Genomic DNA, 57,671 nt, shown 5'->3' on the forward strand with positions numbered 1-57,671 from the left:
CCACCGAAGATCGACTGGTCGGCCACGAAGCCCTCGCGCAGGCCGACGGCGTCGGTGATGACACCGGAGTCGGTCTTGACCGCGAGACGGCCGGCGACCTCCTTGCCCTCGGCCGTGGCGGCCACGAGCACCGCGGCCGGCGCCTTGTCGGCGACGAGCTGGGCCAGCAGCTCCGCCTTGGGCGCGACCACGTGGTCGACCACGTCATCGGAGCCGGCGACGTAGATCTTGTCGGCGCCGTACGCGGCCAGCTTGGCCTTGGCGTCGGCGGTGATGCCCGGGCCGGCCCAGACGGCGGCGGGCGTGCCGAGCGAGCGGGCCAGGGTCAGCAGCTCCAGCGTGACCTTCTTGACCTCGCCGTCGACGTGCTCGACGAGAACGAGAATCTCCGACATATCAGTAAAACCCCCGTTCTCAGATGAACTTCTTGGAGGCGAGGAACTCGGCGACCTTCGCGCCGCCGTCGCCCTCGTCCTTGACGATGGTGCCGGCCGCCCGCGGCGGGGCCGGGGCGAACTCGACGACCTCGGACCAGGCCGCGTCGAGGCCCACCTGGTCGGCCGCGATCTCGGCGTCGGCGATGCCCAGCGTCTCGACCGGCTTCTTCTTGGCCGCCATGATGCCCTTGAAGGACGGGTAGCGCGGCTCGTTGATCTTCTCGACCACGGAGACGACGGCCGGCAGCGTGGCCTCGACCCGGTCGAAGCCGTAGTCGGTGAGCCGCTCGATGGTGATCGAGGAGCCGTTGACGTCGACCTTGCGGGCGAGCGTGAGCTGCGGGGTGCCGAGCCGCTCGGCCAGCATCGCGGGCAGCACGCCGGTGCGCGCGTCGGTGGACTCAGAGCCGAGGATGACCAGGTCGAACCCGATCTTCTTCAGCGCCTGGGCCATCGCGTAGGAGGTGGACAGCGCGTCGGAGCCGTGCAGCGCGGCGTCGCTGAGGTGGACCGCCTTGTCGGCGCCCATGGCCAGCGCCTTGCGGATGGTCTCGGTGGCCTTGCCCGGGCCCATGGTGAGGACGGTCACCTCACCGCCGTGGGCCTCCTTGAGCTTCAGGGCCTCCTCGACCGCGTACTCGTCCAGCTCGTTGACCACGCCGTCCACGGCGTCGCGGTCGAGCGTCTTGTCATCGGACCGCAGCTTGCGCTCGGTCGCCGTGTCAGGGACCTGCTTCACGCAGACGACGATGTTCATGGCCGGTGGCCGACCTCCCGTGTTCGCGTGCGCCGCCGCGACGGTGCGGCGGGCGCTGGTTGCATGCTGTCCAGAGTGCCAGGTGGCCCGTGGGCCTCCGACAGCGGGTGCTCGGGGTTGGCCCCGGCCTCCGCGGCCATGTTACCCACGGGTAGCTTTACCGCAAATCGTATCCCATCCCACCTTACCGAACTTTGTTCCGGTCCCTCGTTCGCGACAGGCTCTCACGCCGAGAGCAGAAAGGCGATGCCCGCCACCAGCGCGGTCCCCGCGAACAACGCGAGCGTGAACGTGCTGAACGCCGCGTTGAGCCCCAGGCACAGCCCGGCTGTCCCGGCGATGCCCGCGAGGTCCACCACGATCCGGCTCCGGAGGTACGGGGCGCGCGCGAACAGCGCCACACCCGCGTCGGCCACGACCGCCAGCGCGTACCCCGCCAGCAGGAACAGCGCCACCTCGGGCAGCGGCTCCCAGGCCGCCGCCGACAGCAACGAGACGAACAGTCCCGAGCCGATCACCCAGCGCCTGCGCACCTTCTCCCGGTGCCGCGCCCGGCTCTCCTCGGGCGAGCCCGGCCGAGGCCGGTCGCCGGGCCGCCACTGCCGCGTGTCGAGCTCGTGCACGTCGCCGCCGCGCGAGCGCACGACACGCGCGGGCGGCGGCGGGACCGGCGTGGCCGGGTCGACGCCCAGCCGGTCACAGATCCGCTCGGCCGTGGGCCGCGCGGCCGGGTCGGTGGCCAGGCAGTCGCGCAGCAGCGGCTCCAACCACCCGGGAACGCCGTCGAGGTCGGGCTCGTGGTGCACCACCCGGTAGGCGACCGCCGAGGCCGGCCCCTGCCCGTACGGCTGGCGGCCCGTCGCCGCGTAGGCGAGCGTGGCGCCGAACGAGAACACGTCGGCCTCCATGCCGGCCTCGCGCCCTTCGAGCACCTCGGGCGCCAGGTAGCCGGGCGTGCCCACCACCGCGCCCGAGGCCGTCACGGACAGCGAGTCGAGCGCGCTGGCGATGCCGAAGTCGATGACGACCGGTAACCCGTCGGCCATCATCACGTTGGCCGGCTTGAGGTCGCGGTGCACCACCCCGGCCCGGTGGATGGCGAGCAGCGCGCCGGCCAGCCCCTCGGCCAGCTCACGCAGGGCCGCCACGGGCACCGGGACGGCGCTGAGCGGCCTGCCCTGGACGTAGCGGGTCACCAGGTAGGGCCGGGTGACGTCGAGCGAGGCGTCGAGCACCTCGGCCACGTGCGGCCCGCCGACCCGGCGCATCGTCTGGACTTCGCGCGCCAGCCGGGCCAGCGCCCCGGCGTCGGCCGCGACGTGCGGGTGCAGCACCTTGACCGCGACCGTGCGGCCATCGGGGTCGAGCGCCAGATGCACCTCGCCGAACCCACCGGATCCGAGCCGTGACAGGAGCTGGTACGGGCCGAGGTGATCGCTCATACCCCATCCTTCCCCTCGAAGGCGCTCCGGGACTCCCCTCCGCTCGGCGCCAGGGCACCGCGCAGGGCGAGCCGTTCAGGACCAGCCGGTCAGGACCGGCCGTTCAGCACGAGGCGTTCGGGACCGACCGGTCAGGGCCAGCCGTTCAGGACCAGGGTGCGAGGAAGCCCAGCCCCAGGGAGTCGAGCAGGGAACCGACCAGCCCGGTGATCAGCCCGACCACGCTGTCCTGGGCGCTCTTCGTCAGGTCCTTGATCGCGTCGTCGGGCGGCTGCCACGGCTCCCACACCGTGTTCTGCCCCATCGCGAACATCACCGCCAGCAACGCGGCCGTGCCGACGACGAGCAGCGCCACCGTGGCGGCGCCGGGGCTGCGCAGCACGCCGGTCAGCGTGCGGGTGACGGCCTGGCGCGGCGCGCCGCCGCCCGGCAGCACGAACAGGCCCGCCGAGAACGCGCCCGCCGCCCAGGCGGCGGCCTCGTTGACGCCCATGCCGCCGCCCCAGCGCAGCACGCCCCAGACGCACACGCCGAACAGCGCCGCCAGCGGCACATGCACCAGCGTCACCAGCGACGCCTTCACCAGCGCCCATGGGGTGCCGACCAGCACGAGCAGCGGATCGGCCGCGCTGGAGCCGCGCACCTGGCGGCGCTTGAGCAGGTCGCCGAAGAGATATTCGCCCACCCGCAGCACCAGCGCGATCGCCACGGCCACCGCGCCGACCGTGACCGGCATCATGACCGTCAGCGCGGCCAGCGTGACCAGCAGCAGCACCCCGGTGAGCTGGCTGCCGACCAGGTAGCGCCTGCGTTCGCCGGGCGGCGTGTAGGGGCGCGGCTGGGTGGCCGGCCGCTGTGAGCCCCGCGTCGCCTGCTGCACGGGCGCGGGGGGCGGGGCCGGCCGGTGGTTCTGCGGGGCGGGGTAGCCCGCGACCCGCTGGTCGGGACGCGGCGCCGGCCTGGCCGGCATCGGCGCGGGCACGTAGGGGGGCGGCCGCTCCTCCTCGCGCCTCTCCTCCCTGCGCGGCCTGGGCGGGTCGTACTCGACCGGCGGCAGCAGGTCGGAGAAGGTGTCCATCATCCGCGTGCGGGTGGACAGCTTCTTCGTCGTGTTCCTGGCGGGCGGGGCCTGCGGCGGCGACTCGTGGAACGTCGTCACCGACGGGTCGAGCGCCCGCGCCATCCGCAGCAGCTCCTGGGCGCTCGGCCGGCCCGACGCCTCGACGTCCAGCGCCCGGGCGAGCCAGCCGCGCAGCCAGGCCGGCGCCTTGTCGAGCTGGGCGCGGCCTTCCATGATGTTGAAGCAGACCGCCTCGAACGTGCCCGTGCCGAACGGCGGCGTGCCCGCCGCCGCGAAGAACACCGTCGAGGCCAGCGCGTGCACGTCGGCCGCCTGGGTGATCTCCGAGTCGCGGATGATCTCGGGCGCGAGGTAGCCCGGCGTGCCGACGAACATCCCCGTCTGGGTCAGCCGGGTGGCGTTGACCAGGTGGGCGATGCCGAAGTCGATGACCAGCGGCTCGCCGTCGACCAGCATGACGTTGGACGGCTTGAAGTCGCGGTGGATCACGTCGGCGGCGTGGATGGCCACCAGCGCCTGGCACAGCCCCTGGGCGAGCTTGATGACCTCGCGGGCCGCGAGCGTGCCGTCGGCCAGCACGGTGTCCTCGAGCGTGCGGCCCGGCGCGAACCGGGTCACCACGTACGGCTGGCCCCCGACCAGCTCGGCGTCGAGCACCTCGGCCACGTGCGGGCTGCGTACCCGGCGCATGGTCTCGACCTCACGGGTCAGCCGGTCGCGCGCCTTGAGGTCGGCGGCCACGTGCGGGTGCAGCACCTTGATGGCGACCTCCCGCCCCTCGGTGTCGACGCCGAGGTGGACGACGCCCATGCCGCCCTCACCGATCTTCCGCACCACCCGGTAGGGGCCGATCCGCTCCGGTGCCTTGGTGTCGCCCGCGCTCATCGCCACCGTCCCCGCGTCATCCCCCCGAGTCCCCCTTCAGTCCGTTGAGCTGCTCCACCACAGGTCCGACGTCCAGCGGAGCCCATACGGCCCTCCTCGCGTTGTCCCCGATCGTGTAGGAGGCGAGGAGCACCGAGAGCGCGGCACTCACCGCGAGGACTCCCGCCAGCACCATCGCCGCTGTCCTCGAGGGTACGAGGGATGAGAGGGTTCTGCGCATCTGGCGGCCAGGTCCCTCCACTCCGGGGCCCGCGCAGACGGTCCACAGGGCCACCGCCGCGCCGCAGGCCAGCGCGTTGTGCGCGTCGATGCCGAGCACCACGGTGAGCAGCAGCGTCACCGGCAGGCCGAGGATGAGCGCGTAGAGGGTCAGCGCGAGCGTGATGCCCGCCGACTTGGCCAGCGCCTGCGGATGGGCGAACACCCTGACCACGTCGAGCGCCGCCGCCCCCGTCGAGCGGCGGGCGGTGAGGTCGCGCTGGGCCAGGTCGGCCGCGCGCAGCAGCACCGCGGCGGGGACCGCGACCACGGCCACCAGGATCGGGGCCACGACCGCCGCGGCGACCATGACGACGAGCAGCATCGCGCCGGCCACACCGTAGGCCCTGGACCGCTGCAGCGCCTGGCCGGGCCGGGCGCCGGGGATGAACGGCTCGCGCTTGGTCTGGGGGTCGGGGGGGTACTGGGGCTGGGCGGGGATGTAGGGGGGTGGCGGCTGCTGGAGGGGGCGCTGCTGCTGCCCGGGACCCTGGTGGACGCCCTGACCCTGGTGGGGGCCGTGCTGGGGGCCGGCGGGGCCCGGCGGGTAGCCGGAGGCGTTCGGTCCCGAGGGGAAGCCGGACCCGCTCGGCCGCCCGTAGTCGGGCGTGTCGGGGCGTACGCGCCGGGTGGGCACGTCACCCTCGTACGACGGCGCCAGGCGGGCCGGGTCGCCGGAGTGGGGCGGCGGCTGCCACGACTGCTGGGACGCGCCCTCCTCCTGGATGCGGCGCAGTTCCTCGGGCGTGACCCGGCGGGTCGGCCAGGGGTCGCCCTGGTCGGGGAGCAGCGAGACGTACGGCTGCTCCGGCGACGGCCCGCCCTGCGGCCCGGAACCGTACGGCGGCACGCCGGGACCGGCCGCGGGCCGGCCGGGCGGCTCACCCTGGCCGGGGTACGGCTGGTGCGGAAGGCTCTGGTGCGGGCCGCCCTGATGCGGACCGCTCTGGTGCGGACCGCCCTGATGCGGGCCGCCCTGATGCGGATGGCTCTGGTGCGGACCGCTCTGGTGCGGACCGCTCTGGGGCGGCGTGAAGGGCGCCCGCCCGCCGTCGAGCAGCCGCCGCGGCGTGACGGGCGGCGTCGAGATCTCGTACGCGGGCCGGTTGTCGATCGGCGTGGGCGGCGGCAGGTCGGGGCGCGGCAGGGTGGAGATCTCGTCGGGCACGCCGCTGAACGACTTGGGCAGCATCCGGGCGGTCTGCTCGGCCAGCTCGGCGGCCTTGGGACGCTTGGCCGGGTTGCGCTGGAAGGCGGCCTTGAGCAGCGGCTGCAGGGGCGCCGGCGCCGCGCCGATCTCGGCCTTGCCCGCGGTGATGTTGTAGAAGATCATCTCCAGCGTGCCCTTGCCGAACGGCGGCTGGCCGGTGGCGGCGTAGAGCAGGGTGCCGGCCCAGGCGTGGACGTCGACCTCCGGCCCCGCCTCCTGCCCCTCGATGATCTCGGGGGCGAGGAAGCCGGGCGTGCCGATGAACATGCCCGTCTGGGTCAGCCGCGTGGCGTCCACCGCCTGCGCGATGCCGAAGTCGATGAGCACCGGGTCGCCGTCGATGACCAGCACGTTGCCGGGCTTGAGGTCGCGGTGGATCACGCCGCCCGCGTGGACGGCCGCCAGCGCGGAGGCCACACCGTGCGCGATCCGGACCAGCGCGGGCAGCTCCAGCGGACCCTCGTCCTTGACGATCTCGTCGAGCGCGCGCCCGGGGACGTAGCGGGTCACGATGTACGGGCGATGACCGGTGACGTCGGCGTCGACCACTTCCGCGATGTACTTGCCACGGACCCGGCGCATGGTCTCGACCTCGCGCGACAGCCGCCGCCTGGCGACCTCGTCACCGGCGACCTCCGAGCGCAGGACCTTGACGGCCACCTGCCGGCCCTGCGGGTCGACGGCGAGGTGGACCACGCCCATTCCGCCTTCACCTAGCCGCCTGAGCAGCCGGTAAGGGCCAAGTCGGTCATCGTTCATGGCATGAAGCACCATACCGGCTTAATCCCCGCCCACGAGATGAACCATGAGGCCACATTCCCACTCGTACAACGTCCGGCACGACCCCATCGGTTTCCCATCTGACGGTCTCGAATTGGCTACGTTCACGGTTCGGGCCGGTGCGGACGTCGGTGGCGCGGGGCCGGCGGCTCAGGTCGCCAGCGCGAGCACCTCGGCACCCTTCAGCCCGGCGAGCGTGGCTCCGGACACGGCGAGTTTGGACCGCCGCACGCCGCTGCCGATCACCACTCTGGAGTGGCCGGCGACGTGCGTGTCCACCAGGACCGGCCAGTCGGCGGGCAGGCCGATTGGGGTGATGCCGCCGTACTCCATGCCGGTGAGCTCGACCGCCTGCGCCATCGGCGCGAAGCTCGCCTTGCGCGCGTCGAGGTGGCTGCGCACCACCCCGTTGACGTCGACGCGCATCGTCGCGAGGACCATGCACGCGGCGTAGCGGGTCTCGCCGCCCCGCTTGGCGGCGACGACCACGCAGTTGGCCGACTCGTCGAGGGCGACGCCGTAGCGCTCGCAGAACGCCGCCGTGTCGGCCAGCTCGGGGTCGATCCCGGCCACCTCGACGCCGGTGTCCAGCGCCGTCACCGCCCGCGCCACCGGCTCGGCCAGCAGGTCGGTCCGCTCGGTCGCGGGCGTCCAGTGCAAGGTCATCCCATCTCCTCGATCGCTCCTGACGGACCCTACGCCGAGCCGGCAGGCAGCGCGCGTGGTCACGACGACTGGAGCACCCGTTGGTGCAGCCGCGTGACGACGTCGCGGGCGGACTCCATCGCCCCCGCCTGCCAGGCGATGAGACGAGTGAGCCAGTCGCCCGCGAAGTAGACCCTTCCGGCGGGACGTTGCAGAAGAGTGAACGACGAATCAAAGGAAGGCCAGCGCACCCAGCCGCCCTGGATGTGCTCCTGGCGTTCCCAGGCGATCGAGACGGCCGACAGCAGGCCCTTGCCGTACGTGTCGCCGTGGATCTTGCGACCCTGGGTGATGGCGCGGCGCCTGCGGTCCTCGGGGGTGAGCGCGCCGTACAGCTCGGCGTGCTCGTCGGTGTTGTAGTAGCCGACGAGGACGCCGCGTTCGGCGTGGTAGTCGTGGGAGGGGTACCAGATGTGGGTGATGTCGAGGTCGGTCTCGGTGACGCCGCCGTAGATCCGGTCGTCGAGCTCCCACCAGCGCCTGCCGTACTCCAAACCGATCTTGCCGGTGGAGACGGGCACGGGAGTCCGCAGCGCCGTGGTCACCTGGGGGCCCAGGTTGTGCGGGATCTTGGCGAGGAGGTGGGGCGGGAGGGTGGCGATGCAGTAGTCGGCCCTGAGCGAGCCGCCGTTCCAGGTGACCTCGACGCCGTCGGCCCGGTCGGTGATGCCGGTGACGCGGACGCCCGTCCTGATCCGGTCGGCGCCGACCGCCGCGGCGAGCCGCGTCACGATCGCGTCCATGCCGCCGACCGGCTGGAACATCGGGGTGGCCTGCTCGTGGCCGAAGTCGCTGGTGATCGCCCGGCCGGTGGCGGCGGCGAGGACCTCGTGCAGCGAGCCGGGCCCCTCGGTGGGGACGCCGCCGTCCAGCGCCGGGTATCTCGCGAAGCCGCGCCGCGGTGAGCCCTCGTAGGCGTACCGGGGTCCGAGGTCGCCGAACCGGCGCAGGAACTCCAGCAGCCGCTCGCGGTCGTCCTTGGTCAACGTACGGTTGAGCGCGCCGATGTTCGTCGCTTTGGCGAGTAATTCCGCGACATATCCGTACATGTCGGCTCGGGCGGTGCGGGCCCGGACGGTCGTGCCGTTCGTGTGGACGTACGCGCCCGCGTTGTTGTTCACGAACGTCTCGATGGGGACGCCCAGCTCGCGGCAGTAGTCGAGCGTGACCATCCAGGGGGCGATGCGGCCGGGGCCGGCGTTGAAGTAGACCCCCTCGCCGAACCGCACGTCCTGCGCCGGGCCGTTCAGCTCGGTCAGCCGGTCACCGCGGCGCAGCGTGAGGTTGCGGCCGCCGGCCCTGGACCTGGCCTCCAGGACCGTGCAGTCGTAGCCGGCCTTGCCCAGCTCGTACGCGGCGGTCAGGCCGGCCACCCCGCCGCCCAGGATGACCACCTTCGCGGAGGCCCGGCCGCGCAGCGAGAAGTCGCCGGGCCGGGGTGGCGTGAAGCTCTTGTCCTGCTCGTCGGGGGCCAGACCGAGCGCGCCCATGGCGGCGTACATGGCCCCCGCGCCACCGGCCGCCCCGATCCCGACGAGCAGCCCCCGCCGCGTCAGCGCCGCCCCGTCCCGCACACCTCCCATGCCACCTCCCACGAGCACACCGGAGCCCGGCCGGCGCTTCCCACCCGCACTCCTCGGCCACGACGACCAGAGGGCACCGTATACCCGCGCCCCGTCGCCCCCCTACCGGGCGTCCGGCGCCGGGGACGACGTACGATCGGACATCGCAGCCCCGCGCCCAACGATCATGAACAAATCCTCGCTCTGTCACGTCCCGTTCGCCCAGATCCGCATCGGAATCGTTGTAGGAACCCTCCATGCTTGGATCAGGGCGTCCTGGTGTGGGATCGGACGCATGATGCAGAAATGGCCCCACCCCCGTGGGTTCCGCACAGCGGATCTCGCCAGGATCAGCGTGTTCGCCGCGCTGATCGCCGTCCTCGGCCTGCCCGGGGCGCTCAACGTCTTCGGCAACGCCGTCCCCATCACGCTGCAGACGTTCGGCGTGATGCTGGCCGGTGCGATCCTCGGCTCCTGGCGTGGCGCGCTCGCCGTCGCCGTCCTGATCCTGCTGGTGGCCGCGGGCCTGCCGCTGCTCGCCGGCGGGCGCGGCGGCCTCGGGGTGTTCACCGGGCCCTCGGTGGGCTTCCTCCTCGGGTGGATCCCCGGAGCGGCCCTGACCGGGTGGATCGTCGAGCGCGGCGGCACATCCCCTGGCAGCGTCCGCCTGCTCGTGGCGTGCCTCGCGGGCGGCGTCGGCGTGATCTACCTGATCGGCATCCCCGTCCAGGCCGCCGTCACCGGGCTGCCGCTCGCTCAGGCAGCGCTCCTCAGCATGGTGTTCGTGCCCGGCGACGTCGCCAAGGCGGTGATCGCGTCGATCGTGGCACGCGGCACGCAGCGGGCCTACCCCGCCGCCGTCCCCGCCGTCCATCGCGAGCGGGTCAAGGCGGGCTGAGCCAGCGCATGCCCGTCGCCCTCGTCATCCGGCGCCATGCCGCCGAACGCCCCCATCACCCGGCCCTGTGCGGTCCCGGCGGCTCCCTCACCTACGCCGAGCTGTGGCACGAGGTGAGCAGCAGGCCCCTCGACGGCAGGGGGCTGGTGGCGATCACCCTGTCCGACCCGGTCGACCAGCTCGTCGCCGTGCTCGCCGCCGACCTGGCCGGCGCCACGCCGCTGCTGTGCGACGAGGACCAGCGCGCGCGGGTGATCGCCGCGATCCCCGTCGACCGGCACATCGACGCGCCCCTCCCGGCCGCCGGGAGCCTGCGGATGACGGGCGAGCCCGCCGACGACGACCCGGCGTGGGCGTGCCTCACCTCGGGCAGCACCGGACGGCCGCGTGCAGTGGTGCGCACCCGCGCGTCGTGGACGGGCTCCTTCCCGCACCTCAGCGCGCTGGCCGGCATCGGTCCCGACGACGTCGTGCTGGTGCCGGGCCCGCTGGTCTCCTCCCTGTACGCCTTCGCGGCCGTCCACGCGCTCGCCACCGGCGCGACGCTCGTCCTCCCGGGACGCCGGGCGGCAGGCGTGCCGGCCGGTCAGCTCCGCCGGGCGACGGTCGTCCACGTGGTGCCGCACCTGCTGCCCGCCGTCCTCGACGCCCTGGCGGACGGCGGCGGTCGGCTGCGCACCGCCGTCGTCGGCGGTGCCGCGCTGCCCCCTCAGGCACGGGACGCCGCCGCGCGGGCCGGCGTCAGGGTCGTGTCGTACTACGGCGCGACCGAGATGTCGTTCGTCGCCGTCGACGCCGACGGCACGGGCCTGCGCCCCTTTCCCGAGGTCGAGTTCCAGGTCCGCGACGGCGAGGTGTGGGCCCGGTCGCCGTGGCTGGCCCAGGGCTACCTGGCGGGGGCCGCCGGCCCGCTGAAGACCGACGGGGCCGGCTGGATGAGCGTCGGCGACCTCGCCGAGCCGTACCTGCCGGGAGAGCCGTTGCGGCTGCGCGGGCGCGGTGACGGCGCCATCCAGACCGGGGGCGCGACCGTGGTGCCCGAGGACGTCGAGGCCGTGCTGCGCCGCGTGCCCGGCGTCACCGACGTCGTCGTCGTCGGCTCGCCGCACCCCCTGCTCGGCTCGGTCGTGACCGCCGTGCTGGAGGGTTCGCCGCCCGCGCGGGCGGCGCTCGACGCGGTGGCCCGCGAGGGACTCGACCCGGCGCAGCGGCCGAGACGCTGGTACGCCATGGGCGACCTGCCGCGCACCCCCACGGGCAAGCCCGCCCGAGGAGTGGTGACCGCCCGGCTCGCCGGCGACGGCCCCGGACTGAGGCGGCTGGTCTGACATGAGCCGACAGCCTGTCGTCGTGGCGGCGCTCCGCACCCCCATCGGCACCGCCGGCCATGCGTACAAGTCGCTGACGGCGGACCGGCTCGCCGCGCCGGTGATCGCGGCGGTCGCGCGGGAGGTGCCGCACCTCGCGGTCGACGACGTCGTGCTCGGCAACTGCATGGGCCCCGGGGGCAACCTCGCCCGCGTCTCGGCGCTCGCGGCCGGCCTCGGGCACGAGGTGCCCGGCGTCACCGTGGACCGCCAGTGCGGCAGCGGCCTGGCCGCGATCCTGCTGGCCGGGCAGGCCGTCCGCGCGGGAGACGCCGACCTCGTCCTGGCAGGCGGTGTGGAGAGCGCGTCCACCGCGCCGCTGCGGACCATGCGCGGCGCCGCCGAGCCGTACCAGAGGGCGCCCTTCGCGCCCGCGGGCCACGCCGACCCCGACATGGGTCCCGCCGCGGAGGCCCTCGCGGCCGCGTGCGGCGTGTCGAGGGAGCGCCAGGACGACTACGCCCTGCGCAGCCACGCCAGAGCGCTCGCCGCCGGCTTCGACCCGGAACTGGTCGAGATCGACGGCAGGCGCGCCGATCAGCGGCCCCGCGTCCTGCGCGGGGAGACGCTCGCGCGCCTGCCCGCCGCCTTCGTGCCCGGCGGCACGGTCACCGCGGGCAACTCCTCGCCCATCAGCGACGGCGCGGCGGCCGTCGCCGTCGTGCCCGAGCGGCTGCGCGCGGGGATGCCGGGGCTCCGGCTGCTGGCGGGCGCCGTCGCCGGCTGCGACCCGGCGCTGCCCGGCTGGGGCCCCGTGCCCGCCGTACGGCGGGTGCTGGCCCGTACGGGGACGACCATGGCGGACCTCGCCGCGGTGGAGATCGTGGAGGCGTTCGCCGCGCAGGTCCTCGCGGTGACGGACGCGCTGGAGGCCGACCTCGACCGCGTCTGCGCCGACGGCGGCGCGATCGCCCTCGGCCATCCGTGGGGCGCGACCGGCGCGGTGGTGGTGACCAGGCTGTTCAGCAGGCTCGTGCGTTCCGGCGCTCCCCCGGGAACCCTCGGGCTGGCGACCGCGGCGGTCGGCGGCGGCATGGGCGTCGCGGCCCTGTTCGAGGTGGTGTGAATGATCCGGTTCAACGGCGTCAGCGTCCGGCTCGCCGGGCGCGACGTGCTGTCCGACGTGACGCTGTCCCTGTCGGAACGAAGGATCGGCGTCGTCGGCGCGAACGGCTCCGGCAAGAGCACGCTCGCCCGACTCGTCAACGGGCTGGCCCTGCCCACCTCGGGCGACGTCACCGTCCTCGGCCGGGACACCCGCCGCCACGCGGCCCGCATCCGGCGGGACGTGGGGTTCCTGTTCACCGACCCGGACGCGCAGATCGTCATGCCGACCGTCGCGGAGGACGTCGCGCTCTCCCTGCGGCGCAAGGGGCTGTCCCCGGCCGAGGTGGACGAGCGGGTGCGCGGGGTGCTGGCGCGGTACGGCCTCGACCGGCACGCCGACCACCCCGCCCACCTGCTGTCGGGCGGGCAGAAGCAACTGCTGGCCCTGTGCGCCGTGCTGGTGCTCGAACCACGCCTTCTGGTCATGGACGAGCCGACGACGCTGCTCGATCTGCGCCATTCCCGCCTCGTGGCCGATCTGCTGCGCGAGCTGCCGCAGCCGGTCCTCGTGGTCACCCACGATCTCGGCCTGCTCGACTCCTTCGACCGCGTCATCGTGCTCGACCAGGGGCGCGTCGTCGCCGACGCCACTCCCGGGCAGGCGATCGGCCACTACCGAAGGCTCATGTCGTGACCGGCGTCTACGTGCCGGGCGACTCGCTCCTGCACCGGCTTCCCGCGGGCGCGAAGCTGTTCGGCCTCGCCCTGCTGTGCACGACGCTGCTCCTGCTCGGCTCGCCCGGGTGGCTCGGTGGTTTCACCGTGCTGGTGGTGCTGCTGTACGCGGTGTCGGGGGTGGGGCCGGCCGCCGCGTGGGCGCAGGTCAAGCCGCTGCGCTGGTTCGCCGCCGCGCTCTTCGCGATGCAGTTCGTGCTGGTGGACCTGCACGGGGCGGTCTCCTCCACGCTCCGCCTCGTGCTGGCGGTCGCCCTGGCCGGGCTGGTGACGCTGACCACCCGGTTCGCCGACATGATGGCCTGCTTCGAGCGCCGCCTCGCCCCGCTGCGTCTGCTCGGCGTCGACCCGTTCCGGGTCTCCCTGGTGCTGTCCCTGGCCGTCCGCAGCGTGCCCGTCATCTCGGCGCTCGCCACCAGGGTGCGCGAGGCCCAGCAGGCGCGCGGAGTCTCCTGGAGCGTACGGGCGTTCGCGGTGCCCCTGGTGGTCGGCGTCCTCCGCCACGCGGACGCGATGGGCGAGGCCATGAGCGCCCGCGGCCTGGACGACCACTAGCCACCGGCGGGCCGGGTCAGCCGTAGGGGCCGCTGCCGCAGGCGATCTGGCCGCCGATCGTGGCGAAGATCCCGAACAGCGCCATGATCTGCGTGAAGTCGTCCGTCGTGAACTCGGTGTGACGCGGCCCGACCGACTTCACGCCGGGAACCAGGGCCACGGCGGCGGCGATGGCGGTCGAGTTCCACTCCACACCGAGCGTGTACGGGGGAGCCAGCCGGTACGGTGTGAAGTCGGTCAACCTGTGGAGTGCTCTGGCCATCGCCTCACGAATGCGTTCCTGGGCGACGCTCGGTGGCAGCAGTTCGGCCGCGAACTTGTCGATCCCCTTCTTGACCGCCACGGTCTCGACGTCGCCGAGCAGTTCGCGCGCCTCCTCGCCGACAGCCTCGTCGCCGGTCACCAGCACCACCGGGACGCCGTGGAAACCGGCGCACGCCGCCACCAGCCGGGTCTCGCCGCACACCTCGCCGTTGAGGTAGACGTTCTGGATCTCCTTGCCCATCCACGTGTGGTTGAGCACGCCGTCCGGGACGCCCGCGCGGGCGTGGTAGCCCACGAACCCCGCCGCCTGGAACGACCCGTCCAGCCCCTGCGCCATCCGCTGGGCCTTGCCGGGGCCGCGGACGAGGGTGGCGCGCGGGTCGAGCAGGTCGATCCGGAGGTTCTTGGTGGACCCGTGGGCGTCGTTGACCAGCACCGTGCCGGCGCCCGCCTCGTAGGCGCCCCGGACGGCGGCGTTGGCGTCGGCGGTCATCAGCTCGCACCCGCGCTCGTAGCCGCGCTTGCCGGCATGCATCTCCTCGGGGTCCGTGAGCCCCGTCACGCCCTCCATGTCGACCGACAGGTACACCTTCACGCGTCCACTCCTCTCCTCGCGACCCCGCCTCGCGGGTCCGCCGTCAACGGGTCAGGCGCCCCACGTCTCGACCCGGCGCCTGTCGTCCTCGTTCATGAAGCCCACGTGTTCGGCCATGAACGTCGCCGCCTGGTCCCGCCACGGTTCGGGGATCTCGTCGATCGCCGGCGGGTAGCAGCGGTCGAGCCAGCTCGTGGACTCCTCGGTGGGCCGCAGGTGAGACAGGGCCGTGGCGAAGAGCGTGTTCTCGATGCCGGGCACGCGGGCGAGGCCGTACTCGATCATCTCCTGCCCGCCGTAGGGCGGAGGTTTGAGCCACTTGCGGGCGACGGGCCGGTCGGCGGTGATGGGCGTGTCCAGGGGGCGCCGCTCGACGGCGGCCATGATGAGCTCCTTGTACAGGCACTTGCCGCAGGTGCGGCACGGCCCGTCCGTCCCGCGCAGGCACCAGCGGACCTGATCCTTGAGATCCGAGTTCACAGCCAGCCGCATGGTGACCGCCTCGCTCACCCCGCCGACCGGCAGAACGATGTGCACGCCCACGGCCGCGAACAACCGGCCCCACGCGCCGTGCGGCGCCCACAGGAAGTTGTCGGGCGTGTACCTCAGCAGGTAGCGGCCACCACCGAGCCACCGTGAGCCCATCTCGTAGCCGAATCCCAGGCCGCCGAGGCCCAGCCGGTCGGCCATCAGCAGCGCCCCGGCCGCGACGGCCTGGTGCTCCGGGTAGCCGGGCCGGGGCTCGGCCAGCGTGTACTCGAGGTCGGACTCGACGATGGTGATGTCGCGGCCGGTCTGCCGGGCGAGCCTGGCGAGGACGTCCGAGCGGTAGTGCGGCCACCTGTTGGGGATGCGGGGGTGCTCCACCCGCCGGAAGTGCACGAACGGCGCCTCCGGATAGACGGTCGCCGCCGCCACGGAGTCCGCGCCGCCGCTGTAGGAGATCGCCAGGACGCTCCCCGCCCGGCGCGGCTCGGCGCTCACGGGGCCGGCCTCGATGCCCCACCCGTCGTGCAGCGCCGCCGCCACCTCGGCCGAGACGGCCCGGTCGAAGGTGATCCGCCTGCGCGTCCAGGGCGCCACGACGGTCCACGCGGCCACGGCGAACAGGTCGGGGTGGGCGTCGCCGGGCACGCCGGACAGGTGACAGGAGTTGGTCGCCAGCTTGACCGGGTAGCCGTCGGACGCCTTGCCGGTGATCTCGTCCTCGGGGTCGAGCCGGAACAGCAGCTCGCCCCCGTTCCAGATCACGCGCACGGACGTTCCCCGGCGGCGGAGGAGGGGCCCTGCGGGGAGCCGGCGGACTCGCGCGGCGTGGGAGCGAGCCGGGAGCGCAGGTCGTCGATGGCCTGCCAGACGAGGACCTCGTTCTGCAGCACGCCGTCGAGCGCCTTGGCGGTCTCCTGGGCCAGGCGGTGGGCGTCGTCCAGTCTGGTGGTGTCGATCTTCGGCGCTGCGGGCTGCCGGACGGGGGCCTTCCTGAGGCGTTCGACCTCTGCCTGCAGGGTCGCCATCTCCCGGCGCAGGGTCTGGACCTCCCAGAGCGCGTCCCTGATGTCTTGGCGGTGGTCGGCGATGGAGATGTAGCGGGCATCGAACCACGTGCGCACGGCTTGACGCAGCCGCGCGGGAACCAGGACGCGCATCATGAAACGCCACGATAGTGCCAAATCCCTGGCTATCAGGCGGTGGTTCCGCGAACCACGACAAGATCCCTGACCCCAGTCATCGCGCCCAGTCGGCACGGCGCCCTGACTCCGGGTGTTGACGAACCGTCCGGCGCGTGCGTACGTTTCCGGCGATCAGTGAAACATATCGCCCGTGTTCCGAAACTTTCGGAGGCACCATGTTCCGAGGCGCCCTCGCGCTGACCCTGCTCGGCACCCCCGCACCGGCCCCCGTCCAGGATCCGCCCTCTCCGGTCATCACCGTGCACGACCGCGTCCGGCACCAGGAGATCGACGGCTTCGGCATCTCCCAGGCGTTCCGGCGCAACGAACTGGTCCGCGCGCTCGCGCCGGAACGGCAGCGCGAGATCCTCGACCTGTGGTTCGACCGCGAGTCCGGCGCCGGGCTCAGCATCCTGCGCCTCGGCATCGGCTCCTCCCCCGCGGGCAGCCCGTACGACCACATGGTGTCGATCCAGCCGGAGGATCCCGGCGGGCCGGACGCGCCGCCGAGGTACGTCTGGGACGGCGACGACAACAGCCAGGTCTGGGTGGCGAAGGAGGCCAGGGCGTACGGCGTGGAACGCTTCTACGCCGACGCCTGGAGCGCGCCCGGCTACATGAAGGACAACGGCGACGACAAGAACGGCGGCACGCTCAAGCCCGAGTGGTACCAGGCCTACGCCCGCTACCTGGTGCAGTACACGAGGTTCTACGCCCGGGAAGGCATCCGGATCACCGACCTCGGTTTCACCAACGAGCCCGACTACACCGCCACGTACGCGTCCATGCGGTTCACCCCGCGGCAGGCCGCCGACTTCGCCAAGGTGCTCGGGCCGATCGCCAGGGGCGTGCGGGTCGCCTGCTGCGACTCGTTCGGCTGGCGGGAGGCCAGGGCGTACACGGCGGCGATCGAGGCTGACCCGCAGGCGCGCCGCTGGGTGAAGACCCACACCGGCCACACGTACGCCAGCCCGGTGGACGGCCCGCTGCCGACCGGCCGCAAGACGTGGATGTCGGAGTGGAACCCCGACGGCGCCACCTGGAACGAGAGCTGGGACGACGGCAGCGGCCAGGACGGCCTGACGGTGGCCTCGGCCGTCCACGACGCGCTCACCCTGGGCGACGCCAGCGCGTACGTCTTCTGGCTGGGCGCCTCGCGCGGCGCCACCCGGGCGCTGCTCCAGATCGACGAGACGGCCAGGACCTACCGCGTGTCGAAACGGCTGTGGGCGCTGGCCGCGTACAGCAGGTTCGTCCGGCCGGGAGCGGTCCGCGTGGAGGCCACGGCGGCCGACCCGGCGCTGAAGGTGTCGGCGTTCCGCAACCCCGACGGGACCAGGGTCGTCGAGGCGCTCAACACCGCAACCGCCCCGGTGACCTGGAACGGCGTGCGCGGGCGCGCGACGGCGTACCTCACGGACGAGGCCAACTCCCTCACCCCCTCCCCGGTCACCGGCGGCACCGTCACCCTCCGCCCCCGCGCCCTGACCACCATCGTCATCGACCGCTAGCGACGGGTCCCGCCGCCGCGCCCGCGCATGACACCCCGAGGAGCGCGCCCCCGAAAGGACGCGTGCCCTTGAGGGGTCAGCGGCCCGTGAAGGTGGGTTTGGTCTTCTCGGCGAAGGCGGTCATGCCGGCCCGGGCGTCCTCCGTGGCGAACATGCCGGCGAACTGCAGCCGCTCGATCTCCAGCCCCCTGTCGAGGTCGGTCTCCAGGCCGTGGTCCACCGCCTGCTTGGCGGCGCGGAGGGCGAGGGCGGGGCCGCCGGTGAAGGTGGCGGCCCATTCCAGGGCGGCGGTGTAGACGTCGGTGTCGGGCACGACCCGGTCCACCAGGCCGATGGCGAGCGCCTCGTCGGCCGCGACGTGGCGGCCGCTGAAGATGAGGTCCTTGGCGCGGGACGGGCCGATCAGGCGGGGCAGGCGCTGGGTGCCGCCGGCGCCCGGGATGAGGCCGAGCTGGATCTCGGGCTGGCCGAGCTTGGCGGACGCGCCCGCGACGCGGAAATCGGCGCACAGGGCGAGCTCGCACCCGCCGCCCAGCGCGTAGCCGGTGACGGCGGCGATCACGGGCTTGCCGATGCGGGCCACGGCGGTGAAGCAGTCCTGGAGCGGGCCGGAGTGGCGGGACATCTCGGCGTAGGACATGGCGACCATCTCCTTGATGTCCACGCCCGCCGCGAAGACGCGCTCACCGCCGTAGACGACGACGGCGTGCACGCCGGGGTCGGCGTCGACCGTGCGGGCCGCCTCGCCGATCTCCTGTTGCATCCGGCCGTTGAGGGCGTTCATCTTCGGACGATCAAGCCTGATCGTGGCGATCTGGTCAGCCACCTCTACGCGTACGAACTCACCCATGCCCGGAACCCTACAAGAGCCTCCCGATCATGCTCCGGGCCCACGGGTGAAAAAATCCTTCTCAAGACTCTCGCCCGAGAAAGAAAATATTGAGACGCTGTGGACTGCCCCACGCCCCCAGCCCAACAGGAGCGTCCAGATGCGCAGAGCGTTGGCGATCACCGCGGTCGCCCTCCTTCCGTTAGCGAACGTCACAGCGGCGCGGGCCGCACAGGAACCGGCCGACCGGCAGCAGGCGTTCGCCGCCGCGGCCGCGGAGTTCGACGTCCCCGAGAGCGTGCTGCTCGGCGTCTCCTACCTGGAGTCACGCTGGGACGCGCACGCCGGCCAGCCCAGCAACGACGCCGGGTTCGGCCCCATGCACCTGACCGACGCCGCCGCCTTCACCGGGTCCAACCACCACGGCGAGGGCGAGGAGGACCCCCGGGGCGACGAGACCCGGCCGCTGAACCCACACGTCGACCCGCCCGCCCCCACCGAGATCCCCGCCTCGCTGCGGACCATGGAGGCGGCGGCCCGGCTCACCGGCGAGACGCACGAGAAGCTGCGCACCGACCCGGCCGCCAACATCAGGGGCGGCGCCGCGCTGCTCGCCGACCACCAGAAGGCGCTCGGCGCGCCGCTGAGCGACGACCCCGGCGAGTGGTACGGCGCGGTCGCCAAGTACTCCGGCGCCGAGGAGGCCGGGGCGGCCAAGGTGTTCGCCGACGAGGTGTTCGCCACGATCGAGGACGGCGCCGACCGGGTCACCGACGACGGCCACCGGGTCAGCCTGCGGCCGGTGGCCGGCCTGAAGCGGATCGAGAAGTGGCTGGACAAGCTCGGCCTGCGCCCGGCGCGCCGCGACGGCGTGGAGTGCCCGCCGACCATCTCCTGCGAGTGGATCCCGGCCGCCTACCAGGAGCTCCCGCCGGACGACTACGGCCACTACGACCTGGCCGACCGCCCGGCGAGCCAGAAGGTCGACTACATCGTCATCCACGACATGGAGGGTTACTGGGCCCCGTCGGTCAAGCTGAACCAGGACCCGAAGTGGCCCGGTAGCTGGCACTACTCGGTACGCTCCGGCGACGGCCACATCGCCCAGCAGATCAAGACCAAGGACGTCGGCTGGCACGCCGGCAACTGGTACGTCAACGCCAAGTCCATCGGCATCGAGCACGAGGGCTTCCTGGCCGAGGGCGGCACCTGGTACACCGAGGCGATGTACCGCACGTCGGCCCGGCTGGTGCGCTACCTGGCGATCCGGCACGGCGTGCCGCTGGACCGGGCGCACATCATCGGCCACGACAACGTGCCCGGCACGCTGCCGACCACGGTCAGGGGCATGCACGAGGACCCGGGCCCGTTCTGGGACTGGGCCCGCTACTTCGAGCTGATGGGCGCCCCGCTGCACCGGCTCGGCGGCCCGCGGTCCGGCTCGGTCATGATCAAGCCGGACTTCGCCACCAACAAGCCGTACTTCTACGGCTGCGACCGCAAGAACCCCGCGAACGCCTGCCCCCCGCTGCCCGCCTCCACGGTGTGGCTGCGCACCGAGCCGCGCGCCGACGCGCCGCTGGTCAAGGACATCGGCAAGCACCCCACGGGCGAGTCGCTGTACAGCGTGTACGACCACAGCGCCCGCGCCACCACCGGCCAGCGCTTCGCCGTGGCCGGGCGCCAGGGCGACTGGACGGCCATCTGGTACCTCGGCCAGAAGGCGTGGTTCCACAACCCGGCCGCCGCGCCGACCGCGGTGCCGTCCATGGGCCTGGTGGTGACGCCCAAGCCGGGCCTCGCGACGGTCCCCGTGTACGGCAGGGCGTACCCGGAGCAGGAGGCCTACCCGGCCGGCATCCCGTACCAGGCGGTCACCCCGCTGCAGTACACGTTCTCGGCCGGCGAGACGTACACCCTGTCCGGGCCCGCCGCCACGGAGTACTACCGCGCCGTCACCTTCGACCCGGCCGGACACCGGGTGGTCAGGGGCAAGACGAAGTACCTGCAGATCCAGTTCGGCCACCGGGTGATGTTCGTCAAGGCCGACGACGTGCGGATCAGCTTCTCCGGCTAGCGGGCGGCGTCCGCCGGGTGAAGTCCTCGACGGCGCGCCTGGTGCTCTGCAGCGCCTCCTGGGAGGTGTCGAACGTGCGCTGGGCGACGCCGACGAACACGCAGTCGACCACCAGGAGCTGGCTGATGCGGCTGGCCAGGGCGCCGGGGCGGAACTCCGTCTCGCGCCCGGCCGAGATCAGCACGTGCTCGGCCAGCCCCGCGATGGTGGAGCGCGGGTTGTTGGTGATCGCGACGGTCGTCGCGCCCGCCTCCTTGGCCCGGGCCAGCGGCTCCAGCACGTCGGGCGTCTCGCCCGACGTGCTGATGCCGACCGCGACGTCGCCGGGCCTGAGCAGCACGGCGCTGGTCAGGGCCAGGTGGGCGTCCTGGAAGGCGTGGCTGGACAGCCCGATGCGCAGCAGCTTCTGGGCGAGGTCCTCGGCGACGAGGCCGGAGGCCCCCACCCCGTAGGCGTCGACCCGCCGGGCCGCGGTGATGGCCGTGACGACCAGGCCGAGCCGATCGGAGGTGAGCTGGGCGACCGTGTCGTTGATCGCCTCGGACTCGGCCCGTGCCACCTTGAGTATCACCTCCGACAGCGGGTCGTCGGGGGCGAGGTCGCCGGGCACCAGGCGGTCGGGCTGCGCCGCGGCGGCGGCCAGGGCCAGCCGAAGCTGGGGGTAGCCGGCGAAGCCGAGCAGCCTGGCCGTGCGCACGATCGTGGCCTCGCTGGTGCCGGAGGCGGCCGACAGCTCGGTGATGGTGCTGCGCGCCACCGTCGCCGGGTCCTCCAGGATGAGGCGGGCGACGGTCTGGGCGGCCGGCGTCAGTGACGGCAGCACACCCCGGACCGTGGCCACCAGAGTGTCGGCTCTCAGGCCGTTCCCGCTGTCGTCCACAGTCCCGATTATGCAGCCCCTCGACGTCCTCCCGAATCCCGACGCGGCCCGGTACCGCCCCGGAAAGGGGGATACCGGGCCTCTTGCCCGGATGTGGTCAGGCGGGCGACCGGCCGGGTGGCCGGGTACGGGCCGTCACCTGAGGGTGCCGTTGGTCATCCCGACCGGCTCCTCGGGGACGGTGATCAGCCCCAGCTCGGCCGGTGAGGCGGCGAGCGGGTGGTGGGGCACCACGCGCACGGTGTAGCCGAACGGGCCGGTGCGGTCGAGCGGCACCACGCCGGTGTGGTGGGCGCGCCCGTCGTCGTCCACGTCGGTGGGCGTCAGCGACAGGTAGGCCGGGTGCTCCAGCTCGTCGTGCGGGCCGACCCGGCCGTAGGCGGCCTGGACCAGCACGTCGTCGGGCTTGAGGTCGCCGAGCGCGATGGTGGCGCGCAGCTCCAGCGCGGCGCCGACCTCGGGGGTGTCACCGACGCCGGAGCCCTCGACGTGCTCCACCCGCACGCCGGGCCACGCCTTGGCCACCCGCAGCCGCCAGGCGGCGAACGCCTTGGCCCCGGCGTAGGAGTCGGCGGACAGGGCGCGGGCGGCCTGCGCGGCCGGCGTGTAGAGCTCGACCACGTAGTCGCGCAACATCCGGCCGGCCAGCACCTTGGGGCCGAGCGAGGCCAGCGTGTGCTTGACCATCTCCAGCCAGCGGCGCGGCAGCCCGTCGCCGGCCCGGTCGTAGAAACGGTCGGAAACCTCGTGCTCGATCAGGTCGTACAGGGCGCCGGCCTCCAGCTCGTCGCGCTTGTCGGTGTCGAGCACGCCGTCGGCGGTGGGGATGGCCCAGCCGTTGGTGCCGTCGTACCACTCGTCCCACCAGCCGTCGCGGATCGACAGGTTGAGCCCGCCGTTCAGCGCCGACTTCATGCCCGAGGTGCCGGACGCCTCCAGTGGCCGCAGCGGGTTGTTCAGCCAGACGTCGCAGCCCTGCGTCATGAGCTGGCCGAGCGCCATGTCGTAGTCGGGCAGGAACACGATGCGGTGCCGCACGTCGGCCTCGTCGGCGAACTTCACGATCTGCTGGATCAGCTTCTTGCCGCCCTCGTCGGCGGGGTGCGCCTTGCCCGCGATGACGATCTGGACCGGCTTGACGGGGTCGAGCAGCAGGCTCCGGAGCCGCTCGGGGTCGCGCAGCATGAGCGTGAGCCGCTTGTAGGACGGCACGCGCCGGGCGAAACCGATGGTCAGCACCTCGGGGTCGAGCGCGTCGTCGATCCAGCCCAGCTCGGCGTCGGAGGCGCCGCGATCGCGCCACGACTGGCGCAGCCTGACCCGGGCGCCTTCGACCAGGCGGCGCCGCAGCACGCCCCTGATCTCCCAGATGTCGTCGTCGGAGATCTTCTGCACGCCGTCCCAGCCGCGTCCGCGCTCGACCACGGACGGCAGCTCGCGCCCGGCCAGCTCCATCAGCTCGCGGCCGACCCAGGTGGGGGCGTGCACGCCGTTGGTGATGGAGCCGATCGGCACCTCGTCGAGGTCGAAGCCGGGCCACAGGCTCTTGAACATCTCCCGGCTGACCTGGCCGTGCAGCTTCGACACGCCGTTGACGCGCTGGGCGAGCCGCATCCCCATGATCGCCATGTTGAAGCGGCCCGGATCGTCCTCGGCGCCGAGGGCCAGGATGCGCTCGACCTCGACGGTCGGCCAGGCGTTGTCGCCGCCGAAGTGGCGCTCGATCATGTCCCGGGGGAACCTGTCGATGCCGGCGGGCACGGGCGTGTGGGTGGTGAAGACGGTGCCGGCGCGGACGGCTTCGAGCGCCTCGTCGAACGACAGGCGGGCCTCGGTAAGCTCGCGGATGCGTTCGAGGCCGAGGAAGCCGGCGTGGCCCTCGTTGGTGTGGAACACCTCCGGCTCGGGGTGGCCGGTGATGCGGCAGTAGGCGCGGATGGCCCGCACGCCGCCGACGCCCAGCAGCAGCTCCTGCATGAGGCGGTGGTCGGTGCCGCCGCCGTAGAGGCGGTCGGTGACGTCGCGGGCGGCGGTGTCGTTGTCGGCCACGTCGGAGTCGAGCAGTAGCAGCGGCACCCGGCCGACCTGCGCCACCCAGAGCTGCGCGTGCAGCGTGCGGCCCTCGGGCAGGCCGACCCGGATCTTGACCGGGGTGCCGTCCTCCTCCTTGAGCAGGGCCAGCGGCAGCCCGCCCGCGTCGAGCGACGGGTAGTGCTCCAGTTGCCAGCCCTCCGGGGAGAGCGACTGGGTGAAGTAGCCGTGGCGGTAGAGCAGGCCGACCGCGAGGATCGGCACGCCGAGGTCGCTGGCGGCCTTGAGGTGGTCACCGGCCAGGATGCCGAGGCCGCCGGAGTACTGCGGCAGGGGGGCGGCGATCCCGTACTCGGGGGAGAAGTAGGCGATGGCCCGGGCGGCGTCCGGCAGGGTCTGGTACCAGCGCGGCGCGGTCATGTACTCGCGCAGGTCGTCGGCCGCGTCGGCGAGCCGGCGCAGGAAGCGCCGGTCGGCGGCCAACTCGGTCAGCCGGGCCGGGTCGACGGCGCCGAGCAGCGCCACCGGGTCGTGCCCCACCTGTTCCCACAGGCGGGGGTCGACCTCGGCGAAGAGGTCGGTGGTCTCGGGATGCCAAGACCAGCGCAGGTTGTGAACCAGCTCGCCGAGTGCGCTCAGCTCCTGGGGCAAGACGGTGCGTACGGTAAACCGGCGGATAGCTCTCACGTTCGTGCACCCTACGGGCTAGGAGGGACCTGTCAGACCCTCACCCTCAACAACGGCTTTCAAACCCCTTCCGGGAAGAAGCATGAAGAGAGACTATTGGGGCAACTTCCACCATTGTCAGTTCTCCCGGGGACACGGGAGGTCTATCCACTGCTGCCCACAATTTACATGCAAGGATCGTTCTTGCCACGGAAGCCTCCGGCGGCACCGAGCGTGCCGTCGCAACCTTGAGATGCGATGATCGGAAGAATTCCCATCACGGACATCCGCCCTGTCGTCGACTGCGGGCAGTGGCCCGCCAAGGCCGTCGCCGGCGAGACCTTCGAGGTCTCGGCGACGGTGTTCAGAGAAGGTCACGATGCCGTGGCCGCGGGCGTGGTGCTCACCGCGCCCGACGGGCAGCGTGGCCGCCTGAGACCGATGCGCGAGATGGCGCCCGGCACCGACCGCTGGGCCGTCGACGTCTGCCTGCCCGCCGAGGGCGACTGGCTGTTCCGCGTGGAGGCGTGGAGCGACCCGATCGCGACGTGGCTGCACGACGCCGAGATCAAGATCCCCCGCGGCATGGACGTCGACCTGATGTGCGAGGAGGGCGCGCGGCTGTTCGAGCGGGCCGCCCGCGCCGTCCGGCAGGCCGACTGCCCGGCGCCGAACGGCCGCACGACGCCGCAGGCCAGGAACGGGCACGTCCCGGCGCAGCCCCGGTCCGCCAGGCAGGCCGCCAAGCAGGCGAACGGCTCGGCCGAGAGCGCGTGCGGGCACCGGGCCGCGCTGCTGACGGTCGCCGCGACCCTGCGCGACGGCGACCGCGACCCGCGCGCCAGGCTCTCCGTGGCGCAGATGCCCGAGACCGCGGCCCTGCTGGCGGCGCATCCGCTGCGCGACATGGTGACCAGGTCGCGGCCGCGGAAGGTCCGGGTCAGCCGGCGCCGCGCCCTGTACGGCTCGTGGTACGAGTTCTTCCCCCGATCGGAGGGGGCGATCGTCGACGGGGCCGGCGTGTCGAAGTCGGGCACCTTCCAGACCGCGGCCAAGCGGCTGCCGGCCGTGGCCAAGATGGGCTTCGACGTCATCTACCTGCCGCCGATCCACCCGATCGGCCACACCTTCCGCAAGGGACGCAACAACACGCTGAGCCCCGAGCCCGACGATCCCGGCTCGCCGTGGGCGATCGGGTCGGAGGACGGCGGGCACGACGCGATCCATCCCGACCTGGGCACGATCGACGACTTCGACGAGTTCGTCGTCCGCACCCGCGAGCTGGGCATGGAGGTCGCGCTCGACCTGGCCCTGCAGTGCTCCCCCGACCATCCGTGGGTCAGGGAGCACCCGGAGTGGTTCACGATCCGGGCCGACGGCACGATCGCGTACGCCGAGAACCCGCCGAAGAAGTACCAGGACATCTACCCGCTCAACTTCGACCGCGACCCGGAGGGCATCTACGCCGAGGTCAAGCGGGTCGTGCGGCACTGGATGGACCACGGGGTGCGGATCTTCCGGGTGGACAACCCGCACACCAAGCCCGTGGCCTTCTGGGAGCGGCTGCTGGCCGACATCCACGCCACCGACCCGGACGTGATCTTCCTGGCGGAGGCGTTCACCCGGCCGGCGATGCTCCAGACGCTGGCCAAGGTCGGCTATCACCAGTCCTACACGTACTTCACGTGGAAGAACTCCAAGGCCGACGTGGAGTCCTACCTGTCGGAGCTGGCCCAGGAGACGTCGCACATCCTGCGGCCCAACCTGTTCGTCAACACGCCCGACATCCTGCACGAGTACCTGCAGCACGGCGGGATACCCGCGTTCAAGATCCGGGCCGTGCTCGCCGCCGTCGCCTCGCCGACGTGGGGCGTGTATTCCGGATACGAGCTCGGGGAGAATATCCCAGTTCGCCCGGGAAGCGAGGAATATCTCGATAGCGAGAAATACCAGTACAGACCTCGCGATTGGGAATCCGCGGAGCGAGAAGGGCGCAGTCTGGCGCCGTTCATCACCAGTCTGAATTTGTTCCGAAGAGCCCATCCGGCTCTGCAGGAATTGCGTAACCTACGGTTCCACCGGGTGGACCAACCGGACATGGTCTGCGTCTCCAAGCGGCTCCCGGGCGCCTATGATCCGGCCACACGACGGCACGGCATGGGCGACGTGGTCATGGCGGTCATCAACCTCGACCCGCACCACACCCATGAGGGCATGGTCGATCTCGATCTGCCCGCCCTGGGACTCGACTGGAACGCGGAGTTCGTGGTGGACGACGAGTTGTCCGGAGAGTCGTATCGTTGGCGGCAGCGGAATTATGTACGACTCGATCCCCATATCCAGCCTGCCCACATCTTCACCGTCCGAGCCGCGCCACGGTAGAACTGAATTCAGCGGGGAGTCTTCGACGTGTGTGTTAGCGCCTCCCTCATGAGCCACGCCAAGGAGGGCTCATGAGCTCCACACCCATACCCAACTCCTTCGACGAGGAAAAGCCTCGCGACCCCTACTGGTACAAGCGTGCCGTCTTCTACGAGGTCCTGATCAGGGGCTTCGCCGACTCCAACGGCGACGGGACCGGCGACATCAAGGGCCTGATCGACAAGCTCGACTACCTGCAGTGGCTCGGCGTCGACTGCCTGTGGCTGCTGCCGCTGTACGAGTCTCCGCTGCGTGACGGCGGGTACGACATCGCCGACTTCATGAAGATCCTGCCCGAGTTCGGCGACCTGGGCGACTTCGTGAAGCTCGTCGACGAGGCGCACAAGCGCGGCATGCGCGTCATCGCCGACCTGGTGATGAACCACACCAGCGACGCCCATCCCTGGTTCCAGGCCTCGCGCCACGACCCGGAGGGTCCGTTCGGCGACTTCTACGTCTGGGCCGACGACGACTCCGGCTACTCCGACGCGCGGATCATCTTCATCGACACCGAGACGTCCAACTGGACCTACGACCCGGTGCGCGGCCAGTACTACTGGCACCGGTTCTTCCACCACCAGCCCGACCTCAACTACGAGAACCCCGACGTCCAGGACGCCATGCTGGAGGTCCTGCGGTTCTGGCTCGACCTCGGCATCGACGGCTTCCGGCTGGACGCCGTGCCCTACCTGTTCGAGGAGGAGGGCACCAACTGCGAGAACCTGTCCAGGACGCACGCGTACCTCAAGCGCGTCCGGACCGAGGTGGACCGGCTCTACCCCGACCGCGTGCTGCTGGCCGAGGCCAACCAGTGGCCCTCGGACGTGGTGGAGTACTTCGGCGACCCGGTCGGCGGCGGCGACGAGTGCCACATGGCCTTCCACTTCCCGCTGATGCCGCGCATCTTCATGGCGGTGCGCCGCGAGTCGCGCTACCCCATCTCCGAGATCCTGGCCCAGACGCCGAAGATCCCGGAGAACTGCCAGTGGGGCATCTTCCTCCGCAACCACGACGAGCTGACGCTCGAGATGGTGACGGACGAGGAACGCGACTACATGTACGCCGAGTACGCCAAGGACCCGCGGATGCGGGCCAACGTCGGCATCCGCCGGCGCCTGGCCCCCCTGCTGGAGAACGACCGCAACCAGATCGAGCTGTTCACCGCGCTGCTGCTGTCGCTGCCCGGCTCGCCGGTGCTCTACTACGGCGACGAGATCGGCATGGGCGACAACATCTGGCTCGGCGACCGCGACGGGGTGCGCACCCCGATGCAGTGGGACCCCGACCGCAACGCCGGCTTCTCCCACTGCGACCCCGGCCGGCTCTACCTGCCGGTGATCATGGATCCGATCTACGGCTACCAGGGCCTCAACGTCGAGGCGCAGCAGAAGAACGCCGGTTCGCTGCTCCACTGGACCCGCCGCATGATCGAGATCCGCAAGCGGCACCCGGTGTTCGGGCTGGGCGGGTTCGCCGAGCTCAACTCCTCCAACCCGAGCGTGCTGGCGTTCGTCCGCGAGCTGGGCGACGACCGGATGCTGTGCGTGAACAACCTGTCGCGCTTCCCCCAGCCGGTCGAGCTGGACCTGCGGAGATTCGTCGGCGTCTCCCCCGTTGAGACGATGGGTGGGGTCCCATTCCCGCCAATTGGCGAACTTCCGTATCTTTTGACGCTTCCTGGGCATGGTTTCTACTGGTTCACCCTGCCGCCGCCGCGCACCCAGGAGGAGTAGGACGTGCTCGACGAGCTCCTTGCCGCATGGATCGCCCGCCAACGCTGGTTCGGCGGCAAGGGGCGCCCGATCGACGCGCTGTCGATCGAGTCGGACGTCACGATCAACTCCGGCGACCCCGGCCTGCGCCATCTCGTCGTGTCGGTCCGGCAGGGCGGCTCCGGCGACCGCTACCAGATCCTGCTGGGGATGCGCGGCGAGCTGCCCGACGGGCTCAAGCACGCCCTGATCGGCCCGCACGGCCCGTACGCCTTCGACGGCGGCCCGTCACGCGAGGAGTGGTACGTCTACGACGCCGTCCACGACACGGAGCTGACGGGCCGGCTGCTCGACTGCATGGCCGAGGACTGCGGCTGGGGCGAGGTGCGCTTCCGGCACCTGCCCGGCGTGTCCATCGACACCTCCCTGCGCAGCCTGGTGCTCGGCGCCGAGCAGTCCAACACCTCGCTCGTGTTCGGCGAGGCCTACATCTGCAAGCTGTTCCGCCGCCTCATCCCCGGGGTGAACCCCGAGCTGGAGATCGTCACCGCACTGGCCGAGCGGGGCGCACCGCACATCGCCCAGCCGTACGGCTGGATGGAGACCGACCTCGACGGCATCCCCACCACGCTGGCGATCATGCAGGAGTTCCTGGCCAACTCCACCGACGGCTGGGACCTCGCGCTGACCAGCGTCCGCGACTTCTACAACCAGATGCCCGGCATCGCGGCGGCCGACGCGGGCGGCGACTTCGCCGCCGAGTCGCACCGGCTGGGCGCCGCCACCGCCCGCGTGCACCAGGAACTGGCCGCCGCCTTCCCCACCGGCGTCGTCGAGCTGCACGAGGTCAAGCGGATGGCGGAGGGGTTCCGCCGCAAGCTGGACGGCGCCGTGGCCGAGGTGCCCGAGCTGCGCGAGCACGTCGGCGCGCTGGAGGCCGCCTACCACCGGGTGGAGGAACTGGCCGGCGAGGTGCCCGTGCAGCGGGTCCACGGCGACTACCACCTCGGCCAGGTGATGCGCACGACCAACGACTGGGTGGTTCTCGACTTCGAAGGCGAGCCGGGCCAGCCGCTGGCCGAGCGCCGCGCCCTGTCCTCGCCGCTGCGCGACGTGGCGGGGATGCTGCGCTCGTTCGACTACGCGGCCCGCCACCTGCTGGCCGACCATCCGGACGCGGCCACGCTGGAGGGCCGCGCCGAGGAGTGGTCGGCGCGCAACCGCGCCGCATTCCTCGACGGGTACGTGGACGGCGGCGGCACCATCACGGCGGGCGACGCGGCCCTGCTGCGCGCGTTCGAGCTGTCCAAGGCGGTGTACGAGGTCGTCTACGAGGCCCGCAACCGGCCGACGTGGATCGGCATCCCCCTGGCCGCCTTCCGCCGCGACGACCTCTGACGGGTCAGCCGCCCGTCAGCCGAACGGCTCAGCGCAGCTCCTCGACCAGGGCGGACAGGTCCTCGGCACCGTGCCCGCCGGCGACCCGCCGGTCGACGATGGCCTTCAACGGCAGCAGCAGGTCCGGCCTGACGCCCTGCTCCCGGAAGGTGGTCTCCAGGTTGGCCAGGGCCACCCGGTTCACCTCCAGGTTGGCGACGTCGGTGGCGTGGTCCGCCGCGTCGATCTGCGTGCCCATGGGCGGCGTGATGGCGGCCATCGCGTGCAGCCACGGCACCAGCAGCGACTCGGTGAACTCGGCCACGGACCGTCGCTCCGAGGCGATCAGGGCCGCCGCGCTGAGGAAGCCGGCGAACTGGCCGTACATGCCGGTGAGCATGGCCAGGTCGTACAGCGGGGCCAGACCGGGGTCCTCACCCAGGTAACGGGGCTCGGCCAGGGCGGTCAGGGCGGGCTCGTGCCGGTCGAAGGCCGCCGGCGAGCCGCTGTAGAGGATGAGCGCGCCCGGCGCGCCGATCATCTGCGGCACGGCCATGATGCCGCCGTCCAGGTAGTCGCCGCCCAGCCCGGTCACCCACGCGGCCGTCTCGCGCGCCTCGGCGGGTCGGCCGTTGGTGAGGTTCAGCACGGTGCGGCCCGCGAGGTCGGCGCCGTCGAGGAGCTGCCGGGTGGCGGCGTAGTCGAGCACGCAGACGATCACCAGCGGGCTCGCCAGCACGGCCTCGGCCGCCGTGGCGGCGACGGCGGCGCCCTGGGCGGCCAGCGGCTCGGCCTTCGCGGCCGAACGGTTCCATACGGTGACCCGGTGACCCGCCTTGAGCAGGGTGCCGGCCAGCGCGCTGCCCATCAGGCCCAGTCCGAGGATCGAGATATCTGTCGCCACTGCGGTGTTCCTTACGTGTTCGGGATTGCCAGGAGCTGTTCCGGGTCGCCGGACGGCGTTCCGGGTCGCCGGAGTCCACTGTCGGAGGCGCCGGTTATGGTTCCGTTCGGAGAGGGTTATGGGGGGGCTGATGCGATTCGGGGTGCTGGGCCCGTTGACGGTGTGGGGCCAGGGGGGCGAGCCGGTCCAGGTGCCCGAGGCGAAGGTCCGCGCGCTGCTGGCCGACCTGCTCGTCCACGTGCTCGTCCACCGGGGCGCGCCCGTATCCGCCGACCGGCTGATCGCCGATCTGTGGGGCGGGCGTCCGCCGGGTGACGCGCCCGCCGCGCTTCGGGTGAAGGTGTCGCAGCTGCGCAGGGCGCTCGGCGACCGCGAGCTGGTCGCCTTCCGCGCGCCCGGCTACCTGCTGCGCGCCGCGGCCGAGGACGTCGACGCGGGCCGGTTCCGCGCCCTGCTCGACCGGGCCCGGCGCGACGCCGACCTCCACGCCCGGCGCGCGCTGCTCACCGAGGCGCTGGAGCTGTGGCGCGGACCGGCGTACGCCGACTTCGCCGACGAGGAGTTCGCCCGCACCGAGATCGCGCGGCTGGACGAGCAGCGGCTGGCCGCCCTGGAGGAACTGGCCGAGACCCGCCTCGCGCTGGGCGAGCACGGGCCGCTCGCCGCCGAGCTGGCCGGCCCGGTGACCGAGCATCCGCTGCGCGAGCGGCTGCGCGCCGTGCACCTGCGGGCCCTCTACCAGGCGGGCAGGCAGAGCGAGGCGCTGGCGAGCTACGCCGACCTGCGCGGGCGGCTGGCCACCGAGCTGGGCGTGGACCCCGGTCCCGAGCTGGCCGCGCTGCACCAGGCGATCCTGGAGCAGGACCCCGCGCTTGGACCACCCAGCCGGCCGCCCATCCCGCCCGCCACCAACCTGCCCGCGCCGCTCACCCCCCTGATCGGCCGGGACGCGGCGGTGGCCGAGGTCCGGGCGCTGCTGTCGGCCAACCGCCTCGTCACGCTCTCGGGCCCCGGCGGGGTCGGCAAGACCCGGCTGGCGCTGGAGGTCGCCGCCGACCCGGGCCGGGCGTTTCCCGGCGGCGTGTGGCTGGTCGAGCTGGCCGAGCTGACGTCGGCCTCCCCCGCCGAGGTGCAGGAGGCCGTGGCCACGGTGCTGGGGCTGCGTGACGACGTGCCCGCCCCGATGGCCGACCGGCTCGCCGCCGCGTTGCGCGCCGGCGACACGCTGCTCGTGCTGGACAACTGCGAACACGTGGTCGAGGAGGTCGCCGCGCTGGCCGAGCGGCTGCTGCGGGCGGCACCCGGTTTGCGGATCCTGGCGACCGGCCGGGAGCCGCTGCGGATCGCGGGCGAGACCCTGTGGACGGTGCCGCCGCTCGGCGGCGAGGCGGCCGCGGAGCTGCTGCGGGCCCGCGCGGGGGTCGAGCTGGACGACGAGGAGGCCGTCGCGGAGGTCTGCGCGCGGCTGGACGGGCTGCCGCTCGCCCTGGAGCTCGCCGCCACCCGCATGCGGGCGCTGACGCCGCGCGGGCTCGCCGACCGCCTGGACGACCGGTTCCGGGTGCTCGCCGTGGGGCGGCGCGGCGGGCCGGCCCGGCAGCAGACGCTCCGCGCCATGATCGACTGGAGCTGGGAGCCGCTCACCGAGGAGGAACGGCTCGTGCTGCGGCGGCTCGCCGTGCACGCCGGCGGCTGCACGCTGGAGGCGGCCGGGGCCGTGTGCGCCCAGCCCGGCCTGGACGTCCTCGACACGCTGACCCGGCTCGTGGACCGCTCGCTGGTGGTGCCGACGGCCGACGGCAGATACCGGTTGCTGGAGTCCGTGGCCGCCTACTGCGTCGAGCGGCTGGCCGAGGCCGGCGAGCTGGCCGAGCTGAGGCTGCGGCACGCCCGCCACTACGCCGGGCTGGCCGAGCGGGCCGAGCCGCACCTGCGCGGCCACGGGCAGCGTCACCACCTCGCGCTGCTCGACGCCGAGAACGCCAACGTGCGGGCCGCCATCGAGCACGCCGTCCGGCTGGGCGCCGCGGACGAGGCGGTGCGGCTGGTCAACGCGATGGCCTGGTACTGGGTGCTGCGCGGCAGGTTCGGCGAGGGCCGGCGGGCGCTGGAGAAGGCGGTGTCCGTCTCCGGCGACGCCCAGGCCCGGCTCTGGCTCGACGGACTGACCCTGCTGTCCGGACGGCTGCGCCCGGTCGACCCGGACCTGTTCGAGGCCGTGGCCGACCCGGTGCGACGGGCGCGGGCGCGGTGGTTCATCGGCTACGCGAGCTTCGGTTTCGACGACCTGTCGGTGAGCGTGGGCCTGGTCGAGTCGGCGCTGGCGGCGTGCGAGTCCCTGGGCGACCGGTGGGGCACGGCCGCCGCGCTGAGCGTACGGGCGAGCTGGGCGGGCATGCGCGGCGACCTCGCCGCGCTGCGCCGCGACGGCGAGCGCGGCCTGGCCCTCTTCCGTGAGGCCGGCGACCGGTGGGGCGAGATGCGCTCCGCCGAGAACCTCGGCACGCTCGCCGAGATCACCGGCGACTACGAGCGGGCCGCCGAGCTGCGCCGCGACGGGCTGCGGATGGCCGAGGAGCTCGGGCTGCTGACCGCCGTCTGCGACGCGCTCTCGCGGCTGGGCCGGACCGCCATGCTGACCGGCGACCACGCGCTGGCGGACGACTACCACGAGCGGGCCAGGGCGCTGGCCGTGTCGCAGTCCAACCGGCCTGCCGAGGAGTTCGCCGAGATGGGGCTGGCGCTCGGCGCCCGCAGGCAGGGGCGGCTCGACGAGGCCGAGCGGCTGCTGCGCAAGTGGATCGACTGGGTGCGGGAGGTGTCGGGGGCGCCGGGGGCGGCGCTGATCCTGGCCGAGCTGGGCTTCGTCGCCGAGCAGCGCGGTGACGCGGCCGCCGCCCTGGCCGCGCAGCTCGACGCGCTGGAGGCGGCGCGCGAGGTCGGCGACCCCAGGGCCGTCGCGCTGGCCCTGGAGGGCCTGGCGGGGGCCCGCGCGCTGGGCGGGGCCCACGAGGAGGCGGGACGGCTGCTCGGCAAGGCCGCCGCGCTCCGCGGCTCGGCGGGCGCGCCGCTGCCGCCCGCGGAGCGGGGTGACGTGGACCGGATCACCGCCGCGGTGCGTGCCGCGCTGGGCGATGCGGCCCTCGCCGCGGCCCTGACCGACGGCGCGGACGCCCCCCTCGACACCCTCCTCCCCGCCCCGGCCTGACGACGCCGCCCCCTCGACGCCTCCCCTCCCGGGGCGGCCCGGTCGCGTCGGGTCAGGTGGGGATGGTTTCCCTCTCGGCCGCCGGGTCGGGGGTGGTGGGCGGGTGGCCGGTGGGCGGGACCTGGCGCAGGGCCACGGCCGACAGGATCGCCGCCACCAGGAGCACCACGGCGCCGGCGGCGGCGGTCGCGGCGAGACCGTCCGTGAAGGCGGCCCTGGCGCCGTCCAGCAGCTCGGCCGCGACGGGCGCCGGCTGGCGCGCCGCGACGGTCGCGGCGCCGCCGAGCGTGTCGCGGGCCGCCTGGGCCGCCTCGGCGGGCACTTCCTCCGGTACGGCGAGCCGCGCCCGGTAGACGGCGGCGGCCAGGCTGCCGAAGAGCGCCAGCCCGAGCGCCCCGCCGAACTCCTGGGCCGTCTCCGACAGGGCCGCCGCCGAGCCGGACCGCTCGGGCGGCGCGGAGCCCACCACCATGTCGGTGCCCAGCACCAGCAGCGGCGACCCGCCGAGGAAGAACAGCACCTGCCCGGCCACCAGCGGCCCGATCCCGGAGCCCGCCCCGACCTGGGCGAGCAGCACGAACCCGGCCACGCTCACCAGCAGTCCGGCCGCTCCGACGTACCCGGGCCGGAAGCGGCGGGCCAGCGCCGGCGACAGCACGAACCCCACGATCACCGCCACGGTGGGCGGCAGCGTCCACAGCCCGGCCCCCAGCGGCGACAGCCCGGCCACGAGCTGCAGGTACTGCCCGGACAGCAGCCCCACCCCCGGCCCGACCATGATGACCAGCAGGAGCGTGGCCAGGGCGCCGCCGAACCGGCGCTCGGCGAACAGCTTCAGGTCGATGAGCGGGTCGGCGAGCGTGCGCTGCCGACGGACGAAACCGACGGCGAGCGCCAGCCCGGCCGCCACGGACAGCGCGGGCGTCCAGCCGGTGGCGCCGGAGGCGAACTCCTTGACGCCGTAGATGACGGCCAGCGCCGCCGTGATCGACAGCACCACGCTGGGCAGGTCGATCCGCCCCGACCCGGGGGCCCGGTACTCGGGCAGCAGCAGCGGACCCGCCACCAGCAGCACCGCCATGACCGGTGCGCCGAGCAGGAACACCGACCCCCACCAGAAGTGCTCCAGCAGCACCCCGCCCACCAGCGGCCCGATCACCATGCCTCCGGTGAACCCGGTCATCCACAGGCTGATCGCCACCGTTCGCTGGGCCGGATCACGGAACATGTTGCTGATCAACGACAGCACGGACGGCATCAACGTCGCCCCGGCGACGCCCAGCAACGCCCGCGCGGCGATCAGCGACTCGGCGTTCGGCGCGTAGGCGGCCAGCACGGAGGCGACACCGAACGCCGCCGCCCCGATCAGCAGGAGTTTGCGCCGCCCGATGCGGTCGCCGAGCGTCCCCATGGTGATCAGGAACCCGGCGATGAGAAACCCGTAGATGTCGTTGATCCACAGGAGCTGCGCCCCGGTCGGCCGCAGGTCCGCGCTCAGTGCGGGGACGGCCAGGTGCAGCACGCTCACGTCGATGGACAGAAGGAGGGTGGGCAGGATGAGGACGGCCAGGCCGGTCCACTCGCGCTTGCCCGCACGATCTATGCTCATGCATGCAACCTAGAAACTCAAGTCCGCTTGAGGTCAACACCGGAAGGTCACCGTCGGGCCCGGTCGCCGAATATCGCCGTTCCGCCGCCAACCGAGCGCCGTCCGATTACTCTTCGCAGGTGTTCGCAAACGAAGAGTAAAGGAGACGGCATGCGGCGAGTGGTGGTGCTCGCGGCGTCGGGGGCGGTGGCCGCGGGGCTCGCGGCCTTCGTCCTGCTGCTGCCGGGCGACGGCACGCCGGGCTCATCGGGCACGGCGCAGGCGGGGCGGGCCGCCCGGGCCGCCGCGCCCGGGCCCGCCGACCCGCTCACGACCGAGGAGATCCAGCGCGCCGGGGCCCTGGCCACCGCCGGGATGCGTTCCCACCTGGCCGCGGGACGGGCGCACCTGCTCTACGTCGAACGCGACGACGGCAAGGACGGCGAGGGGTCACGGCGGGCCGAGGCGTACGTCTACGACTACGCCCGTGACGAGCTGACCGTCCGCACGGTGGACCTCGGCGAGGGCCGGGTCGTCCGCGAGGTGACCGACACGGGGGTGCAGCCGCCGCCGTCCCGCCAGGAGGAGGCGCGCGCCGCCGAGCTGCTGCTGCGCGATCCACGACTCGGCGACGGCGTCAGGAGCGCCTACCGCAGGGCCGCCGGCCGCGAACTGGGATCGGCGGCCGACCTGGCCCTGCGGGGGCTGATCCACGCCGCGCCGCGCGGAGCCTGCGCCAGGCACCGGTGCCTGCGCCTGTTCGTCCGGCTGCCCGACGGCACGTTCCTCGACACCAGCCGCATCGTCGTCGACCTGTCCGCCAAGAAGGTTCACACCCTGGAGTGGTGACGTGTTCCTCCGACTCGCCCTCGCGGCCTTCGTCGCCGCAGCCGGTCACGCCTCCCCCGCGACGGTCGCGGCTCCTGCCGCCGCGGCGTGCGCCGCGCCGTACCTGGTCGACAAGACGCTGCCGAACGGCGCGCGCTGGCAGATGTGCTGGGAGATGCGCACGATCGAGGGGCTGACCCTGCGCAAGGTGGTCTACACGCCGCGCGGCGGCAGCCCGACCAGCGTGCTGCGCAGCGCCGCGCTCGCACAGATCCACGTGCCGTACGACAGCGGCGAGCCGCGCTACCACGACATCGGCTCGATGGGCGAGGCCGCGTTCGCGCTGACCAGCGGCGACTGCCCCGGTGGTGAACGGCGCGCCGAGAAGGTGTGCGTCCTGGAGCGGGCACGCGGCCACGCCCACCTCAAGGACGGCTACGGCGACCCCGCCGAGCGCAGGTCGCGGCAGGGACGCGAGCTGGTGGTGCTGGCCGCCTACCAGGTCGGCTGGTACACCTACGTCTCCGAGTTCGTCTTCGGCGACGACGGCGCCATCACGCCGCGGCTGGGCGCCACCGGGTCGCTGGCCGGCACGGTGACCACGCCCAAGCACGGCTGGCCGATCGGCGTCGGACACCGCCACTTCGAGGAGTCGCACAGCCACAACGTGTTCTGGCGGATGGACTTCGACGTCCACGGCGCCTCCCGGGACGTGGTGGAGCAGTACGACTTCACGGGCGACCGCACCAAGAAGCGCACGATGAAGCGCACCCGCTTCACCCGCGAGACCCGGGCGGTCAATCAGCGCATGCGCTGGTGGCGGGTGGTCGATCCGGGGGCGCTCAACACCGACCGGCACCCGATGTCGTGGGAGATCAACAACTCCGACAGCGCCGAGTACCGCGGTCCCGCCGACGAGGCGTTCACCCGGGCCGACCTCTACGTCACCCAGTACAAGGCGTGCGAGCGGCTGGCCACCCAGAACCCGTCGCCGCGTTGCCGCAAGTCGGTCGACACGTACGCGGGCCGAGAGCGGCTCACCGACCCGGTGCTGTGGGTGAACGTCGGCTTCCACCACGTCGCCCGCGACGAGGACGCCGACCCGATGCCGATCCACTGGCAGGGCTTCCGGATCACCCCGCGCGACGTGACGGCGAAGAATCCCACCCCATAACGGGACGACTCCCTCCCCAACCCCACCGGCGAAGCAGCCATAAACGTGATATTCACAACTTCCGGTGATTGTCGCGGTGAAAGCGGGCAGTGCCTGGGTTGGACCGTCGTCGTAGGGCAGGGTTGGGAGCATGCCGATGAGGACAGAGCTCGACCGCCTCGCGGGCGGGGCGCACCATGATCCGCATTCGATCCTGGGTGCGCACCCCGTCGCGGGCGGTGTCACGTTCCGGGCCCTGCGCCCGCTTGCCGAGCGGGTGCGGGTGGTGCTGGAGGACGGGACCGCCCATGACATGAGACACCAGGCCCACGGGGTGTTCGAGATCACGGTGCCCGGGCTCGACAAGGTGCCCGACTACACGCTCAGCGTCCAGTACGCCGGCGGCGAGCCGCACGAGGTGCGCGACCCGTACCGGCACTGGCCCACCCTGGGCGAGGTGGACCTGCACCTCATCGGTGAGGGGCGGCACGAGCGGCTGTGGGAGGCGCTGGGCGCGCGCGTGTTGCGGCACCAGGACGTCGAGGGCACCGCCTTCGCCGTGTGGGCGCCGAACGCGCGCGGCATCCGGGTGGTCGGCGACTTCAACCACTGGGACGGCACCGCCCACCCCATGCGCTCGCTCGGCAGCTCGGGGGTGTGGGAGCTGTTCGTCCCCGGCATCGGCGCGGGCGAGCGGTACAAGTACCAGATCCTCGGCGCCGACGGGGTGTGGCGCGACAAGGCCGACCCGATGGCGCGGCGGACCGAGGTGCCGCCGCAGACGGCCTCGGTCGTCGAGCAGTCCTCCTACACCTGGCAGGACGACGCGTGGATGGCCCTCCGCAGCCGGACGACGCCGCAGCAGGCGCCGATGAGCGTGTACGAGGTGCACCTGGGGTCGTGGCGGCCCGGCCTGTCCTACCTGGAGCTGGCCGAGCAGCTCGTGGAGTACGTGGTGGACCTCGGCTTCACGCACGTCGAGCTGCTCCCGGTGGCCGAGCATCCGTTCGGCGGGTCGTGGGGCTACCAGGTGACCTCCTACTACGCGCCGACGGCCAGGTTCGGCACACCCGACGAGTTCCGCCATCTGGTGGACCGGCTGCACCAGGCGGGCGTCGGCGTGCTGCTCGACTGGGTGCCCGCGCACTTCCCCATGGACGACTGGGCGCTGGCCCGCTTCGACGGCACCCCGCTGTACGAGCACGCCGACCCGGCCCGCGGCGAGCACCCCGACTGGGGCACGTACGTCTTCGACTTCGGCCGCAGGGAGGTGCGCAACTTCCTGGTGGCCAACGCCGTCTACTGGCTGAAGGACTTCCACATCGACGGGCTGCGCGTGGACGCGGTGGCCTCGATGCTCTACCTCGACTACTCGCGCCGCGAGGGCGAGTGGACGCCGAACGTCTACGGCGGCCGGGAGAACCTCGACGCGGTCGAGTTCCTCAAGGAGATGAACTCCGTCGTCTACCGGGAGACCCCGGGCATCTCGACCGTGGCCGAGGAGTCGACGGCCTGGCCGGGCGTGTCGCGGCCGGTGCACCTGGGCGGGCTCGGGTTCGGGTTCAAGTGGAACATGGGCTGGATGCACGACACGCTGGCCTACCTCCAGCATGAGCCGGTCTTCCGGCAGTACCACCACCATCAGATGACGTTCTCGCTCATCTACGCCTACTCCGAGAACTACGTGCTGCCCCTGTCGCACGACGAGGTCGTGCACGGCAAGGGCTCGCTGCTGGGCAAGATGCCGGGCGACGAGTGGCAGCGCTTCGCGCAGCTGCGCGCGCTGCTGGCGTTCATGTGGGCGCATCCGGGCAAGCAGTTGCTGTTCATGGGCGGCGAGTTCGGCCAGGGGTCGGAGTGGTCGGAGGAGCGCGGGCTCGACTGGTGGGTGCTGGAGTTCGACGGGCACCGGGGCGTGCAGCAGCTCGTGCGCGACCTCAACCGGCGCTACAAGGAGCTGCCGGCGCTGTGGGAGCGCGACACCGACCCCGAGGGGTTCCGGTGGATCGACGCCGACGACGCGCCGGGCAACACGTTCTCGTTCGTCCGCTACGCGGCCGACGGGTCGGCGCTGGCGTGCGTGGTCAACTTCAGCGGGGCGCCGCACGAGGACTACCGCCTCGGGCTGCCGTACGCCGGGCAGTGGGCCGAGGCGCTCAACACCGACGCCTACGACTACTGGGGCAGCGGCGTCGGCAACATGGGGGCGGTCGAGGCGGTCGACGACCCGTGCCACGGACTGCCGTACTCGACCCGGCTGCGGGTGCCGCCGCTGGGGGCGGTGTGGCTGTTCGCGGAACGCCCCGAAACCACTGAGACCGCCGAAACCGCCGAATCCGACAAGCCCGGAGATGTCGCATGAAAGTTGGCTGAGAAAGGGATTCTGGATCTGTGCGCGCCGGGTGATTCCTCCTAGACTCCGAAGATCACCCCCTTTTCGGAGGACGCGTGCGACTTCGCCCCCTGACGGTGTGCTCCATCGTGCTGGCCGTGCTCGTGGCCGCCCCCACGGTTCCGGCGTTCGCCGCGGAGCCCGTGTCCGTGGCGACACCGGTGCCGACGCCCGCTCCGGCCCCCGCCCCTACCGCCGAACCGGCTCCCGGCTCGGCGGCCGAGCCGGAGGGCGCGGAGCCGGAGGCCACGGACGCTGAGGAGACCCCGCCGGAGGGCACCGAGACGGAGCCCGGCACGGAGACGGAGCCCGGCGGGCCGGAGGAGAAGCTGGAGGACGGTCTGGCCCTGGACGAGGGCCGGGTGCGTGCCATCGTCGAGCTGACCGACCCGGCCCAGCACGCGCCGGTGGCGGCCCAGGCGGCCGAGGAGAGCGTGGACGTGCTGCTGCGCCCCCGGACGCAGCCGTTCATGGTCGTGGAAGGGACGGCGGAGGAGCTGGCCGCCCTCGCGGACGACCCCCGCGTGACGGGCATCCGCCGTGACCGGACCTATCCTCCGTCGCTGGCCTCCAGCCTCAGGCTGATCGGCGCCGACCAGGCGCACGCGCGGAACTTCACGGGCACCGGCCAGGCGGTGGCCGTCCTCGACACGGGGATCGACCGCGACCACCCGGCCTTCACCGGCCGGATCGTGGAGGAGGCGTGCTTCTCGGCCGTGGAGACCGGCGTGGAGTCGCTCTGCCCGAACGGGGCGGCCACGCAGACCGGGCCCGGCGCCGCCGACGCCGAGACCGCCAAGTGCCTCGACGGCGGCGTGAACCTGTGCGAGCACGGCACCCACGTGGCCGGCATCGCCGCCGGTGACAAGGGTGTGGCGCCGGGCGCGGGGATCGTCGCGGTGCAGGTGTTCAGCCGGGTGAACGACGAGGAGATCTGCGGCGAGCCGTCGTGCCTGCTGGCCTACGAGTCGTCGCTGCGCCTGGCCATGGAGTACGTGGCCGGACTGCAGCGGCCGGTCGCCGCCGTCAACCTCAGCCTGGGCGGCGGGCTCTACGACACCTCCTGCGACGACACCGAGGAGGGGCGGGCCTTCAAGCCGGCCGTCGACGCGCTGCTCGCCAAGGGGACCGCGACCGTGGTGGCCGCGGGCAACGAGTTCCACGAGGGCGTCGCGTTCCCCGCCTGCCTGTCCGCGGCCGTGGCGGTCGGCGCGAACGACGACGCCGACGCCATCGCCGACTTCTCCAACCGGGGGCCGCTGCTCGACTTGTTCGCGCCGGGCGTGGACGTCGAGTCGGCCGTGCCGGACGACTCGGGCGCGGTGCACAGCGGCACCTCCATGGCGGCCCCGCACGTGGCGGGCGCGCTGGCGCTGCTCAAGGCGCAGTCGCCGCAGGCCCAGGTCACGGATCTGGTGGACAAGCTCAGGGCGGCGGGCCGGCCGTACGCCTACGAGGCGGCCGGCGCGCAGGTGACCACGCCGCGGCTGGACGTGCTGGCGGCGCTGACCGGGTCGGCCCCGCAGCCGGGGATCACCCAGTCCCCCGCCCCCGGCGGCCCCGGCCGGGACCCCGAGCCCGACCCGTCCGACAGCAGCGGCCCCGCCCCCACGCCGGACGACCCGGGCGACGACCCCCAGCCCGGCACGAGCACGCCGCCGACCCCCGTCCCGCTGCCGACGGTGACGGTCACGGTGACCGTCACCCCGAGGCCCGCGGCGGCGGTCTGCACCCGAGGCACGGCCGGCAAGCGCCTGACGGCCAGGAAGTGGGCCGTGGAGATCCACCGCAGCAGCGGCACGATCCCCGACGCGACACTGAACTGCTATCTGAAGCTCGTGCAGAAGGCCAGCAAGGTCTTCCCCGAGCTGACCCGCGCCTCGACGTTGGGCACGGCCTACCGGACGCTGAAGGCGGCGAAGACGGCCAGGCAGCGGCTGGACGGCGCGCTGCTCGTGGGCTGGCTCAACTGGGCCCACGGGACGAACGGCACCACGAAGCTCACCGCCGCGGAGAAGGTGCGGCTGAGCTCCACGTCGACGGGTGCCGCGTTGAAGAAGGCCACCAAGAACCTCTGACCTCGTCAGGAACACGACGGCTTGGCGAACGCGGTCTCGTCCCCGGTCTGCCTGTCCGGCCGGGCCAGACCAGGGTCCGGCAACGCCGCGCCGGTCCGAGATGTGTCGCTTAGGGTGGCTTTATGGATGCAGGCAAGGCGATCTTCGAAACCGTGGACAGGATCCGCCAGCGGCGCACCGCACCGCTGGTGCTGGAGCTCGATCTCACCGAAGGGCTCACGGACGGCCCGCCGAGCGATGCGCTCACCGCCGTGCTGTCCATGCGCAAGCCTCGTCTGTCCGACGTGCTGGCGGGGCTCAAGCGCGGCCGCGACGACTCCCGGGTCAGGGCGCTGGTCGTCAAGCTCGGCGGCCACCCGCTGGGGCTGGGCATGGTGCAGGAGCTGCGCCAGGCCGTGGTGAGGTTCAGGGCCTCGGGCAAGCTGACCATCGCCTTCGCCGAGACGTTCGGCGAGTTCGGCAACGGCACCGTGCCGTACTACCTGGCCAGCGCGTTCGAGCGCGTCTACCTGCAGCCGAGCGGCGACGTGGGCCTGACCGGAGTGGCACTGGAGCAGCGCTTCGTCAAGGGCACTCTGGCCAAGCTGGGCATCGGCTACGAGATGGGCCAGCGTCACGAGTACAAGACCGCGGCCAACACCTTCACCCAGGACCACATGACCGAGCCGCACCGCGAGTCGATGGAGCGCATCGTCGAGTCGGTCGTGGAGCAGTTCGTCGCGGGCATCGCCGAAGGGCGCCGGCTCGACCCGGACAAGGTGCGCGAGCTGGTCGACCGGGGGCCGTTCCTCGGGGCCGAGGCGGTGGAGGCCGGGCTGGTCGACCGGCTGGCCTACCGGGACGAGGTGTACGACGAGGTGAAGCAGGCCGCCGGGGAGGAGGCGCATCTGCTGTTCGTCTCCCGGTACGCCAAGGCCGCCGCCGTGCGCAAGCTGCCGAACCCGACGGCCGCCGGGATCGCGCTCGTGCACGGTCACGGGCAGATCAGGTCCGGCCGCAGCGGCCGCAGCCCGCTGGGCGGGGGCGGGGCGATGGGCTCCGACACGGTCAGCGCCGCGCTGCGCGCCGCCCGGCGGGACGACCACGTCAAGGCCGTGGTGTTCCGGGTGGACAGCCCCGGCGGCTCGTACGTCGCCTCCGACGTCATCTGGCGCGAGGTCGTGCTGACCCGCAAGGTCAAGCCCGTGATCGTGTCCATGGGCGACCTGGCGGCCTCGGGCGGTTACTTCGTCTCCATGGCCGCGGACGTGATCATGGCTCAGCCGGGGACGCTGACCGGGTCGATCGGGGTGTTCGGCGGCAAGCCGGTGGTGTCGGAGCTGCTGGAGAAGATCGGCGTCAACTCCGAGCTGGTGGCCGAGGGCGCCAACGCCGGGATGTTCTCGACCACGCGCGGCTTCTCACCGGAGCAGTGGGAACGGGTCAACGCCTGGCTGGACCGCATCTACGACGACTTCGTCGGCAAGGTGGCCGACTCGCGCTCGCTGACCAGGGATCGCGCCCACGAGCTGGCCCGCGGCCGGGTCTGGACCGGCGCCGACGCCCGGGAGGGCGGACTGGTGGACGAGCTGGGCGGTCTGGAGGACGCGCTGGCGCTGGCCCGCAGGCGCGCCGGCCTGGCCGACGACGCCCCGGTGCGCGTCTACCCGCGGCTCAACCCGCTGGAGCGGCTGCGCCCGCCGGAGTCGAGCGAGGACAAGGCGGCGGCGCTGGCCAGGGTGCGGCTCGACGCCTGGGGACCGCTCGCCCGCCTGTCCGCCGACCTCGGCCTGCCCGTCTCCGGCCCCCTCACCCTGCCGGGCTGGTACACGATCCGCTGAGACATCGGCCGCCGAGACACCGCCCGCTGAGACACCAGCCGACGAGACACCGGCCGCCGAGACACCGCCCGACGAGGCTCACGGGCTCATCGGGCGGTAGCGGCCGCGTAGGCGGATGAGGGGCTGGTGGGCGGGCGTGACGTAGCCGACCGCGAGCACCCGGCCGAGGAACAGCGTGTGGTCGCCCGCGGGGACCACCTGGACGGTCTCGGCCTCCAGGGCCGCGACACCGCCATCCACGACCAGCGCGCCGGAGTGCTCGCCGCGGTGGTGGGGGGTGCCCGCCACGAGAAGGCGGGCACTGGGACGGCCGGCGGTCGCGAAGCGGCTGGCGATGGCGGCCTGGCCGGACGACAGCAGGGAGGCCGCCCAGCGGTCCTGGCGCAGCAGCACCTCGCAGAGGTAGCCGCGGCTCGCCAGGCTGACCAGGACCAGCGGGGGTTCCAGCGAGACGGACATGAGCGCCGACACCGTGGCGCCCAGGTCGTCGCGCCCGTCACGTACGGTGATCACGGCCACGCCCGCGGCGAGCTGGGCCATGGCCTCGGTGAACAGGCCGTCGGCGGACTCAGCCACGGGCAGGTCCCCCGGCGCGGGAGACCTGCCCCTGCACGGTCAGCCCAGGCCGTTCGTGGTCAGCCATTCCTTGGCCACCGTGGCGGGCTCGTCCTTGTTGACCGAGATCTTCTGCATCATGTCGAGCAGCGACTGCGTCGTCAGCTTGGCGGACACGCCGTTGAGCACGGTCTTGACCGTGTCGGTCGCCGCGGCCTTGTTGAGCAGCGGCGTGACGTTCTGGGCCGGGAAGATGTTCTTCGGGTCCTGCAGCGCCACCAGGCCGTTGGCGGCGATCTTCGGGTCGGTGCTGAAGACGTTGCCGACCTGGATCGTGCCGTCCTTGATGGCGTCGGCCGTGGTGGGGCCGGTGGGCTTCCACTCCTTGAACTCCAGCCCGTAGACCTCCTTGAAGCGGGCCTCCCAGCGCTTCTTGAACTCCGGCGGGCCGCCGACGATCATGTTCTTCGACACCTTGGCCAGGTCCTCCATCGTGGTGAGGGAGTCCTTGGCCTGTGCCTCCTTGGTCACCGACAGGGTGTCCTTGTCCTCGGCGGGCGAGGAGTCGAGCACCTCCAGCTCGGGCGGCAGCTTCTCCTTCAACGCCGCGTTGACGTCGTCGGTCGTGGCGGCCGTGGCCTTCAGGTCGATGAAGGACAGCAGGTTGCCGTTGTACTCGGGCACGATCGTCAATCCGCCGCTCTTGACCTGGTCGAAGACCACCTCGCGGCTGCCGATGCGCGGCTTCTCCTCGACCTGCACACCCTTGGCCTCCAGCGCCTGCGCGTAGATGGAGCCGAGCAGCACGCTCTCGTCGAAGTCGAACGACCCGATGACGGCCTTGCCGCCGCCGCCCGCCGGAGCCGAGCCGCTGGGCGCGGCGCTGGTCGTGTCGAGCGGGTTGCCCCCGCCCCCTCCGCCGCCACAGGCCGTCAGGGCCAGCGCCGCCGACAGGAGCACCGCGGCGGTGCCGAACTTACGTCTCATCACGACTTCCTCTCTTGCCACTTATCTCGTCTTCAATCGCCGGCTCACGCCCGGCGAGACCGTCACCCGCTGCGCCAGCGTGAACCCGAGCTGCACCACGAGCGCGAACAGCACAATCAATAGGGAACCGCCGACCACGCTCGCGTAATCCTTCGTGGCGAACCCGTCGATCACGAACCGGCCGAGCCCGCCCAGCCCGGTGTAGGCGGCGACGGTCGTCGTCGCGACCACCTGGATGGCCGACAGGCGCAGACCGAGCAGGATGAGGGGCAGCGCCACCGGCACGAGCACCCGCAGGAGCACCTGCCCGCCGCGCAGCCCCATCCCGTACGCGGCGTCGCGCAGTTCGGGGTCCACGCCCCTGATGCCCTCGAACGTGTTGACCAGGATCGGCGGCACGGACAGCAGCACCAGCGGGATGATGACCGGCCAGATCGAGGCGGTGCCCAGCAGCAGCACGAACATCACCAGCAGGCCGAGCGTGGGCAGCGCCCTGGACAGGTTGGCCGAGACGACCACGATGAGCCCGCCCCTGCCGGTGTGGCCGATGAGCAGCCCGAGCGGGAGCGCGATGAGCGTGGCCAGCAGCAGGGCCAGCGCCGAGAACTCCAGGTGCTCCAGCAGCCGCATGGGGATGCCGCCGGGCCCCGACCAGTTGGCCGGGTCGCCGAAGAAGTCGCTGAGCCAGGTCACGAGGTCCTCCTCGCCCGTACCCACGGGGTGAGCAGCCGCTGGGCGAGGACCAGCAGCCCGTCGGCGACCAGCGCCAGCGCCACGATCAGCACGATGCCGACCACGACGGGCGGCATGAACGGGTTCTGGTAGGCCCGGGTGAACAGCATGCCGAGCCCGCCCTGGCCGATCAGCGCGCCGACGCTGACCAGGCTGATGCTGGAGACGGCGACCACGCGCAGCCCGGCCAGCACCACGGGCGTGGCGATGGGCAGCTCGACCTGCACCAGGCGGCGCAGCGGCGTGAAGCCCATGGCCACGGCCGACTGGCGCACGTGGTCGGGCACCGAGCCGAGTCCGTCGACCACGGCCGGGATGAGCACGGCCATCGCGTAGAACGTCAGCGGGATGATCACCGTGGTCTTCGACAGGCCGGTGACCGAGATCAGCAGCATGAAGATGGGCAGCGACGGCAGGGCGTAGATGATGTTGAAGATGCCGGCCGTCGGCTGGTAGAGCCAGCGCCAGCGCACGCTGGCCAGGCCCAGCGGCAGGGCGAGCAGCAGCCCGGCGACGATCGGCACCAGCGACATGACGAGGTGGTCGCCGAGCAGGTCCTTGACGCTGCCGACCCGGCCGGTGTCCCAGTTGCGGGCGATCCACTCCCAGATCGTGGGGGGTCCGTCATTCATGGGGCCGCTCCGGGCTGGCGTGCGGCCCGCCGTCCGCGAGCGTCGCGGCCAGCGCCGCGTCGAGGTCCTCCCGCGTGGCCACGCCCAGCGCCCTGCCGTCCTCGTCCACCGCGACCGCGCAGCCCGACGGCGACAGCAGCGTGGCGTCGAGGGCCGCGCGCATGGAGTCGTGCCCCGGCCGGAACGTCCCGAACGGCTGCGGCTCACCCCGGCCGTCGCCGGGCACCCAGCCGACCGGCCGCCCGTCGGCGGTCACGACGAGCAGCCAGGGCTCGCTCCGGCCGCCCTCGTACCCCTCGGGCACGGTCAGGTCGGTGCGCAGCCGCAGCCCGTCGGTGGAGACGAACTGCAGGCGGCGGATGCCCCGGTCGTGGCCGAGGAACTCGCGGACGAAGTCGTCGACCGGCTCGGCCAGCAGTGTCTTGGGGTCGGCGAGCTGCGCCAGCCTGCCGCCGACGCGCAGCACGGCAACCCGGTCGCCCAGCTTGATCGCCTCGTCGATGTCGTGGGTGACGAACACGATGGTCTTGTGCAGCTCCGCCTGGAGCCTGAGCAGCTCGTCCTGCAGGCTCGTCCGGACGATCGGGTCGACGGCGCTGAACGGCTCGTCCATGAGCAGCACGGGCGGGTCCGCGGCCAGCGCCCTGGCCACGCCGACGCGCTGCTGCTGCCCGCCGGAGAGCTGGAACGGGTAGCGCTCCGCCATGGCGGAGTCCAGCCCGACGCGTTCGAGCAGCTCCATGGCCCGGTCATGGGCCTTGCGCCGGTCCCAGCCGAGCAGCCGCGGGACGGTGGCGATGTTGTCCACGATCTTCCTGTGCGGGAACAGCCCGGCCTGCTGGATGACGTACCCGATGCCGCGCCGCAACGTCGGCGGGTCGATCTCGCGCACGGGCTTGCCGTCGAGCAGGATGTCGCCCTCCGTGGCGTCGATCATCCGGTTGATCATCCGGAGGGACGTGGTCTTGCCGCACCCCGACGGACCGACGAACACCGTGATCTCACCCGTGGGCGCGTCGAGCGAGAGCTCGTCCACGGCGACGGTGCCGTCCGGATAGCGTTTGGTGACAGCATCGAATGTGATCACGCGCGACCTCTCGCTTACGGGCAGGGGTCGCGGCCCCTTGCCACGACCGCCGCATGATCTCCTGGACGACCACAGTACGGCCGCGCTGAGCGCCGTGTCGCCGTCCCCCCAGGGTTAAACGCTTCACAAGACCGGCCCGATGATCGGGCGAAATCAGATCAAATCCGGATGTCGTGATGCGGCGAGCTGTCCGAGTTGGCATGATTGCCTCACCAGCAGTCAGACACTCCAGTCCCCCGCGCCCCACCAGCACCACCGCCTGCCCCCCGGCACCACTTCCAGCAAGAGGAACGGCCCCGTGACACAGCCGCTCACCGGTGAGCGCTCGCGCGCCGAATCGCTCGCAGAGCTCTACGACCGTCACGCCGCCGGGCTGTTCGCGTACAGCGCTGACCAGCTCGGCGATCTCGGCTCCGCGACGGACGTGCTGGCGACCGTCCTCACCGGCGCCGCCGCGTCGGCCCCGCCACGTGCCGCGCTGTACGGCTACGCCCGCCGCGAGATCCGCCGGCGCGACGTCGTCTACGCGCCTCCCGCCGCCGACCCGCTGACCGACCCCGCGTCCGCGCTGGTGGAGCGGGCCCTGCGCGAGCTGCGCCCGCACCAGCGTGAGGTCCTGGTGCTGTCGGAGGTGTGCGGGCTCGACCGCGCCGAGCTGGCCTGGGCGCTCGACGTGGCGCCCGACACGGCGCAGGAACTGCTGATGAACGCCGCGCACCGCTACCGGCGGCTGCTCGCGGCGGCCCTGTCGGCCACCGTGGGGCGGGCGCCCCGGCCGGTGGCCGACGTCTACGGGGCGCTGCAGGTCGCGCCGCTGCGCGACGTGCTCGGCCGCCTGCCGTGGCCCACGCCGCCCGCCGCGCTGCGCGTCCGCTTCGCCGGATCCCGTACGGCCGGCGCCGCGCCGCTGTTCGTCAGGCCGCGCTGGCCGGTGCCGCCGGAGTGGCCGTTGCCGCTGAACGACGTGCGTGACCCGGCGACGACCACGGGCGTCTTCCCGGCCGAGCTGCTGGCGCCGCCCGCGCCGGGTCACCGGGCGGCCCACGAGGCGACCACGGCGCCGATGCCCAAGGTCCGCGATCCGCTGGCCCCCACCGACACCGGCCGGCCGGGTGGCCGTGCCGCCGGGGGTGGCACGTGGTCGTGGCAGGAGTTCTCCACCGGCGCCTGGCAGCCGTTCCCCGCCACCACGCCGGGTCCGCACACCGCGCCGGGCGGCCCCTCGGCCAGGCCGGGCGGCCTCTTCTCCGCTCCAGGCGACCCGCCGGCCCCCGTCGAGCCGGGTGAGCAGCCGTTCTACCTGCCGCGGTCCGTTCCGGCCGACGTCCTGGACGACGAGCCGGAGACGCAGGAACTGCCCGCCATCACCGACGCGCCGTCCCCCGGACACTCCGGCTCGGTGGCGCACCGGCTCGGGAGCCTGTTCACGCCGCGGGAGCAGGCGGCGTCCCGGCAGCGGGCCGCCGAGCCGGTCTACCGGATGCCGTCCACGCCGGCCCCCACCGCGCCGCAGCACCGCACGTCATCGCGGGACTTCGCGGCGGCGCGGGACCTCGTGAGGCCGCAGGACCTCCCGGTGTCGCGGAGCCTCGCGCCGTCGCGATACTTCTCGCCGTCGCCTGACGGCTCGGTCCCGTCGGAGGCCGCGTCCGGCGGGAAGGCGGAGCGGCGTTCCGCCATGTCACGTCTCATGGACTCCCGTACCACCCGGCGCCGCGCCGCCGAGCCCGCATCGGACCTCGACGGGTCAGGCCGGGACGGATCGGCTGCCCGTGTCCGCCCGGACTCCCGGCTCCCCTTCGCCGCCCCGGCCGGCGGCCCGGACTCTCAGCTCCCCGGCGCCGCCCCGGCCGGCCGGTCGGCGAGCAGCGCCGCCGGCGGGCAGGCGGGCGGCGCCGAGCGGGGTGGTCACGCGACCGGGGTCGCCGAGGCGGACGCGTCGAAGGCCGGGGCCGACGGACGCGAGGCCGAGGCGGACGCGCGGAAAGCCGAGGCGGACGCGCGCAAGGCCGAGGCGGACGCGAGGAAGGCCGCGGCGGCTGACCGCTGGGCCGGCGCCTTCGAGGCGCCCGCACGCCGGAGCGCGGCCAGGTCGGCCACGAAACAGTCCGCCAAGCAGTCGTCCAAGCAGGCCGTGAAGCCCGCCCGGCCGGCGCGCAAGGGCGGCGCGGCGCCCCGGGGCAGGAAGCCGCGCAAGGACAGGCACCACGACTGGGCCTGGGAGGCGATCGGGTTCCTGGTCTGCGTGGCCATCGCGATGGTGGTGTTCTTCGCGATGCCGACGGTCTTCGGCTTCTGACGGGCGGCGGAGCGGCGTCACCCGGCCGAGAGCACGAGGCCGCTGGTCGGCACGCCCGTACCCGCGGTGACCAGGACGTTCCGCACGCCGGGGACCTGGTTGACCGAGGTGCCCCGGACCTGGCGGACGGCTTCGGCGATGCCGTTCATGCCGTGGATGTACGCCTCGCCGAGCTGCCCGCCGTTCGGGTTGACCGGGAGGCGCCCGCCCAGCTCGATGCCGCCGTCGCGGACGAACCCCGCCGCCTCCCCCCGCCCGCAGAACCCCAGCTCCTCCAGCTGCGCCAGCACGAACGGGGTGAAGTGGTCGTACAGGATGGCCGTCTGGACGTCACCGGGCCCGAGCCCCGACAGCTCCCACAGCCGCCTGCCCACCACGGACATCTCCGGCAGCCCGCTCATGTCGTCGCGGTAGTAGCTGGTCATCATCATCTGCCCCTCCCCCGCCCCCTGCGCCGCGGCCTTGATCACGGCCGGTGACCTGCGCAGGTCCCTGGCCCGCTCGGCGGAGGTGACGACGAGGGCCACGGCCCCGTCGCTCTCCTGGCAGCAGTCGTACAGGTGCAGCGGCTCCACGATCCATCGGGACGCCTGGTGCTCCTCCAGGGTGAGGGGCCGCCGGTGGAACCAGGCTGCCGGGTTGGTGGCGGCGTGCCGGCGCATGGCAACGGCGACCCGGCCGAAGTCCTCCGACGTCACGCCGTAGGCGTGCATGTAGCGCCGGGCGAACATGGCGACCCAGCCGGCGGGCGTCATCAGCCCGAACGGCACGTGCCAGCTCATCTCCAGCCCCTGCGACGTCGGCTGGCCGCCGAGCCGGGCGTCGGGCTGGCCGAACCTCCGGCCGGAGCGCTCGTTGAAGGCCCGGTAGCAGACGACCGTGCGCGCCGTCCCGGTGGCCACGGCCATGGCCGCGTGCGCCACGGTGCCGCAGGCGGCGCCGCCGCCGTACTCGACCCGGGAGAAGAAGGTCAGCTCGCCGGCCCCGATCTCCCTGGCCACGGCGATCTCCTGGTTGGTGTCCTGGGTGAAGGTCACCATGCCGTCGACCTCGGCCGGGTCGAGCCCGGCGTCGTCGAGCGCGGCGAACACGGCCTCGGCGGCCAGGCGCAGCTCGGACCGGCCGGAGTCCTTGCTGAACTCGGTGGCGCCGATGCCGGCGATCGCGGCCTGCGACTTCAACACGCGGGTGCTCCTCTTGTCGTGCGGATGGCCGGTCCCCCGTACCGCTACGGGAAGGTGAAGGTGACGACGGCGGTGGCGTGGTCGCCGAGGCTGACCCTGCCGCGCACCTCGGCCGTGACGTCCGGCCCCTCGCGGGCGACGACGGTGCCGGTGAGGCTGAGCCGGTCGCCCGCGTACGCCGGGACGCCCAGCCTGACGTCGATGCGGCGGATGATCGCCTCCGGGCCCGTCCAGTCGGTGACGTAGCGTTCGACGAGGCCCATCGTGGTCAGGATGTTGAGGAAGATGTCCTTCGAGCCCTGGGCGCGGGCGCCTTCGACGTCGTGGTGCACCGGGGTGAAGTCCATCGTGGCCAGGGCGGTCGAGACGACCAGCGTGGGCGTGAGGTCGATCGTCAGCTCAGGGAGCACAGCCCCGGCCGCGACGTCGTCCCCCGTCGGTGTCCGCATCACGACTCCCGGGGTGCCCACAGGGGCAGGGTCAGTTCGTCGTCCATCGCCCGATAGGTCACGCGCACCGCCATGCCGATGCGCACCTCTCCGGGCGGGCAGTCCACGACGTTGCCCACGATCCGCACCCCTTCCGGCAGTTCCACCACGGCCACCGCGAACGGCGTCGGCCGTCCCGGGACCGGCGGGTGGTGGTGGACGACGTAGCTGTAGACGGTGCCGTCTCCGGCGGCCGTGACGTACGAGCGGTCGGCCGAGCGGCAGTGCGGGCAGATCGGTCCGGGCGGGTGCCGCAGCCGGCCGCAGCCGGCGCAGCTCTGGATGCGCAGCTCGCCGCGCCGCACGCCCTCCCAGAAGAACGCGGTGTCCCCGTTGACGGCCGGTCTGAGCGGGTACGGCTCGCGCCGCTCGGCCGGGGCCGCCGCGGCTCGGGTCCTGGGGCGGAACTTGAGCACCCGGAACATCATCTCGGCCACCGGCTCGTCGCCGTCGGCGTACCAGGTGACGTTCCAGGTGGCGAAGTACCCCTCGCCCAGGGCGGTCCGCTTGGGCCCGGCCAGCCCGGCGAAGCGGGTGGCCGGGGTGAGCCGCTCGCCGAGGCGGGCGTAGCGGTGGTAGGTCTGCTCGCAGTTGGTGGCCACGACGCCCGTGTAGCCGCGTGCCTCCAGCGCGGTGAGCACGTCGTCCACCGGCGTGCCGTCCTTGCCGCCGCGTGGCCGGACGCCCTGCATGGTCCACACCTGGGCCATGGCGGGCGGGGCGACGCCCCGGTCGAGGTAGGCCGGGTTGGCGTCGCCCATGGCGTCCAGCCAGTGCCTGATCATGGGGGCGTTGACCGGATCGGCGGCGGGCGTCCCGCGCACCTCGCCGAGCGCGGCCTGCTTGTCCGCCAGCTCGCGCAGCTCCTCGTCCGCGCTCTCCGCAGCGCTCTTCGCAGCGCTCTTCGCAGCGCTCTTCGCAGCGCTCTTCGCAGCGCTCTCCGCGGCGCTCTCGCCCGCGTTCGTTCCCGTGCCGGTCATCGCGGCGGCCTCGGCAGGCCCAGGCCCAGCATCGCGATCAGCTCGCGCTGCACCTCGTTCACGCCGCCGCCGAACGTCAGCACGACCCCGCCCTTGACCCCGTGGTCGAACCGTTCGAGCAGCTCGGCCGTCTCGGGGTCGGACGGGTCGCCGTAGCGGGCCAGGATGTCGCCGACGAGCCGGCCGATCTCCTGGGTCCGCTCCGAGCCGTAGATCTTGGTGGCCGACGCGTCGGGCGCGCCCAGCCAGCCGAGGTCCATGTTCGCGGCGACCTGCCAGTTGAGCAGCTCGTTGGTGCGGAAGTAGGCGCGGACCCGGCCGAGCGCCCGCCGCACGTCGGGCTCGTCCGCCGTCCCGGTGCGGCGCGCCCAGGCGAGGAAGCGGTCGTAGGTCTGACCGAGGTTCCCCGCGGGGCCGAGCGTGACGCGTTCGTGGTTGAGCTGGTTGACGATCAGGTCCCAGCCCTTGTCCACCTCGCCCACGACCATGTCCACCGGGACGCGGACGTCGCTGTAGTAGGTGGCGTTGGTGTGGTGGCGGCCGTCCATGGTGACGATCGGCGTCCAGGAGAAGCCGGGGTCGTCGGTGGAGGCGATCATCATGGTGATGCCCTTGTGCTTCTTCGCGCCCGGGTCGGTGCGGGCGGCGAGCCAGATGTACTGGGCGTAGTGCGCGCCGCTGGTGAAGATCTTCTGGCCGTTGACGACGTAGTGGTCGCCGTCGAGCACCGCGGTCGTGCGCAGCGCGGCCAGGTCGGTGCCCGCCTCGGGTTCGCTGTAGCCGATCGCGAAGTGGCACTCGCCGGCCAGGATGCGCGGCAGGAAGGTCTCCTTCTGCTCCTTCGTGCCGTACTGCATGAGCGTGGGGCCGACGGTCTGGAGGGTGATGAGCGGGTACGGGACGTTCGCCCGGGCGATCTCGTTGGCGAAGATCTGCTGCTCCAGGGGGCCGTAGCCGGCGCCGCCGTACTCCTTCGGCCAGCCGAGGCCGAGCTTGCGGTCACGGCCGAGGCGGCGGCAGTGCTCCATGTACGCCTCGCCGAACGGGTCCTCGGCGATCCTGCGGCGTTCGTCGCCGGTGAGGCAGTTCTGGAAGTACTCGCGCAGCCCGTCGCGGATCCTGCGCTGGTCGGGGGTCAGGTCGATCAGCATCAGACGAGCGCTCCGATCAGGTCGAGCTGGGCGTCCTGGCCGCCGAGCAGGTGTGACAGGTGCTTGGCCTGGGCGAAGTACCGGTGCAGCGGGTAGGTCACGTCGAGGCCGAGGCCGCCGTGCAGGTGCTGGCAGGTGTAGAGGGCGCGGAACGCCTCCCCCACGTGGAAGGCCGCGACGGCCAGGTCCTCCTCGGCCGGCAGTCCCTCGCCGAGCCGCCAGGCCGCCGACCACATCGCGACGTCGAGCGCCCGCCCGGCGACGTACACGTCGGCGATCTGCATGGTCACCGCCTGGAACTCGGCCAGGGCCCGGCCGAACTGCCTCCTGGTCTTGATGTAGTCGGTGGTGAGCTGGAGCGCCCCGGCCAGGACGCCGCCGGCCTGGGCGGCCACGGCGACCGTGAAGAGCTGCCGGGCCGCGGTGACGGCCTCGGCGCCCGACACCCGCTCGGCCGGTGTCCTGTCGAGCACCACGCTGGCGGCCGGCTCGCCGGTGGAGGTGAACTCGGGGCTCGCCTCGGGGTGCTCGACGAGGAAGACGCCGGCGTCCGCGGTGACGAGGGCCGGGCCGTCGAGCCACGGCACCTGGGTCTTCCTGCCGGTGAGCACCCAGCCCCCGGCCGTCCGGTCGGCCCTGGTGGCGGGCGCGTCGGCGAGCGCCCGGCCCGGCTCCCGCAGGGCGAGCACGGCCTCCGGATGCGGGGGGCGGGTGCCGTACCGGCTGAGGAACAGCGAGCTCACCAGGACGGGCAGCGCGCGGACGGCCACGGCGCGGGCGCCCACCTCGCGCAGCACGACCGCCATCTCGACGGGCCCCAGCCCGGCGCCGCCCGCCTCCTCCGGCGCGCACACGGACAGCAGGCCCGCCTCGCGCAGCCTGTCCTCGCCCGCGTCCTTGGCGAGCAGGTCGGCGGCCAGGTCCCGCAGGTCGCGCTGGGTCTCGTCCAGACTGAAATCCATCAAGCCTCCAGTAGGTGTGCCCGGCCGTTGCCGGCGAACTCGGCCTCGATCGCGTTGACGTCCTCCTCGCCCAGGGGCCGCCAGGTCGTGCCGGTGCGCCGCCAGACCGGGTCGGTGGTGCGCCACGCCTCGCGGGCCAGGTCGCGTTTGACGACCTTGTGCGAGGGGGTCTGCGGCAACGCCGTACAGATGCGGATATATCGGGGTACGGCCTTGACGCCGAGATCGCGGCGGGAGGCGAGGAACGCGGCGAAGGCGTCGGCCGAGAACGGCCCGGCCAGGACGAGCGCCGCCATGACCTGGTCCCCGGCCACCGCGTCCGGCACCGGGTAGACCGCCGCCTCGACGACCCCGGCGAACTCGCGCAGGGCCGCCTCGATCGGGGCGACCGCCAGGTTCTCCCCGTCCACCCGCAGCCGCTCGGTGCCGCGCCCGGCGAAGAACACGTGGCCCGCGGCGTCGGCGTAGGCCAGGTCGCCGGACCAGAAGGCGCCGTCGCGGACCCGCTCGGCGTCCGCCTCGGGGTCGTTGTAGTAGCCGTCGAACAGGCCGGCGCCCCGCACGTTGACCAGCTCGCCGATCGCCTCGCCGGGGTTGGCCAGCCGGCCGTCCTCGATCCGCGCCGCGGGGCAGCGCTCACCGGTCGCCGGGTCGCGGATCTCGACGCCCTCGGGCAGCCGGCCGAGGCAGCCCGGCGGCCCGGCCGGGTCGGGGGTCAGTGCGATCGCCGTCTCCGTGGAGCCGAACGCGTCGATCACGTGGCAGCCGAACCGCTCGCCGAACCTCCGGACGGCTGTGGCGCTGCCCTCGTTGCCGAAGGCGATCCGCAGCGGGTTGGCGGCGTCGTCCGGGTGCGGCGGGGTGGCCAGCACGTACGAGAGCGCCTTGCCGACGTAGTGCAGGTAGGTGCAGCCGTACCGCCGGACGTCCGGGAGCAGCCCCGACGCCGAGAACCTGCGCCGCAGCGCCAGCGCGGCGCCCGAGGCGAGCGCAGGGGCGTAGGCCGCCATCAGCGCGCCGGAGTGGAACAGCGGCATCGAGCAGTAGACGACGTCCGCGGGCGTGAGCAGCGCGGCCAGGCTGCGGCCGGGCACCGCGAGCTTGCGCTGGGTGATCCGCACCGCCCGGGGGCGGCCCGAGGTGCCCGAGGTGAAGATCAGCATCACCAGGTCGCCCGGCTCGGCGGTCCGGGTGGCCGGCGCGGGCTCGCCGGCGGCCCCGCCCAGGGGCAGGCACTCCATCCCCAGGTCCGCGGCCAGCGAACGGGCCGTCTCCTCGTACGGGTCGTCGAAGAGCAGCAGGGCGACGTCCGTGGCGGCGGCGTCGCGGGCCAGTTCGGCGGGTGAACGGGTGGGGTTCAGCGCGACGACCACGTGGCCGGCGAGTGCCGCCCCGCCGACGAGGAAGAGCAGCTCGGGCACGTTGTCGCAGAGCACGCCCACGTGCAGGGGCCCGCCGGGGGTCCGGGCGTCGAGCCAGGTGGCGGCGGCGCGGGCGGCCTCGACGTGATCGTGCCACGACCAGACCCGGTCCCCGGCGTACAGGCCGGGACGTTCGTCGCCGGTGCGGGCGAGCAGGAGGGCGGCGAGCGTGTCCCCGGTCATCACCCCTCCACCAAGCGCTCGGTCAACCGAATCGCAAACTAGAACAGATTCTAGTAGTTGTCCAGTGAGCCCCCGAAACGACAAGTCTGGATATATGCGTGTAACGCCGAAGACATGGGCTTATACAGACTCTTTGTTAACCGGTGAGTAACAAGCCGTGACGTCACGAAATCAGATAACGTGTTCTTATGCGTACTCCGCACGCGGCCGTCACCGCGCCCCCCAGCGACACCGAGGGGACCATGGAGAGCCACCCCACGTCCGGCGGGCACAGCGTCCGTACGCGTAGCCAGCACCAGCGCCGCAAGCGCATCGTCCAGGCCGCGGCCGCCCTCGCCTCGCGCGGCGGCGTCGAGGCGATGCAGATGCGCACCGTCGCCGAGCGGGCGGGCGTCGCCCTCGGCACCCTCTACCGCTACTTCCCGTCCAAGATGGACCTGGTCGTCGCGGTGGTGGGCGAGGAGATCGACCTGTTGGAGAGCAGCATCGAGCGCAGGCCGCCGAGCGCGTCCACCCCGGCGGGCCGCGCGGTCGACGTCCTCATGCGCGCCACCCGGGGCCTCATGCGCGAGCCCGAGCTGGCCGACGCGCTCATCCGCTCGCTCATCCTGGCCGAGGTCGAGACGCCGTTCGGCGACCGCATGACCGACCTGCTGCTGCGTGTCTCCGCCGACGGCGCGGCGCGGGAGCAGCCGAGCGAGGAGCAGACCGCGCTGGCGGGTTCCCTGTCCAGCATCTGGGTGCACGAGCTGCTCGAGATGCTGCGCGGCCGGCGCACCTACGAGCAGATCCAGCGCCGCATCGAGATCGCGGCCTCCCGGCTGCTGACCGACCTCTAGCCTGGCGCGCCCGGCCGCCAGACCGGGATCGCGCCGCCGCCGGGGTGCCCCGGGGCGACGAGGGTGCGCCGCTGGCCCGATCTTTACGGAGCTTGGCCGCCGAGCGCCTCGCGTCGCGCCCACCCCGGGGAGCAGGCTGGCGTCATGACGATGCGCGCGATCAGCCAGGACACCCTGGGCGGCCCCGAGGTGCTGAAGACGGTGGAGACGGACCGGCCGCGGCCGGGGCCGACCGAGGTGCTGGTGCGGGTGCGGGCGGCCGGGGTCAACCCCACCGACTGGAAGACGCGGGAGTCCGGCGGCCTCCTCGGCCGGCCGCCGTTCGTGCTGGGCTGGGACGTGTCCGGCGTGGTCGAGGCCGTCGGCCTCGGCACCACGCTGTGGGAGCCGGGCGACGAGGTGTTCGGCATGTTGCCCTACCCGCGCGGTCACGGCGCCTACGCCGAGT

Annotated in this window: 45 protein-coding genes (2 of these 45 cut by a window edge); 19 read left to right on the plus strand and 26 right to left on the minus strand. The window is 72.9% G+C overall.

Annotated elements, in window-relative coordinates; all coding sequences use genetic code 11:
• From FHU36_RS40125 to FHU36_RS40155, 7 genes are all read right to left on the minus strand, one after another.
• Positions 1-395: the 5' end (the start) of an electron transfer flavoprotein subunit alpha/FixB family protein gene (locus FHU36_RS40125; RefSeq protein ID WP_185089328.1), read on the minus strand. The gene continues 559 nt to the left of window position 1, outside the view; only the first 395 of its 954 coding nucleotides appear in the window; the start codon lies at positions 393-395; the stop codon falls past the left edge of the window.
• A 19-nt stretch (positions 396-414) separates the two neighbouring features.
• Positions 415-1,194: an electron transfer flavoprotein subunit beta/FixA family protein gene (locus FHU36_RS40130; protein WP_185089329.1), complete on the minus strand. Its 780-nt coding sequence runs from the start codon at positions 1,192-1,194 to the stop codon at positions 415-417.
• A gap of 224 nt (positions 1,195-1,418) precedes the next feature.
• On the minus strand, positions 1,419-2,636 hold the full coding sequence (locus FHU36_RS40135) for a serine/threonine-protein kinase (protein ID WP_185089330.1): 1,218 nt from the start codon (positions 2,634-2,636) through the stop codon (positions 1,419-1,421).
• Positions 2,637-2,781: 145 nt separating this feature from the next.
• On the minus strand, positions 2,782-4,602 hold the full coding sequence (locus tag FHU36_RS40140; RefSeq protein ID WP_185089331.1) for a serine/threonine-protein kinase: 1,821 nt from the start codon (positions 4,600-4,602) through the stop codon (positions 2,782-2,784).
• A gap of 16 nt (positions 4,603-4,618) precedes the next feature.
• Positions 4,619-6,844, minus strand: a complete 2,226-nt coding sequence (locus FHU36_RS40145; RefSeq protein ID WP_312892170.1) for a serine/threonine-protein kinase — start codon at positions 6,842-6,844, stop codon at positions 4,619-4,621.
• 156 nt (positions 6,845-7,000) lie between these two features.
• A complete protein-coding gene (locus FHU36_RS40150; RefSeq protein ID WP_185089333.1) occupies positions 7,001-7,516 on the minus strand; it encodes a YbaK/EbsC family protein in 516 nt (171 codons plus the stop codon).
• Between the two features lie 59 nt (positions 7,517-7,575).
• Positions 7,576-9,138, minus strand: a complete 1,563-nt coding sequence (locus FHU36_RS40155) for a flavin monoamine oxidase family protein (protein ID WP_185089334.1) — start codon at positions 9,136-9,138, stop codon at positions 7,576-7,578.
• 274 nt (positions 9,139-9,412) lie between these two features.
• Here FHU36_RS40155 and FHU36_RS40160 point away from each other — a divergent pair, with 274 nt between their 5' ends.
• Genes FHU36_RS40160 through FHU36_RS40180 form a run of 5 tightly spaced genes read left to right on the plus strand, consistent with a single transcriptional unit; the run spans position 9,413 to position 13,719 of the window.
• Positions 9,413-10,015, plus strand: coding sequence for a biotin transporter BioY (locus FHU36_RS40160; RefSeq protein ID WP_185089335.1), 603 nt, complete (start codon positions 9,413-9,415; stop codon positions 10,013-10,015).
• Between the two features lie 8 nt (positions 10,016-10,023).
• Positions 10,024-11,343, plus strand: coding sequence for a class I adenylate-forming enzyme family protein (locus tag FHU36_RS40165; protein ID WP_185089336.1), 1,320 nt, complete (start codon positions 10,024-10,026; stop codon positions 11,341-11,343).
• Position 11,344: 1 nt separating this feature from the next.
• Positions 11,345-12,448, plus strand: a complete 1,104-nt coding sequence (locus tag FHU36_RS40170; RefSeq protein WP_185089337.1) for a thiolase family protein — start codon at positions 11,345-11,347, stop codon at positions 12,446-12,448.
• On the plus strand, positions 12,449-13,123 hold the full coding sequence (locus FHU36_RS40175) for an energy-coupling factor ABC transporter ATP-binding protein (RefSeq protein WP_185089338.1): 675 nt from the start codon (positions 12,449-12,451) through the stop codon (positions 13,121-13,123).
• A complete protein-coding gene (locus FHU36_RS40180) occupies positions 13,120-13,719 on the plus strand; it encodes an energy-coupling factor transporter transmembrane component T family protein (protein ID WP_185089339.1) in 600 nt (199 codons plus the stop codon). Before FHU36_RS40175 ends, FHU36_RS40180 begins: the two co-directional genes overlap by 4 nt.
• Before the next feature lie 16 nt (positions 13,720-13,735).
• Here the strand turns inward: FHU36_RS40180 and FHU36_RS40185 are convergent, their stop codons facing one another.
• From FHU36_RS40185 to FHU36_RS40195, 3 genes are read right to left on the minus strand one after another with little or no spacing between them, the layout of a single operon-like run.
• Positions 13,736-14,578 carry a M55 family metallopeptidase gene (locus FHU36_RS40185; protein ID WP_185089340.1) on the minus strand — a complete coding sequence of 281 codons (843 nt, stop codon included), beginning with the start codon at positions 14,576-14,578 and terminating at the stop codon, positions 13,736-13,738.
• Between the two features lie 51 nt (positions 14,579-14,629).
• Complete coding sequence (locus FHU36_RS40190) at positions 14,630-15,835, minus strand: DUF6395 domain-containing protein (protein ID WP_185089341.1); 1,206 nt, start codon at positions 15,833-15,835, stop codon at positions 14,630-14,632.
• Positions 15,826-16,227, minus strand: coding sequence for a hypothetical protein (locus tag FHU36_RS40195; RefSeq protein ID WP_185089342.1), 402 nt, complete (start codon positions 16,225-16,227; stop codon positions 15,826-15,828). Before FHU36_RS40195 ends, FHU36_RS40190 begins: the two co-directional genes overlap by 10 nt.
• Positions 16,228-16,424: 197 nt before the next feature.
• On the opposite strand from FHU36_RS40195, the gene FHU36_RS40200 reads away from it, so the two are divergent.
• On the plus strand, positions 16,425-17,759 hold the full coding sequence (locus tag FHU36_RS40200) for a glycoside hydrolase family 30 protein (RefSeq protein ID WP_185089343.1): 1,335 nt from the start codon (positions 16,425-16,427) through the stop codon (positions 17,757-17,759).
• Positions 17,760-17,835: 76 nt separating this feature from the next.
• Here FHU36_RS40200 and FHU36_RS40205 read toward each other — a convergent pair whose 3' ends face one another.
• Positions 17,836-18,609: an enoyl-CoA hydratase/isomerase family protein gene (locus FHU36_RS40205; RefSeq protein ID WP_185089344.1), complete on the minus strand. Its 774-nt coding sequence runs from the start codon at positions 18,607-18,609 to the stop codon at positions 17,836-17,838.
• A 139-nt stretch (positions 18,610-18,748) separates the two neighbouring features.
• Here FHU36_RS40205 and FHU36_RS40210 point away from each other — a divergent pair, with 139 nt between their 5' ends.
• The gene (locus FHU36_RS40210; protein ID WP_185089345.1) at positions 18,749-20,665 is read left to right on the plus strand and encodes an N-acetylmuramoyl-L-alanine amidase; all 1,917 of its coding nucleotides are present in this window, start codon (positions 18,749-18,751) and stop codon (positions 20,663-20,665) included.
• Here the strand turns inward: FHU36_RS40210 and FHU36_RS40215 are convergent.
• Both FHU36_RS40215 and glgP read right to left on the minus strand, forming a co-directional pair.
• Complete coding sequence (locus tag FHU36_RS40215) at positions 20,649-21,545, minus strand: MurR/RpiR family transcriptional regulator (RefSeq protein WP_185089346.1); 897 nt, start codon at positions 21,543-21,545, stop codon at positions 20,649-20,651. The genes FHU36_RS40210 and FHU36_RS40215 overlap by 17 nt on opposite strands.
• A 135-nt stretch (positions 21,546-21,680) precedes the next feature.
• Positions 21,681-24,263: an alpha-glucan family phosphorylase gene (gene glgP, locus FHU36_RS40220; protein WP_185089347.1), complete on the minus strand. Its 2,583-nt coding sequence runs from the start codon at positions 24,261-24,263 to the stop codon at positions 21,681-21,683.
• A gap of 237 nt (positions 24,264-24,500) precedes the next feature.
• Between glgP and FHU36_RS40225 the strand changes: the two genes are divergently transcribed.
• The 3 genes from FHU36_RS40225 to FHU36_RS40235 all read left to right on the plus strand — a co-directional run bounded on the left by FHU36_RS40225 (position 24,501) and on the right by FHU36_RS40235 (position 29,773).
• On the plus strand, positions 24,501-26,624 hold the full coding sequence (locus tag FHU36_RS40225) for an alpha-1,4-glucan--maltose-1-phosphate maltosyltransferase (RefSeq protein WP_185089348.1): 2,124 nt from the start codon (positions 24,501-24,503) through the stop codon (positions 26,622-26,624).
• 71 nt (positions 26,625-26,695) lie between these two features.
• On the plus strand, positions 26,696-28,396 hold the full coding sequence (treS, locus tag FHU36_RS40230) for a maltose alpha-D-glucosyltransferase (RefSeq protein ID WP_185089349.1): 1,701 nt from the start codon (positions 26,696-26,698) through the stop codon (positions 28,394-28,396).
• Positions 28,397-28,399: 3 nt separating this feature from the next.
• Positions 28,400-29,773, plus strand: coding sequence for a maltokinase N-terminal cap-like domain-containing protein (locus FHU36_RS40235; protein ID WP_185089350.1), 1,374 nt, complete (start codon positions 28,400-28,402; stop codon positions 29,771-29,773).
• 28 nt (positions 29,774-29,801) lie between these two features.
• On the opposite strand, the gene FHU36_RS40240 is transcribed toward FHU36_RS40235, so the two are convergent.
• On the minus strand, positions 29,802-30,656 hold the full coding sequence (locus tag FHU36_RS40240) for an NAD(P)-dependent oxidoreductase (RefSeq protein WP_312892171.1): 855 nt from the start codon (positions 30,654-30,656) through the stop codon (positions 29,802-29,804).
• A gap of 130 nt (positions 30,657-30,786) precedes the next feature.
• Between FHU36_RS40240 and FHU36_RS40245 the strand changes: the two genes are divergently transcribed.
• On the plus strand, positions 30,787-33,864 hold the full coding sequence (locus FHU36_RS40245; protein ID WP_185089351.1) for an ATP-binding protein: 3,078 nt from the start codon (positions 30,787-30,789) through the stop codon (positions 33,862-33,864).
• A 52-nt stretch (positions 33,865-33,916) separates the two neighbouring features.
• Here the strand turns inward: FHU36_RS40245 and FHU36_RS40250 are convergent, their stop codons facing one another.
• The gene (locus tag FHU36_RS40250) at positions 33,917-35,473 is read right to left on the minus strand and encodes an MFS transporter (protein ID WP_185089352.1); all 1,557 of its coding nucleotides are present in this window, start codon (positions 35,471-35,473) and stop codon (positions 33,917-33,919) included.
• Positions 35,474-35,623: 150 nt separating this feature from the next.
• Between FHU36_RS40250 and FHU36_RS40255 the strand changes: the two genes are divergently transcribed.
• The 5 genes from FHU36_RS40255 to sppA all read left to right on the plus strand — a co-directional run bounded on the left by FHU36_RS40255 (position 35,624) and on the right by sppA (position 43,723).
• Entirely contained in the window at positions 35,624-36,301 is a 678-nt protein-coding gene (locus FHU36_RS40255; RefSeq protein WP_185089353.1) for a hypothetical protein, read from the plus strand.
• A gap of 1 nt (position 36,302) precedes the next feature.
• Positions 36,303-37,454: a copper amine oxidase gene (locus tag FHU36_RS40260; RefSeq protein WP_185089354.1), complete on the plus strand. Its 1,152-nt coding sequence runs from the start codon at positions 36,303-36,305 to the stop codon at positions 37,452-37,454.
• Between the two features lie 136 nt (positions 37,455-37,590).
• Positions 37,591-39,795 carry a 1,4-alpha-glucan branching protein GlgB gene (gene glgB, locus FHU36_RS40265; RefSeq protein WP_185089355.1) on the plus strand — a complete coding sequence of 735 codons (2,205 nt, stop codon included), beginning with the start codon at positions 37,591-37,593 and terminating at the stop codon, positions 39,793-39,795.
• 86 nt (positions 39,796-39,881) lie between these two features.
• Positions 39,882-41,903: a S8 family peptidase gene (locus FHU36_RS40270; protein WP_185089356.1), complete on the plus strand. Its 2,022-nt coding sequence runs from the start codon at positions 39,882-39,884 to the stop codon at positions 41,901-41,903.
• Positions 41,904-42,025: 122 nt separating this feature from the next.
• Positions 42,026-43,723 (plus strand): signal peptide peptidase SppA, encoded by a 1,698-nt coding sequence (sppA, locus tag FHU36_RS40275; protein ID WP_185089357.1) that lies wholly within the window; start codon positions 42,026-42,028, stop codon positions 43,721-43,723.
• A 78-nt stretch (positions 43,724-43,801) separates the two neighbouring features.
• Here sppA and FHU36_RS40280 read toward each other — a convergent pair whose 3' ends face one another.
• From FHU36_RS40280 to FHU36_RS40300, 5 genes are all read right to left on the minus strand, one after another.
• Entirely contained in the window at positions 43,802-44,263 is a 462-nt protein-coding gene (locus FHU36_RS40280; RefSeq protein WP_185089726.1) for a flavin reductase family protein, read from the minus strand.
• A 75-nt stretch (positions 44,264-44,338) separates the two neighbouring features.
• The gene (locus tag FHU36_RS40285) at positions 44,339-45,265 is read right to left on the minus strand and encodes an ABC transporter substrate-binding protein (protein WP_185089358.1); all 927 of its coding nucleotides are present in this window, start codon (positions 45,263-45,265) and stop codon (positions 44,339-44,341) included.
• Positions 45,266-45,286: 21 nt separating this feature from the next.
• Complete coding sequence (locus FHU36_RS40290; RefSeq protein ID WP_312892172.1) at positions 45,287-45,958, minus strand: ABC transporter permease; 672 nt, start codon at positions 45,956-45,958, stop codon at positions 45,287-45,289.
• Positions 45,955-46,629, minus strand: a complete 675-nt coding sequence (locus tag FHU36_RS40295) for an ABC transporter permease (protein WP_185089359.1) — start codon at positions 46,627-46,629, stop codon at positions 45,955-45,957. The genes FHU36_RS40290 and FHU36_RS40295 overlap by 4 nt, the downstream gene beginning before the upstream one ends.
• Positions 46,622-47,716, minus strand: a complete 1,095-nt coding sequence (locus FHU36_RS40300; RefSeq protein WP_185089360.1) for an ABC transporter ATP-binding protein — start codon at positions 47,714-47,716, stop codon at positions 46,622-46,624. The genes FHU36_RS40295 and FHU36_RS40300 overlap by 8 nt, the downstream gene beginning before the upstream one ends.
• Positions 47,717-48,014: 298 nt before the next feature.
• On the opposite strand from FHU36_RS40300, the gene FHU36_RS40305 reads away from it, so the two are divergent.
• On the plus strand, positions 48,015-50,015 hold the full coding sequence (locus FHU36_RS40305) for a sigma factor-like helix-turn-helix DNA-binding protein (RefSeq protein ID WP_185089361.1): 2,001 nt from the start codon (positions 48,015-48,017) through the stop codon (positions 50,013-50,015).
• 17 nt (positions 50,016-50,032) lie between these two features.
• Here FHU36_RS40305 and FHU36_RS40310 read toward each other — a convergent pair whose 3' ends face one another.
• The 6 genes from FHU36_RS40310 to FHU36_RS40335 are packed head-to-tail and all read right to left on the minus strand — an operon-like array spanning position 50,033 to position 56,384.
• Complete coding sequence (locus tag FHU36_RS40310; RefSeq protein ID WP_376774195.1) at positions 50,033-51,199, minus strand: lipid-transfer protein; 1,167 nt, start codon at positions 51,197-51,199, stop codon at positions 50,033-50,035.
• Positions 51,200-51,243: 44 nt separating this feature from the next.
• Complete coding sequence (locus FHU36_RS40315; protein ID WP_185089362.1) at positions 51,244-51,648, minus strand: MaoC/PaaZ C-terminal domain-containing protein; 405 nt, start codon at positions 51,646-51,648, stop codon at positions 51,244-51,246.
• Positions 51,648-52,667: a bifunctional MaoC family dehydratase N-terminal/OB-fold nucleic acid binding domain-containing protein gene (locus tag FHU36_RS40320; protein WP_185089363.1), complete on the minus strand. Its 1,020-nt coding sequence runs from the start codon at positions 52,665-52,667 to the stop codon at positions 51,648-51,650. The genes FHU36_RS40315 and FHU36_RS40320 overlap by 1 nt, the downstream gene beginning before the upstream one ends.
• A complete protein-coding gene (locus FHU36_RS40325) occupies positions 52,664-53,818 on the minus strand; it encodes an acyl-CoA dehydrogenase family protein (protein WP_185089364.1) in 1,155 nt (384 codons plus the stop codon). Before FHU36_RS40325 ends, FHU36_RS40320 begins: the two co-directional genes overlap by 4 nt.
• Positions 53,818-54,780, minus strand: coding sequence for an acyl-CoA dehydrogenase family protein (locus FHU36_RS40330; protein WP_185089365.1), 963 nt, complete (start codon positions 54,778-54,780; stop codon positions 53,818-53,820). The genes FHU36_RS40325 and FHU36_RS40330 overlap by 1 nt, the downstream gene beginning before the upstream one ends.
• A complete protein-coding gene (locus tag FHU36_RS40335) occupies positions 54,780-56,384 on the minus strand; it encodes an AMP-binding protein (RefSeq protein ID WP_185089366.1) in 1,605 nt (534 codons plus the stop codon). Before FHU36_RS40335 ends, FHU36_RS40330 begins: the two co-directional genes overlap by 1 nt.
• A 188-nt stretch (positions 56,385-56,572) precedes the next feature.
• On the opposite strand from FHU36_RS40335, the gene FHU36_RS40340 reads away from it, so the two are divergent.
• Positions 56,573-57,223, plus strand: coding sequence for a TetR family transcriptional regulator (locus FHU36_RS40340; protein WP_185089367.1), 651 nt, complete (start codon positions 56,573-56,575; stop codon positions 57,221-57,223).
• Positions 57,224-57,373: 150 nt separating this feature from the next.
• On the plus strand, positions 57,374-57,671 hold the 5' end (the start) of the coding sequence (locus FHU36_RS40345) for an NADP-dependent oxidoreductase (protein WP_185089729.1). The gene runs 638 nt beyond the window's last position; only the first 298 of its 936 coding nucleotides appear in the window; it begins with the start codon at positions 57,374-57,376; the stop codon falls past the right edge of the window.

This window comes from Nonomuraea muscovyensis (assembly GCF_014207745.1).
Classification (GTDB): Bacteria; Actinomycetota; Actinomycetes; order Streptosporangiales; family Streptosporangiaceae; genus Nonomuraea; species Nonomuraea muscovyensis.

Excerpts from the sequence above, each read along its gene's own strand:
- FHU36_RS40130 (WP_185089329.1), bottom strand. The coding sequence starts at position 1,194 with ATGAACATCGTCGTCTGCGTGAAGCAGGTCCCTGACACGGCGACCGAG.
- FHU36_RS40135 (WP_185089330.1), bottom strand. The coding sequence starts at position 2,636 with ATGAGCGATCACCTCGGCCCGTACCAGCTCCTGTCACGGCTCGGATCC.
- FHU36_RS40140 (WP_185089331.1), bottom strand. The coding sequence starts at position 4,602 with ATGAGCGCGGGCGACACCAAGGCACCGGAGCGGATCGGCCCCTACCGG.
- FHU36_RS40145 (WP_312892170.1), bottom strand. The coding sequence starts at position 6,844 with ATGGTGCTTCATGCCATGAACGATGACCGACTTGGCCCTTACCGGCTG.
- FHU36_RS40150 (WP_185089333.1), bottom strand. The coding sequence starts at position 7,516 with ATGACCTTGCACTGGACGCCCGCGACCGAGCGGACCGACCTGCTGGCC.
- FHU36_RS40155 (WP_185089334.1), bottom strand. The coding sequence starts at position 9,138 with ATGGGAGGTGTGCGGGACGGGGCGGCGCTGACGCGGCGGGGGCTGCTC.
- FHU36_RS40160 (WP_185089335.1), top strand. The coding sequence starts at position 9,413 with ATGATGCAGAAATGGCCCCACCCCCGTGGGTTCCGCACAGCGGATCTC.
- FHU36_RS40165 (WP_185089336.1), top strand. The coding sequence starts at position 10,024 with ATGCCCGTCGCCCTCGTCATCCGGCGCCATGCCGCCGAACGCCCCCAT.
- FHU36_RS40170 (WP_185089337.1), top strand. The coding sequence starts at position 11,345 with ATGAGCCGACAGCCTGTCGTCGTGGCGGCGCTCCGCACCCCCATCGGC.
- FHU36_RS40175 (WP_185089338.1), top strand. The coding sequence starts at position 12,449 with ATGATCCGGTTCAACGGCGTCAGCGTCCGGCTCGCCGGGCGCGACGTG.
- FHU36_RS40195 (WP_185089342.1), bottom strand. The coding sequence starts at position 16,227 with ATGATGCGCGTCCTGGTTCCCGCGCGGCTGCGTCAAGCCGTGCGCACG.
- FHU36_RS40200 (WP_185089343.1), top strand. The coding sequence starts at position 16,425 with ATGTTCCGAGGCGCCCTCGCGCTGACCCTGCTCGGCACCCCCGCACCG.
- FHU36_RS40205 (WP_185089344.1), bottom strand. The coding sequence starts at position 18,609 with ATGGGTGAGTTCGTACGCGTAGAGGTGGCTGACCAGATCGCCACGATC.
- FHU36_RS40210 (WP_185089345.1), top strand. The coding sequence starts at position 18,749 with ATGCGCAGAGCGTTGGCGATCACCGCGGTCGCCCTCCTTCCGTTAGCG.
- FHU36_RS40225 (WP_185089348.1), top strand. The coding sequence starts at position 24,501 with ATGATCGGAAGAATTCCCATCACGGACATCCGCCCTGTCGTCGACTGC.
- treS (WP_185089349.1), top strand. The coding sequence starts at position 26,696 with ATGAGCTCCACACCCATACCCAACTCCTTCGACGAGGAAAAGCCTCGC.
- FHU36_RS40245 (WP_185089351.1), top strand. The coding sequence starts at position 30,787 with ATGCGATTCGGGGTGCTGGGCCCGTTGACGGTGTGGGGCCAGGGGGGC.
- FHU36_RS40250 (WP_185089352.1), bottom strand. The coding sequence starts at position 35,473 with ATGAGCATAGATCGTGCGGGCAAGCGCGAGTGGACCGGCCTGGCCGTC.
- FHU36_RS40255 (WP_185089353.1), top strand. The coding sequence starts at position 35,624 with ATGCGGCGAGTGGTGGTGCTCGCGGCGTCGGGGGCGGTGGCCGCGGGG.
- glgB (WP_185089355.1), top strand. The coding sequence starts at position 37,591 with ATGAGGACAGAGCTCGACCGCCTCGCGGGCGGGGCGCACCATGATCCG.
- sppA (WP_185089357.1), top strand. The coding sequence starts at position 42,026 with ATGGATGCAGGCAAGGCGATCTTCGAAACCGTGGACAGGATCCGCCAG.
- FHU36_RS40280 (WP_185089726.1), bottom strand. The coding sequence starts at position 44,263 with ATGGCCCAGCTCGCCGCGGGCGTGGCCGTGATCACCGTACGTGACGGG.
- FHU36_RS40285 (WP_185089358.1), bottom strand. The coding sequence starts at position 45,265 with ATGAGACGTAAGTTCGGCACCGCCGCGGTGCTCCTGTCGGCGGCGCTG.
- FHU36_RS40295 (WP_185089359.1), bottom strand. The coding sequence starts at position 46,629 with ATGAATGACGGACCCCCCACGATCTGGGAGTGGATCGCCCGCAACTGG.
- FHU36_RS40315 (WP_185089362.1), bottom strand. The coding sequence starts at position 51,648 with ATGCGGACACCGACGGGGGACGACGTCGCGGCCGGGGCTGTGCTCCCT.
- FHU36_RS40320 (WP_185089363.1), bottom strand. The coding sequence starts at position 52,667 with ATGACCGGCACGGGAACGAACGCGGGCGAGAGCGCCGCGGAGAGCGCT.
- FHU36_RS40325 (WP_185089364.1), bottom strand. The coding sequence starts at position 53,818 with ATGCTGATCGACCTGACCCCCGACCAGCGCAGGATCCGCGACGGGCTG.
- FHU36_RS40330 (WP_185089365.1), bottom strand. The coding sequence starts at position 54,780 with ATGGATTTCAGTCTGGACGAGACCCAGCGCGACCTGCGGGACCTGGCC.
- FHU36_RS40335 (WP_185089366.1), bottom strand. The coding sequence starts at position 56,384 with ATGACCGGGGACACGCTCGCCGCCCTCCTGCTCGCCCGCACCGGCGAC.
- FHU36_RS40340 (WP_185089367.1), top strand. The coding sequence starts at position 56,573 with ATGCGTACTCCGCACGCGGCCGTCACCGCGCCCCCCAGCGACACCGAG.